This is a genomic window from Aliiglaciecola sp. 2_MG-2023 (genome assembly GCF_030548145.1).
In the GTDB taxonomy this organism is placed as follows: Bacteria; Pseudomonadota; Gammaproteobacteria; order Enterobacterales; family Alteromonadaceae; genus Aliiglaciecola; species Aliiglaciecola lipolytica_A.
The window spans coordinates 288,357-346,027 of the sequence record NZ_JAUORY010000003.1; the positions used below are offsets into that span (position 1 = coordinate 288,357).

Below are 57,671 nucleotides of genomic sequence, written 5' to 3' on the forward strand. Positions count from 1 at the left end.
ACCACGGGGATCACCACCCTTTTATTTGCCCCTTTTGGTGGTTTCACCTTTAGTATCGCCGCCATCACCGCTGCTATTTGTACCAATGAAGAGTCTCACCCTTCGCCAGATAAACGCTATATTGCTGGCATATCTGTGGGCATATTCAATATAATTGCTGGGGTGTTAGGGACTGCGGTGGTGGGCTTATTTGCCGCGTTCCCACAGGCACTCATTGCCGGTTTAGCAGGGATAGCACTGCTAACTGCCATAGCCGCGAGTTTAAAAACCGCATTAGATTATGATAGAGAAAGAGAAGCGGCCGTTTTAACCTTTTTAATGACAGCCTCGGGTATCAGCTTTTTTGGCGTCGCCTCTGCATTTTGGGGGATAGTGGTAGGTATGTTAGCTCTGCATCTAACTAAAAGAGTGTAATTGAGATGACAAAACAACAAGCACAAATGCTCTACAATCAAATTAAATTGGATATAAGAGAAAACAAACTACCGATTGCCCAAGCACTCAAGCAAGAAGCACTTTCTAAACGCTACAATATTAGCCGCATCCCTATTAGAGATGTACTGCAACGATTGAAAAATGAAGGTTGGCTCACCAGCTGTGGTAAGTGTGGGGTGATGATCCCCGAGTTAAATGCCACAGAAGCTGAAGATCTATATTTAATGCGAAAATACCTCGAACCGCTAATTTTGCAATATGCCATTCCCAACCTTAACCAACAAACCATCGGCAAAGCCCGCGACTATTTGCAAGCCATTGATTCTCAAGAACAGCTAAGCATCGAAGAACACGGTGAGTTGAATTGGCAATTTCATGCCTGTCTTTACGAACAAGCAAACCGCCCCACTCTGTTTAATACTATCGCTAGTTTGCATCAACTATGTGGCAGATATATTGGTTATCACAACCAACAGCTGAATTATCTGAAAACCAGCCAACAAGACCACTACAACATACTCAAAGCAATAGAGAACCAAGACACCGAGCACGCTAAAAGCCTATTAGAAGCCCACATTAGTGATGCCGGAAAAACCTTAGTGGCGTTTTTATTGGCGGAATCGGGTGATATTGCAGAGAAGGAATGATTGGGGGTAAGTGAATTTGGCAATTGGAGTTTGGGAAACGAGGTTTAGAGTTTCAAACCAAGAACTAAAACTATCCTTAGACATAAGATCGACTCTTAAACTTAATTTAATTGCCTCTATTTCTAAACTATCTGGGTAAATCCAAGTTTTCCTAGGTTGGGACATTTTAACGTTCTCACTGTAATGAGGTGGTGACCACTACTACGGGAGAGGAGCAAGATATGAATAATTAATTTATAATGTGGCATTTGGAATACCACCTATATTTAAAATTACAAATATACCAAGTGACAAAATACCGATAAAAAATGAAACTGCAGCCACCCCAGCAGATCTCATAAAAACCTTTCCTGTTAATTCTTGATCTTGATCAGCCGCCCCAATAATTTTTGGCAATAAAATAAGAATAATGACTGAACAAAGAATCGATAAGAGGAAAAAACTAACAGAACATACAGCGAAAAAAGAAGAATGTTCTCCGTACTCAATATTCCGTAAAAAAGTAGCCAGCAGTAAAATAGAGCCGGTTGAAAGTGTCGTCATATGTTTGAAAGCATCGAACAACAATTTGATACCGTCTTTTTTTCATCGGGTAGGATTTTTTGCATATTCCCTCTATGACATATAATTATAGTATTTGGCCGAATAACCCCATGTTTAAACACAAACTATTTTCGGCTTTCTATATCTTTTATGTTTTATCACAGCCAATAACTTATTGTACAGCTTAACGTTATTGCCTATTGCTAGTCTGTGGTTGGTGCGGACATATGGACAGGGAAATTGTCTAAGCTCTTGAGAATTACCAAAAGAATTAACCAAACAACTGGAAGAACCATTCATTTCAGCAGCTCTGCCACCTTTGATGCTTCAACGTATCTGACTCTTTTGATTTTAAATTTTCGTTTTAAAATCTCGGGTCGCAAGGTGAATGCTTTCGAATATCGAGGACAGTACTTTTGATGCGTCTTCCATTCGGTTTACCGCAAGTTGAGAGCTTTCACTCAAGGCAACAATTTCTGAAATGTCATTGTTGACGTTGCTGTTTTGCAATTGCTGTAAGCCTACTGCATCTTGCACTTGTAAGTTCAAATCGTGAATTTTGCTAAAAGATTGACTCAATGCATCAATAATTCCTAACGAAGACTCTGCTTGGTGCAGCCCGTCTGCGGCTTGGATTTTGCCTTGAGCCATAGCAGAGACGGCTTCATCTGCGGCATTTTGGAGTTTTTGTACATTTTGCGAAATAAGTTGAGTAGATTGCTGGGTTTTATTTGCCAAGTTACGCACTTCGTCCGCTACAACAGCAAAACCTCTGCCAGCGCCTCCAGCCCTAGCCGCTTCTATGGCAGCATTTAATGCCAGTAAATTGGTTTGATCAGCAATGCTGTTGATCACATTTACCACGTCGCCTATATCATCAGAGTCTTTTTTCAGTGTTGATATAATATCAGAAGCATAATTAGTTGCGTCCATCACGCTTTGGCTAATCATCACATTCTGTTTAAACACCGTTCGCCCTTGATCGGCTTCTTTTGTAGATGACGCGACAAATTTTGATGCTTTTTTAATGGCCCCATCAATGTCATTCCCAGTTTGGGTTAATTGCTCAACACGATCATTGGTTTTCTGAGTCAAATCAACTTGGCTTTTTAAACCATGCTTTACGGTTTGGAACCCTTCAACCAAGTTATTAATGATTTCACCGAGCTCTTTTAACTCTCCGAGAATTCGACTTAGCATTTTGCTCAAGTCATTTTGAATAAGTTTCACATTATCGGTAACCAGACCAATTTGATCTCTGGTGGTACTTTCAATCTCGCCGGTGAAATCACCTGAAGCGATTTGTTTTGAAACATCGGTTAAGCGATTTAAAGGAGTTAATACGCTGGCATTGATAAACCAAGAAACCGCTAAAATACAGATTAAAATCGTCACAATGATAATCACATTGGTATAAATAAATACGGAACTGGCCCGGGATTCAATTTGCTTTTTCAAACCTAAAACGTATTGGTTAGTTGCTTCAACAGCGTTATTTAAGCTCTCAGTGGGTGCTCTATCAATGCCTTTGACACTGTTGTCAGCTACGCCAATATCAAAGCCGGAAGTTAAGAACGCATCATAACCAGACTCATAGGCTTGGAGCATTTTCGGATAGCTAACTGAAAAGTCTTTGACGTGAGAATATGCAGGATGTTGCTCAGACATATTGTTTAAAATATTGCTGTATTGGGTGACAATAGTTTGCCCATTTTCAACAAATCGGCCCCAATATTTTTCAAGTTGCTCTGGGTCTTTGCCTCTTATTAAGGTGTTTTTCCATTCTTGTACTTGCGTTTTAAAACGCACATTTAGCCCAGAAACATGGGTGATATTGGTCACTTCTTGATTGACGGTCGCGGAATATTCCTGCGTCACTGAGTTTAGCGAAGACAGTCCAATATACACCGCGACTAAAATTATCAATAAAATAGAACAAATAAGAAAGAGTAACTTATTTCGTATATTCAAATAGAAGAATTCAAACACTAGCGATTACCTTGAGCTGTAAGATGAAAAAAATGCAGGCACAAAATGCCATAAACAAGTACATATTGCCGGCCGCTAAGCCTATGCTGTTAAGATGACATTTTTGTTACACTACTGCTCAGAGTCGCTACTTTTATCTAGTTACCACCGATCTGTTTAATATCATTGGCAAATAAAGTTTCCAAATCAGCCCGGCCCTTCTTACTTAATTGAATCAGTTCATCTAAATCAGAGTCTGCGTCGATAACTTCTTTGAGAATTTTTTCATCATGCTTTTCGAATATGTCACACATATGCGCAGCCTGTTTTTTGTCAAACCCAAAATCTTCTAGCACCTTTTCAGCGGCCCGTAACCCAGACCAAAAGAGTTCCCTAACAAAGTGTAAGTTTTCAACTTTAGACAAGCGCATTACCGCATTACGGTTGCGGGCTCTGACCACCATTTTCACATGGGGAAATTGCTCACTGACCAACGCGACAATTTTGAAAGTATCAACTTCATTGTCGATAGCAATCAATAATATAGACGCTTGCTCTATCCCCGATATCTTTAATAAATCTAATCGAGTGGCATCACCATAAAACACTTTGTTGCCGAATTTTTTAACAAAGGCGATGTGTTCTGCATCTTTATCCAATGCTGTGAACGGGATTTTATTGGCCGCTAAAATACGCCCAGTTACCTGACCAAAGCGCCCAAATCCAGCAATAATAACCCGCGGCTCGTCGGTGTCGGTTTGCGAATCGTATACCGCTGGACAGTTACGACTGTTGAACCAAATACTGTGTAAAATCACTAATGGTGAAGTTAACGCCATAGAAACGCCTACCACCAAAGTAACCTGACTAGCTAGGGTGGGTGCTATTAGGTTTGCTAGGCTCGCCTCTCCCATAACCACAAAGGCAAATTCGCCCCCCTGAGAGAGCATCAATGCAATGCGCATCGAGTCAGTTGTACTTTGTTTCGAAAATTTAAGAATGCTGAAAATAATGGCTGTTTTAATCGCAATCAGAGTTAACGCGGCGGCAATAATTACCAGTGGATTATCGAAAAACAAATCTAAGTCTAAATTCATACCAATAGCGATAAAGAACAGACCTAACAACAAACCTTTGAACGGCTCAATTTCCGCTTCTAATTGATGCTTAAAGCTTGAGTTAGCAAGTAGCATCCCAGCCACAAATGCGCCCATTCCCATCGACAACCCTGCTTCTTGCATACCTAGCGCAGTCGCGATAACAATTAACAACGCGGCAGAGGTCATGATTTCGGCATTACCCCAGTGGGAAATCAGTCGCAAAAATGGATTGATCAGAAATTTTCCAATAATCAGCACTGCCACAATTGCACAGATGCTTACCCACCACGCAGGGGAATCGACATCAGGCACAGTGGAAAGGCTTTGTACTAACAGCAGAATGGGAATCACAGCCAAATCTTGCATCAATAAGATTGAAAAACCTTTTTGACCTGGTGGGGTCTTTAAAATATTTTGATTTTCCATCAATTGAATAGCAAAAGCGGTAGAAGAAAGCGCAACGGCCAAGCCTATCACTATGGCTGCCGTCCAGTCCGTACCGACAATATACTTCACCGATATCGCGATGAAACTAGCACTTAGAAATAACTGTCCGCCCCCTGTAAAAACAATCTGATCACGCATTTTTAAGAGTTTTTTGGGCTCTAACTCCAAGCCGATAATAAACAGTAAGAATACGACACCGAGTTCCGCAAAATGTAAAATTGTCTCGGGCTTAGAAACCCAATCCATAATCGACGGGCCGATGACCATACCCGCCACTAAGTAACCTAATATTGCTCCCAATTTCAAACGTTTGAAGATAGGTACTGCCACCACAGCTGCGGCCAAAAAAATCATTGTAGAACCCAACAAACTCATAAATATTCTCTCTTGGTTTTGATCTTGGCTAAGATTTTGGTTTTTCTAACAACAATTCCAACATGGAATCAGTTGGTGCTGACATGGAAGCAACAGACCAAATCGAACAAAAAATAAACAATAAAGTGTTTTTGTGTACTAATATTGTTCTAGTGCATTAGAAACAACGAGACAGTAAAAGGGTACTTGAGATGAAAAGACAATACTACATAAGTGATGACTTGAATGATCTACGTATTATCCAAAGTGAACTTGAAGACAAAGGATTGAGTACACCTCAATTGCATGTGTTAAGTGAAAATGATGCTGAAGTTGAAAAACATCATTTACATGCCATTGAATCCGTGTTGAAAAAAGATGTTGTACGATCCACCGAATTAGGAGCTGTGGTTGGCGCAATTGGCGCAGCCTTGGTTTTGTTATTGGCGTATAGCATGAATTGGCATCTCACGGCTGCAGGATGGATCCCCTTTGGTTTTCTTGCGGTGGTAATACTGGGGTTTTGCACATGGGAAGGCGGACTTATTGGCATCCAAGTGCCGAATTATCAATTTAGACAGTTTCAAAAATTGCTAAAACAAGGAAAACACATATTTTTCGTGGATGCCACCGAGCAACAAATGGCAATTGTTGAGCAAGTCGCCAGTCAACATACTAATCTCAAGTTGGCCGGAAGCGGTGAATCACCTCCAGACTGGGTGGTTAAAAGCCAAGATAAATTTAACAACTTTATGAAAGTCATGCCCTAGCGCGTTTTTCTAGGCAACAACATATGCCTTCACAGGTCGTCATAAATTGCGACCGGTGAAGTCGTTATCTTAATCCCAACTCAACATCGCGAATAATAAAGTTTCCATTATAAATAGGATGGAGTTCTCCGCTTTGTTCAATCGCAAAATACGCTTGTTCTTCTGAGGTTAACCCTTGATAACCACCAATAACTTGATACAACCAAGCTTCGGTATCGAACTCTAATTCGTGCTGTTGATAATATTCTAGGGCTGTTAATCGCTCGCCGGTATCGATAACCTGACAGAAGTAACCTTCTACCGCTTTTTTAAGCTTATCTTCAGCAAACTCTACTTCACTTTGCTTTTCAACATGAATTTGGTGGGCAGCCCGCTCTGGTTGATACGCCTTCGGTGGACGATTTAGGGTTTTAATTGCGCTGACTAATTTTTGTAATTCTTGTTCATGTTCAACCCGCGTTACATCCGCCGCAGCAGGTTTAATCACCGCTTCAGCCTGATTAAACAACATCGGCACTTGAGATAGTCCACAATAATTCACCGGTACAAATGTCGGCGAATGTTCCATGTGCAATAAAAAGCCTTTGAGTAAACGCGTGCGTCCCCGTAGCTCTCTGAAACGACCTAACAATGACAACAATCGAGCTTGTACAATGGAGAGCTCTTGGGTTACACGGGAAAAACTGTGTTGTAAGGTAACAACTAATAAGTGACGTAATTCACGATTACTGGCAGCAATTTCACTTAACTCATCAAATTGGAACATTTCCAATTCGCCCAATAACTCGGATACTTGCGATTGTGCCAACTGATTTTCACGGATCTTGGCATCAATGGAAGATACGTAACCAAACTCATTGTTGATTCGGCTAAACAGCACCCTCACATTATTTTCGAGTGATTCAGTCAACGCGTAAACATGCTCAGTTAAATCTGAAAGATGCGCATTGGCTTCGGTAAATCGTTGATGTTGTAACGCTTCTTTATAATGGTCAGCTAAGGTTTTAAGCCCCTTCAGCGCTGAGCCAATATTGGCGTCTATTTGACGATTTCGTTCATCATGTAAACTGCCTTCGAGTAATTGTCGTACCGCATTTTTCAGACGTAAATCTGCGTCAGCGTCAGGACGCCATAAAATCCCCATTTGCACTAAACTGTCGATAATTTTCGGGCTGAATTTGGTTTCATCCACAGTACCCGACAAATAAACCTGCATCAGAAGATCAGCATGTCTACTTAGCGCATTAAGAAGCTTTACTCCGGCCTGATGTAGATTTTGGTTCATATCAGGCTTCCCTGCTGCACTGCGCTTTCTGCCTGCTCAGACAAAGACAATGATTCGGTTTCGTCGATAAATTTAATCACTTCATATAGGTATTCCACTTTCCCAGTGGCAATGAAGATTTGTTTGTCTTGATTAGGTCGTAGCATATATCCCAAATCGGTTAGACGCTTAAACACCTGTTTAATCTGGCCATCGACCGATACGCTGGTAGAACCAAACAATTTGTAATGGGAAATTTTGGCTAATTGCTCAGCAAAAGCTGGCGTATCTTCAATGGTCAGTTGGATTTCAGCTAATCGAATAGCCGTTCCCTGAGTGACGGGCACATCAGTTCCACTGGCTTGTTGAACTAACAATAACCATTCAACCAAGGGCACTAAATGACTGGAAATATCCTGAAATTGACCAGTTAGCACTTTGCGCTCATTATCGCCCAAGGTTTGATAAGCAGCGTAATAAACCTCCCCTTCTGCAGCGCTGGCCAACGTGCGGTTCAACATATTCAACTGGGTTTCAATTTTATCGCTATTGCCTGAGGTTTTTAGGAATCGCCAAGCATCTTCATCACTGACCTGACAGATAAACGCCCCAGATAACAAACTTTCTAGAATGCGGCCTTGTTCGCTAATCATGGGTTAACTCCTTGCTCAGTTTGTTTACGTTTTTGGATATGTTCGGCTATAGCACTGACTTTGGGTTGAACCACCTGTAGTTTTCGTGTGGTTTTATCAATCAAATAGCGATTATCAAACAGGGTTAATACTTCCGATTCAGGGTTAGGGAATGCGCCAACCACAGAGATATTATTATTCTGGCAAGCATCAAAAATTTTCTTCACATTACTTTGGTGCAAAGTACCCAATTCATCGATGGGCCAGTGAATAGTGGCATCTGCATCCCCTCGTAATAATCGAGTGAAGGCTAATAGGAATTTACATAAAATTAAGTACGCCATACCATGACTGGAAGACTCATTTAATTGACGGTCCGTTCGAATAACCAGATTAGAATTACCTTCTTTGATGTGCAGCTCAATATCTAATAATTTACTGATCCCGCCGCTTAAGGCGGCGCGACCAAGAATATCCAAGACTTTACGCATGCTCAGCGCATATTCATCATCTGGCAGCTCAACGGCACCACTTTTCATCCAAGCCTGATAAAGCTTATTGAATTGGGCTAACTCAGGCCAAAACTCTAATTCTGAAATACGCGAGCGAATTTTTACGGCTGAATCAGAGACTCCATCGAGAAACAATTCTTCATCGACTTCTTTACTAATTCGTTTACTTTGGCTGGCGATACGTTTATCGATATCTTCCAGCACATTATAGTACTGGGTTAAGTCGGCACCAAAAATTCGACCTTGTTCTCGTAATCCGTGGAGTTTTTGTGGAACCACTTCATTTAATAACTGGGCCAGATGCACTACCATTCTGCGGTGATCAATATTGCGAATTCCTTGGTCATTTACCACCGCGCATTCATCTCTGGAGCGCTCCCAAATATCGGCCAAACCGGTTCCCGATTGTGCAGCAATCAGCTGGTCAAAGTGTTCCACATACACCTTGATATCACCCAATAAACGATCTCGGGTTTGCAGTAATTCTTGTCCTTCAGATATACGCTGTCCAATATTCACCGTATCCGGTTTAGCTGACTTGCTTGATGGACTGTTTTGATCCGCTTTAACCAGTCTGAGTTTACCTAAACTGCGATTGATGCTCTGTACATCAATATGCTGCTCTCGTGCAGTTCGCAAATCTTGCTCTAGCTGAGCTTGTTGGTCTTTACTTTTCTGACGCTGTTGTTTGAAATCAGCTTGTTTCTGATTTAACAAACGTTCCGCTTTGCTTGCGGCTTTTTTGGCCGCCGTTAGGTTTTGCTGCCAAGTCACTTTATAGCCAACAAAATAAGTGTCGTACCAACGTTGGTAATCTTTCACTTTGTGACGGTGAGTGTCTGTGTAAGTGATATCTTTTTGCAATTGTTTGATACGTTTTTGCAAGGTGCCGATATCGTCAACATCAACGCCTCGGTTATTCAGCTCATCTTCTTTCCACTGCTCAATTTTTTGTTTGTCTTCCGCGGCGACTTGTTTGGCTTTTTTGATATGGCTGTCGACAATAGATATTTTAGTTTGAATATCTTGGATAAGCTGTTGCCAATGGAATTGATGCTCAGTTTCGGCTTCTCGCTGCTGATCTTTGACTTCAGCAATGGCTTCAGCGTGTTGCGTCTTGCACTTTGATTGCTCAGTTTGGATATTGCTCAAGCGTTTCTTATTTTGTAACTTACGCTGGGATAAAGCATGAGCATATTCTTGCTGAACCTGATCTTTATCTTGTTGCGCCCGTCTGCGAGTCGCTTCAGCGGTTTTGCAGGCGCTTTCGGTTTTCGCTTGAGCCAGTTCTTTATTACGAACCTCTTCACTGGCCTTGGCTAAATCAAGTTCAGCTTCATTTTGATTAGCAATGGCTTGGTCAAGAATTTGTTGAACATCGCTGAGTTTTTGCTGAAGTTGAACTTCAGTTTCTGCGAATTCCGACATATCAACTGCATGTAAATCCAGTTTAATCCCAAAAATGCTAGTAGAGTCGTCGCCTACACTTGGTTTTAAATCTTTGCGTTTAAATAGCTCTGGATGCAAGACCTTACCAAGGTTATCTTGCCAATCTGGTCGCTCTTTGCGGAGAAATTCCAATAAACTGTTTTCACCTGGATAAAGAATACCTTCGATTTTGTCTAACTGGTGCTGCGCTTCTAATTGACTGCGACGGGTTTCTTCAAGGACTGCATTCGCTTTAACCCGCAATTGACTTGCCTGAACAAATTCTTGTTGTGCTTTTCGATGTTTCTCTCGAGCTGCATCCTCAGCGATACCGGCTTCTTTTAAGGTGGCATCAAGAATATCTAACTGACTTTGTTCAAACTCGTCGAACCCTGCATTTTTAAGGGCAGCAGTTATTTCGGTATACTGTGTTTTGAGCTCATCCGCTCTTTGTCGATACTCTGATTCAACACTTCTAAGCTGACCTTGATAGTCATCTCGGATCTGCTGTAATTTAAGCTGTTCCTGACTTTTTTGTTCAGACAACTTATCTTGTAAAAGGCTTTTCTCTTCAGAATACCCCTCAAGCTCTTCATTTAATTTTTCACTGATTTGCGCTACCCGTTTATTGAAACTGGCTTCAACATCTTGATGTTTCTCAGTCAGCAGGGTATATCGGGTTGATGATGTCTCTAATTCGCTTTCCCATTGCGGCAGTTGTTGTAAATTGCTCTGTAGGGTTTCAATATCCTGCGATTGCCAATCATCATATTCGCTTTCTATCTGCTCCAAATCGGATTCTAATTTTTCCGAGTCGGCCTTGGCCACTGAAAGCGCCTGATTCAACTCATCTCTTTGTTGAGTCCAATCTGATTCAAGTTTTTTACTGAATAGTTGAATTTCATCTAATTCGCGCTCAAAATCCACCACATTGGCGGCTAACGCGCTGGTATCTACCGCGAACTGCTGTTGTAATTCTGAGAGACGATATTCCGTCTGATTAAGTTGATGGTCGGCTTGCTCCAATTTAGCAAACTCAGGGCGTATCGCATCAAACTCTTTAATCAGATGGCACTCTTTAATCCAATCTTCGACTCTATTTCTACTCAAACTGGAACTCGGTGGCTGCACACCATCTTCTTCTAGAATAGCGGCAATCATGGCTTTAATGGTTTCCATTTTGCCTTCTTTAGAATGCACAGCTTTGGCTAGTTTTTCGATGTGTCTAAGGTGATTAGCCTGTTCACATAAACTGAATATTCGAGCATATCCCAGTAACTCACGGCTATTGGTGCTGTCGTTTAAAACACCTCTATCATTTTGTAATACCGCTTTAAATTCTTTGGTATTGAGCAGGTTTGTAACTAAAATATTGGCGCGTTTTAAACTACGAGCCAGTTCATTCATAGTCACACTGCTATGCTCGCCAGCTTTGTTTTTATATAAATAGTCGTTTAATTCGAAAGGTTTTCCGATAAATCGGTAATTCACACCATTTCCAGAAGATGCCAAGACTGCTTGACACAAATCCCCTTCATTGCGGGCGTATTCGTAAACAATAAAGCTCGATTCTCTGGGTAAATACCACTTTTCGAAACTATCTCGTGTAGAGGGTACAACTCGACTTGGATATTCTCCGTAAAACACAGGAATCAATCGTTGTAACGTGGTTTTGCCAGAGGCATTGGTTCCACAAATATTGGTATGACCGTTTAATTTTAATTCCACTACACCAGGAAGGTGTGTGTCGATGAGAATAATGCGATGTAACCCAGGCATAAACATCCTAATTTATAATTATGATTGAGACAGCTAACTCGGGATTCAAATGCTTAAATGAAGGTAACTTGGAGAAGCAGGTGTAGAATTCCGTACAGCCGCTGATTTTAGCGAGGTTTAATTCAATTTAACACCCTAAATATCAGTATTTATCGGCCAAACTAGGGTTATTATTCGCTAACCCTAAAAACCAATTTGTAAGTGCTTGATTTAGCGTCGTCATAAATAGTACTTTATATTTTTGCGGGTTGATTATTTACCGTCCAACCACTAAATAAAATTTTTTAAATTATTTGAATATAAAAAGATGAAAATCTGGTCTTATCCTCTAGGATTAAAGAAACAGAATTAAAAGGATTTTAAGTTAACTATGTTTGGATTATTTAAAACAAATCCGATTAAAAAGCTACGCAAGCAATACGATCAAAAATTAGCCCGAGCGATGCAAGCACAGCAGGAGGGAAATATTCAAGATTACGCAAAATACAATAGCGAAGCTGAAGCTTTGTTTGAGGAAATTGAAGAATTTGAAATGAACTACAAATGAGTGTGGAAATATGCAGCTCTTCAACTCAAAAAGATGAAAATAGGATTGGCGCAAACAAGTTGATAACATATTAAGCTTATGCGCCTTTATCGATTTTCTAATAGCACGATTTGCAGATAAACCTTATAGAGATAAATGCACCACTAAGGTTGAATGATTGATGCTAAAACCTCCTCCAGTCATCGTTATAAAATTAACTTGTTATATTTAGCTCTGCGGCTAGCGAGTTGCCCTGAGCTTTCCCCTGACTCGCTTAGACTAAAGTGCAATCTCCACTTGGCAATAGACTGGTATAATGGCGGTGAAATTACATAGTTAAGTTATAATTTGTTATAGCGATGCCAATTTAGAGGTTTTTATGATTAGAATAGTTTTTTGCTGGTTGTTACTAGCAATTTCAAGTACTGGCTTTGCTCAAGATGGCGATGCGAGTGCAGCAGCAGACCCCTTAGATCCGGCATATGAAGGTGTGCATGGCATGGTGGTATTTAATCATGCGTCCTCATTATATGTTTCTAATCTTCCGAGTTACAGAAAACCCCATAACGTCCAGTTGATTTATAAACTTATTCCCAAAGACTCCGCGCTAGTATATTTAGTCAGAGATGCAGATTTGGTTACCATCAAACCAGAATCGTTTAATATTGAAAAATTAATCCGTGGCGAATCTGTAAGTGTTAAAGCTGACGTTTATATCGGCAATTATAAACAAGGTGGGAGTTTAACTTATGAACAAATGGACTTAACCTTCAGTGAACAAAAGTACGTTAGAGTTCTGAAGGATTTAGGGGAACCCAATAATCGACAAAAGTACGATATTGTGGAACTAGGTTACAACAGCCGTGCTTTGATCCACCAAATTCAAGGTGCACCAAGCTACGATCATCTTATTTTGTTGTTCGAAAATATCAGTTGCATCACTGATGTGAATGCTAAAAGCAGTGTACCAGAGCAAGACATGCTAAATTATCGTTTGAGTTTTTGTGGCTCAATGAAACCCATTTATTACCATTCAGAACCCTTTTCAGAAAGCTCATCATCAGACCCCAAATAGGCTATTCGTAAAAAATAGCGCTCTGTATCCATATTTATCGGCTCAGAGCACCACTTGATGATTACTCGGCTGCGGCAGGATAATCGATATAACCCACACTATCGTGAGTGTAGAAGGTTTTGGGATCCGGTTCTGCTAAGGCGATACCATGTTTAAACCGATAAGGTAAATCTGGATTAGCAATAAAGGCTGAACCGAAGGCAACAGCGGCTAAATCACCTTGCTCCACTGCTTGCTCAGCCTCAGTGAAATCATACCCCATGTTACCAATTAAGTTGCCGTCATAAACCTTGCTCGCGGCTGCTATTACGTTACCTTGTTGTTCTTGCTGAAAGTCAGCGCGCATTACATGTAGATAAGCCAGGTTATAATCATTTAATCGTTTTGCTAAATAAGCAGTCAGGCCTTCTGGATCGCTGTCGCGCATACTGTTAAAGCTGTTAATTGGTGAAATTCTTAAACCAACATTTCCACTGTCCCAAACATTGGTCACTGCATCTAACACTTCAAATAACAGGCGACTGCGATTTTCCATGCTGCCGCCATATTGATCGGTGCGAGTGTTAGCACTTTCACGCAAAAATTCATCAATTAAATATCCATTTGCACCATGTATCTCAACGCCGTCAAAACCAGCGGCCTTGGCGTTAATCGCCGCTTTAGCAAAGCCTTCAACGATATTTGCGATTTCTTGCAAACTAAGTGCTTGGGGAAGGACGTAATCTTTTTTACCTTGTGGGGTATGGACATAACCATCAATGGCTAATGCACTTGGTGCTACTGGCGTACGGCCATTGTTCAATACAGGATGACAAGCTCTGCCGCCGTGCCATAGTTGTAATACTATTTTGCCACCGTTTTGATGCACAGCATCAGTGACCTTTCTCCAGGCTGCCACTTGTTCATCAGAATGTATTCCTGGCTCTCGGTAAAAAGCGGAGTTTCCAGAGATTGCCATTGTTGCTTCGGCGATAATCAGTCCCGCTCCAGCTCGTTGGGCATAATAAGTAGCCATTAGCTCAGTCGGCACATTTTCTTCAGTCGCTCTGCATCTTGTCAGTGGCGCCATTACCACTCGATTTTCTAAACTAATATTGCCAAGTTTTAGTGGCTCAAATAATGCTGACATCATTTTTCCTTGATTGTTAACTACATATAGGAACGGGTTTTAACTAGTATTGGATTAAAAAAACTGAATTCAAGAGCATCATCTGAAGTTGTTTATACCCTAAGTATTTGCAATTTGATGTAATTGACTACACTGTTAATCTGTAACTTGAGGCGGCAAGAGTAATTAAATGAGTCGAGTAAACTATACAAAACACTTTGGCGACAAAACCCAAGGTCCTTTGCAACACACACTTTTATTGAGTCTTGTTGAAAAACCGCTACAAGATCCTCCCTTATCAGAACAGGATCGAGAGCAATCTTTTCTTGTGACCAGTATGGCTAAAAAGAACACACCAATGGTCTGTGGATTTTTAGGCAACTCAGAATTCAATAAAGGTTTATTGTTGGCTAATATTGCATATCAGACGAAAAACAAAGTGTTGTTGGTGACCCAAGAACTTATCAACGATCTCTCTACGTCAGATTTAGCTAAACTTATCGCACAAACCCAGCAACAAAATGCCATTATTTATTTTGAGTTCGCTGACGACTTGCTCAACGACAACATTGATTACGCCGATACGGACGAACAAATAAACCTAGACTTACTGTTTAGCGTCATTGAAAAATACCAAGGCTTAGTGATATTTTCGTTAACCCAATTTGAAAGTGCAGAGCGCCTCAAGGCTAGGCATATCAGCGTATTAGCTACACATTAACTTTTGTAACCTGGTGCCAAGGCGGTATTTTCTACGCCAATTAATGCTTCCGGATTGGCTAATGCCAATTGACATCCTTGACCAATAAATTTATGCCCTTGAGAGCAATCAACTTGCCACTGTCTTAATAAGTAGGCAGCCAGTGCAGACCTCACGTTTACCCGTAATTTTCCTTCTACCATGGCATAGTCTAGTTGAATAGCTTTTGGATGTTTAATACTGGGGTGAGCCACTAACACTAACTCGATTTGATGATTCCACTGTTCATCAAATTTCCTAGCCTCTAAGGTATTGATGTCTTGTGCTAATGCATTAACAAAGGTAAATCGAGTACACACAAAATCTCTAAAACTTTGATGTTTCCGATCGTAGGCTCTTACATGCCATCGATGACCGTTATTAACAATAGCGTGAGGTACAATAACTCGGGTTGACTCGCCAGAACTGATTGAAACATAACCGCATTCAATAGGCTGCTTAATGTGAATTGCGCGCATCAAGGCGGCAATAATATTTTGATCAGGATGAATTAAACGCACGGCATCAAAACACTGTTCAGACGGTTGTACGCCATTCGAAATTCCGTTGCCAAAGCCGCGACTCAAGGATGTTAAAATCACTTCAGGGTCATGTTTAAAAACTGGTTTAAATTGCTTTGTACGGTGATAACTTTTGGTTTGATGGACAAGAATAAGATTATTCGGAGCAAGGGCTTTGTAAGCACTAAAATCTCGTGTCGATGCCGCTAGACCCGTTTTAAAACGCTGAATTAAGTCAGTGCGCGCTACGTGTCCAAAATACTGTAAACTAAAATCAATAAAAGCTAAACGCTCTTTTTGACCATGATTCATAGTGTCTAATTCATTTTCCATCTTGTTAGTTCCGGTAACGTTTTTTTCAACTATAAGGATTTCCACAAAAGATTGCAATCAAATTGATGGCATCTTTTTGATTTTGATTTACTGGTATTTACTTGAGAAAGGACTAAATAAAAAAAAGTTGAAAACTTTTTAAACTTTTTGGTGGTTTTGCGCGTCATACATAATGACAGCGTAGTGAACTGTTGAATCTCCCCGGGCCGTGAGCAGTAAATGCTAACGGCTTTTTTATTGCCCCTGTTTCATTGATTAGGCTTATCGGTTTAAGTTTACTGGTTAATATCAACAGGTTTTAGCGGACATTGAATTAAGACTGAAGTCGCTTGGAAACATAGGATAAACAAAGATTTAATTGCTCAGCGATTAAATCAAAATGAGCAAAGTCCTCTTCGCTGAAGTAACTTGCTTTGTCAAAAAATTGCGCACTTATCATCCCCACTACTTTCGAATTTACTTTTACTGGCGATAAACACAGTAAGCCATTTTCAATAAACTGTTCTGATTCAAAAGTCAGATAATCACGCCATTTAATATCCTGATAATTTTCGATAAACACAGTTTCGGCATGCTGAATGGCATAATTCATAATGTTCTGTGAGTCGGTTAAAGGAAATGAACAGTGGAATCGCACCGCCTCCCCTTCACTGTCGACAGTCTGCCTACATTCAATTTGACGCTTATCTTGACTAAACACCCAAAAACCACAGCGATGAAAATGAAATATTTGTGATAATAATTGTAAGGTATGGGTAAGGAATTCATTGATGCTACGACTGGTTCTCGTCAGCGCATTTAATGATTTGATGCTGATGATTAATTGCTCTTCGATGGTCAAATTAGCAAGTTCTACAGGGGCTGGTAATCCGCCAAAATCCTTCTGCTTGGGCAAAGGTTTAATATAACTTTCCAAAGCAGATGCGTTGTAAGATGCAAGCAACTCAACTGCCAGTTTGCGTGTGGACTCAATCTTAAGTTTTAGTCTATGTTCATCCACATTGATCAGTGCACAAATGTCTTTGATTAGATGATCAAATTTCGCCCTATTCTTAGGCGGAGAGCCAATCGCTTCACTGAGTTGATTGGATAAGCTAATGATATTCATCTCTTTGGTGCGACTTTGTGGCTGATTTAACGATTTGATCAGCAACTCCCCCAAGTTCCAGGTGCGAGCAAGCCCTACGCTCAAATCTTTAAATTTAATCCCTGCCGTGGATGCGCAATATTGCTCAAATGCTATTTTTGGCATACCCGCTTTTTGGATCAACTGACGTGTAAGAGGATTGCCGGTACTCCAAAACGACGTTTCACCTATGTTGTACATCATGGCCGCTAAATACACTTCTTCTTGGGTACTTTCATCGTATTCAGGCACCATCATTTTAGCCAGCAATCCAGCAAAAAATGCATTTGCCATTAATTTCATTAGCCTTTCGTAGACCGCTGGCGAAAGATGTTTGCTATTCAACAAACCTTCCAACACCTTGGCAGTTAAACAAATGTTTTTAACTGATTGAATGCCTAGAAATATTGCAGCACGAGAGACAGTAGTCACCCGTTTCACCGGCGAACGACTAGAACTGTTAGCCACTTTTAATAAGCTGGAAGATAACGCCTGATCGTGCAGTATGACTTTACTGAGGCTGGGAATAGATGATCTATCATCATTTGAGAACTTATCTAAAATTCCGGCAATGGATGTAATTGCTGGTAACTCTTCTTTGGCAAGTAACGCTACCCACTGATCTGACGTCAGCTTTGACTTTTCACGCATATATAGTTCCAAACAGCAAAACGAAGCGGAAACACCTTGTCCAAACGATTGCCAAATTAACCATTAAGTCATCAATAACTTAATTACATTTTTATTACACGCCCGAGTATATCAGTGAAATAACGATTGTCTGCACCTTTGTACAGCTTTGATTTGAACGACTAACGCTTAATCTCATAGAACAAGCAATTTAGTTAGGCAAAATTACCACTTTTTAGTCAAAAAACATCGAATGCGAACATAATAAAAAACACATCCAATTGATTTTATTAACTTTTTTATTTGGAATAAATGTTGCTCTAATTGCTATTAAGCGAAATGACAAGTGTTAGAAAAATCAATAATGTAAATCCCCCCGTTACTGTGGTTGGGGGTTAAAAGGAGAATATAGATGTTTACTTTTTTATGTGGCTTAATAATTTTTTGTTTATGGTTAATCCCCATTGTGGCCATTGCCACATCAAACCGCACCTGCGGAGGCGAAAAAGCTGCATGGTTATTAGCTGTTATATTTATTTCCTGGTTTGCGTGGATATTTTATCTATTGTTAGCACCACTCAAATCTCCCCGCTATGGTGCTTAATTCAGCTAACTAAATCATTACCATTGGCATAACGATACACCTCGACTGGCCCTCTGCGAACAATCCACGGCAGAAGGTTGGTCGAACCAAGCTTATCCAATTTGCACTTTCAATTGTCTTTCCACAAATTACATCCATTCTAAGCTCTTACCGCGATTCCTAATACGACAATATAAAAACGGATCCAATCGTTCAACCCCATATTGTCGACAATATTAAGATTTAATGTTGAATTAATGTCCATATAGGTCTATATTGTCGACATTACAGATAATATGAAGAAAAATTTTTGGTCAATTTTTTATCAGAATCACCGGTTACATCAGCGGATAAAACCTTTTTCCAACTTCGCAAAGATATTGTTGAAGGAGATATCCAACCTGGTAGCAAGCTGAGTGAAACAGAATTGTCGACAAAGTATGCGGTCAGTCGAGCTGTGGTTCGTGAAGCGATTAACCGCTTGGAAACCTGCCATTTAGTTGAACGCAAAGCAAATGTTGGTGCCAGGGTTGTTTCGTTGACGCCTGAAGGGTTAATTCAGTTGTATCAAGTACGAGAGTCTCTTGAAGGAATGGCAGCCCGCTTGGCCGCTACCAATATGACTGACCAAGAAGTGAACGAGCTCGAATCTTTACTTTCTGAACACTTTCAAGAAGTAAAAGAAGGACAGTCATATTATCAAGAAGCGGGTGACGTAGACTTCCATTACCGGATTATTGTTGGCAGCAAAAATGAACATCTAATTTCAATGCTCATCAATGGCATTTATCACCTGGTTCGCATGTATCGAGTGCAATTAGGTATGGCAGGACCAAGAGTCTCCACGGCGTTTGATGAACATAAACACATTGTTCAAGCGATAGCTAATCGCGATGGAGAATTAGCTGAAATGTTAATGCGCCGACACATTTTGTATTCCAAAAATAATATTGAAAAGAAATTGCAGTAACGTAACTAACCTGAGCTCGGAATAAGACGTCGTAACTCAAAATATATTATTCCCACTTCAGGTTTACAAACTTCACCGATTGTTAAACAGAGGAAATTATGACTCCAGGCAAAAAATTCAGACAAGCATTGATTGACAATAAACCACTACAAATTGTTGGCACTATCAACGCGTATTCGGCCATGATGGCAAAGCAAATTGGTCATAAGGCTATTTATTTATCTGGTGGTGGTGTGGCAAACGCTTCTTACGGCCTACCCGACCTCGGCATGACGTCTCTTAACGATGTCATCGTTGATGTGCAACGCATTACTGCAGCCTGTGACCTACCACTATTGGTAGATATTGATACCGGTTGGGGTGGCGCATTCAACATCGCCAAAACCATAAGAGATATGGAAAAAGCTGGAGCAGCAGCGGTCCATATGGAAGATCAGGTCGCACAAAAACGTTGTGGACATAGACCAAACAAAGAGATTGTTTCCATTGAAGAAATGACTGATAGGATTATAGCAGCTGTAGATGCCCGTACCGACCCTGACTTTTTCATTATGGCTCGTACAGACTCTTTTGCACAGGAAGGTTTAGAGGCAGCAATCGAACGTGCTAAAGCCTATGTTGCGGCCGGAGCTGATGGCATTTTTGCAGAAGCAATTCAAACCGAAGAGCATTACCGCGCTTTCTCAGAAGCTTTAGACGTGCCTATTTTAGCCAACATCACAGAATTTGGTAAAACTGAGTTGTGGAATAAAGAGCAACTCGCGCAGTGGGGAGCCGATATGGTGCTTTACCCGTTGAGTGCCTTTAGAGCGATGAATAAAGCAGCAGAAACCGTCTACACTTCAATACTAAAAGATGGTGACCAAAAAGCCGTTGTAGATAGCATGCAAACCCGCATGGATCTTTATGATTATCTTGGTTATCACGATTATGAGCAGAAATTAGATAGTCTTTTCTCTCAAGGTAAAAATAAATAACCCTATATTTTTCATTTATAAAACAGGACTCTATCATGGTTGACAAAAAACTAAGTGGTGCGGGCCTTCGCGGTCAAAGCGCAGGAGAAACCGCATTGTGCACGGTAGGTAAATCAGGATCTGGTTTAACTTATCGCGGTTACGATGTATCTGATTTAGCAGATAACGCCACCTTTGAAGAAGTAGCTTATTTATTGTTTAAAGGGGAACTCCCCACTGAAACTCAACTGGCAGATTATAAAGCCAGATTGCTGTTAAAGCGTGATTTGCCTGACGCCTTAAAAGCAGTGTTAAAGTTAATCCCTGCTGATACTCATCCTATGGATGTGATGCGCACCGGTTGTTCATTTTTAGGTAACTTAGAGCCTGAAGATGATTTTAGTCAACAACAAGATAGTGCGGATCGTTTGTTAGCCGCCTTCCCTGCAATAATGTGTTATTGGTATCGCTACAGTCATGACAATGTGGAAATTGAATGTACCACTAATCAAGATTCAATCGCCGGTCATTTTTTGAAGTTATTAACAGATCAAGATCCGTCTGAACTTCATCGCCGAGTGATGGACGTGTCGCTAATTTTGTATGCAGAACATGAGTTTAATGCTTCTACCTTTACGGCTCGCGTCTGTGCATCAACCTTATCAGATATGTTCTCATGTATTACCGGCGCGATTGGCACATTGCGTGGTCCATTACATGGTGGTGCCAATGAAGCAGCCATGGATATGATTCAAAAATTCAGTTCGCCTGAAGATGCCAAAGCTAAAATGGCTGAAATGTTGGCCAACAAAGAAAAAATCATGGGCTTCGGTCATGCAATATATCGTGAATCCGATCCTCGTAATGTGATCATCAAATCTTGGTCTGAAAAACTCGGTAAAGAGTTTGGCGATTCCAGCTTGTACGACATCTCAGTAGCTTGTGAAGAGTTTATGTGGGATAGCAAAAAGCTGTTCTGTAATGCCGACTTCTTCCACGCTTCGGCCTATCATTTCATGGGGATCCCAACTAAATTGTTTACCCCGATTTTTGTATGCTCTCGCTTAACAGGTTGGGCTGCACATGTGATGGAACAAAGATCAAATAACCGCATCATTAGACCAAGTGCGGATTATATCGGCGAAGAGCCACGTAAAGTGACTCCGATTAAACAACGATAGAACTTTCCTTTTCCAGGCAATCAATAAGTGGGCATACCTAATGCCCACTCTACTCACGCAATAGCAAGGTAGAAAAATATGAATACTCAATACAGAAAACGCCTTCCTGGTTCCAAACTTGATTTTTTTGACACCCGTGAAGCTGTAGACGCAATCAAACCAGGGGCGTATGACACCCTTCCCTACACTTCCCGTGTATTAGCAGAAAATTTAGTTCGTAGATGTGAACCTGAAAAACTTAATGCTGCACTAGAACAAATAATCGAACGTAAACAAGATCTTGATTTCCCGTGGTATCCAGCGCGAGTAGTGTGTCACGATATCTTGGGTCAAACCGCATTGGTAGATTTAGCCGGACTCCGTGACGCTATTGCGTTAAAAGGTGGCGATCCTTCTAAAGTAAACCCTGTGGTCCCAACTCAATTGATAGTTGACCACTCTTTGGCTGTGGAGCATGCAGGTTTTGAACCTGACGCCTTTGAACAAAACCGCGCCATTGAAGATCGTAGAAACGAAGACCGCTTTCACTTTATTAACTGGACCAAAACAGCCTTTAAGAATATTGATGTGATTCCGCCAGGTAACGGCATTATGCACCAAATTAATTTGGAAAAAATGTCGCCTGTTGTGCATGCCAGAGACGGCGTTGCTTTCCCTGACACACTTGTTGGAACAGATAGCCACACTCCTCACGTTGATGCCTTAGGTGTAATTGCATTAGGTGTCGGCGGACTGGAAGCCGAAAGTGTGATGTTAGGCCGTGCATCTTACATGCGTCTGCCAGATATTATTGGCGTAGAGCTTACCGGTAAACGTCAACCTGGTATCACTGCCACCGATATTGTTTTAGCGATTACCGAATTCTTGCGTAAAGAGCGTGTTGTTTCCTCATACTTAGAGTTCTTCGGCGAAGGAGCATCGGATTTAACCCTTGGCGATCGTGCGACTATCTCTAATATGACCCCAGAATTTGGCGCATCTGCAGCGATGTTTTATATCGATGACAAAACCATCGATTATCTTAAACTAACAGGTCGGGACGATGCACAAGTACAACTTGTGGAAAACTATGCCAAACAAGCGGGTTTGTGGGCAGACACATTAAAAAATGCTAAATACGAACGTGTATTAACCTTTAACTTGTCCTCAGTTGGTCGCAATATTGCGGGCCCTTCTAATCCACACCGCCGTGTATCTACTGCTGATTTAGCGGCACAAGGAATATCAGGTATTGTTGAGCACGACGGTGACTTAATGCCTGATGGCGCTGTCATCATTGCTGCAATTACAAGTTGTACCAATACCAGTAATCCTCGCAATGTTATCGCAGCAGGACTGGTTGCCAGAAATGCCAACAAACTTGGACTCACTCGCAAGCCATGGGTAAAAACCTCTTTAGCACCGGGCTCAAAAGCGGTTCAGTTGTACTTGGAAGATGCCAAGCTACTGCCTGAACTTGAGCAGTTAGGCTTTGGTATTGTTGGTTTTGCATGTACAACTTGTAACGGTATGAGTGGAGCCTTGGATCCTAAAATTCAAAAAGAACTTATCGACCGTGATTTATATTCCACAGCGGTACTTTCTGGAAATCGTAACTTCGATGGCCGTATTCATCCTTATGCAAAACAAGCGTTCCTAGCGTCTCCGCCGCTAGTGGTAGCTTATGCTATTGCCGGTACGATTCGATTTGATATCGAAAAAGATGTGCTCGGAACTGATGCTCAAGGTAATCCGATTACCTTAAAAGATATTTGGCCAAGCGATGAAGAAATCGATGCCATTGTTGCCAGCAGCGTAAAACCAGAACAATTTAAGAAAGTGTATGATCCCATGTTTGATTTGACTGTGGATTATGGCGAAGATATTGATCCGCTATACGAATGGCGTCCTAAGAGTACTTATATCCGTCGCCCTCCATATTGGGAAGGTGCCTTGGCGGCAGAGCGCACAATGAAAGGCATGCGCGCTTTGGCAGTACTTGGTGACAACATAACAACAGATCACCTTTCACCTTCTAATGCGATTTTAGCAGACAGTGCAGCCGGAGAGTATTTGTTATCAATGGATGTTCCCGAAGTTGATTTTAACTCCTATGCTACTCACAGGGGCGACCATTTAACTGCGCAAAGAGCAACGTTTGCTAACCCTAAGTTGTTAAATGAAATGGTGATCGAAAACGGTGAAGTTAAACAAGGTTCGTTAACTCGCCTTGAGCCTGAAGGTCAAACCGTGCGGATGTGGGAAGCCATTGAAACCTACATGCAACGCAAACAACCATTAATTATTATTGCCGGCGCTGACTACGGGCAAGGCTCATCTCGAGACTGGGCTGCCAAAGGGGTTCGTTTAGCTGGTGTAGAAGTCATAGTGGCTGAAGGGTTTGAGCGTATTCACCGAACCAACTTAATTGGAATGGGTGTGTTACCGCTAGAATTCGAAGCTGGCACGACTCGTAAAACACTGAATATCGATGGCAGTGAGCTTTTCGATGTGAAAGGCGAGCGTCAACCTGGTGCTTCACTAACCTTGATAATAACCCGTACTAGCGGTGAAACCATAGAAGTCCCAGTAAATTGCCGTTTAGACACAGCAGAAGAAGTGTCTATTTATGAAGCCGGTGGTGTATTGCAACGTTTCGCTCAAGACTTTTTGGAGTCAGAAGGACAAGCTCAATGAGTGGCTTTGCTCAACAAATAAAGGTTGCCGCCACCTATATGCGCGGCGGAACGAGTAAAGGCGTGTTTTTTAACCTTGCAGATCTGCCTGAGCAAGCGCAAACAGCTGGCGCTTATCGCGACGCCTTGTTGCTACGTACTATTGGTAGCCCAGATCCCTACGGCAAACAAACCGATGGAATGGGGGGCGCGACCTCTAGTACCAGCAAGACCGTGATTGTGTCAAAAAGCCAACAAGCTGATCATGATGTGGACTATTTGTTTGGCCAAGTGGCAATCGACAAAGCCTTTGTAGATTGGTCTGGAAACTGCGGTAACTTGTCTGCAGCAGTAGGACCTTTCGCGATTCACGCTGGTTTAATTCCTGCCGAGAAGCTGGTTAAAAACGGGTCTGTTACGATTAAAATTTGGCAGGTTAATATCCAAAAAACCATTATCGCTCATGTACCAATGTGTGATGGTCAAGTGCAAGAACTCGGAGATTTTGAGTTAGACGGGGTTACCTTCCCTGCCGCTGAAATACCTGTTGAGTTTATTGATCCTGCCGATGGTGAAGGTGACATGTTCCCTACCGGTAAGGTGTCTGAAATATTGGATGTTCCAGGTGTGGGTAAGCTCAATGCAACACTTATCAATGCTGGAATACCTACGATATTTTTGAATGCTCAAGAGTTAGGTTATCAAGGCACTGAATTGCAAGACGTGATCAACAGCAATAGCGATGCATTGGTTAAGTTCGAAACAATTCGTGCTCACGGCGCACTTAAAATGGGCTTGATTGATTCCCTTGAACAAGCCGCACAACGGCAACATACGCCAAAGGTCGCTTTTGTGGCTCCAGCAGCTGATTATCTGGCCTCAAGTGGGAAAACAGTGGCAAAATCGGAAATCGATTTGTCGGTTCGAGCGCTTTCCATGGGCAAACTTCACCATGCGATGATGGGCACAGCCGCAGTAGCAATTGGCACGGCCGCAGCCATTCCTGGCACCTTAGTCAATCTTGCCGCTGGCGGCGGTGAGCTTGAATCTGTATGTTTTGGTCACCCATCAGGCACATTGCGCGTAGGTGCAAAAGCGGTGCTTAATCAGGGTAAATGGCAAGTTGAAAAAGCCGTTATGAGTCGCAGTGCTAGGATCTTAATGGAAGGCTGGATTAGAGTACCTGAACCAAGCCTTTAATTTACCTTAAACTAAAATAAAAACGGTCAACTAAGTTGGCCGTTTTTTGTTATCTGGATATTAAAAAGTTAAACGCGTCTTGTAGTTCAATGTCAATTCTGAATTAATAGCAGCTTGTCAGATTTCAGCCACCAGCTTATGAATTGATTTTAATGATTGAATTATTTTCCTACACATTGAGTTACCAGCAACTTGGCTTGCTATTTTTAGTCGCATTTTTTATCGGTATGGCAAAAGCTGGTGTGCACGGAATTTCAATGTTCGCGGTGCCAATTCTAGCACTTATTTTTGGTGGCAAAGCCTCTTCGGGATTGATGTTACCGATGTTAATTATGGCCGATCTATTCGCCGTAAAATATTATCACCGCCACGCCAACTGGAGTTTCTTGATTAAGTTATTTCCTTCTGCGGCAATAGGCGTGCTCATCGCCACGCTAATCGGTAATAGCATTGATGACCAAGTGTTTAAGCAAGTCATGGGATTCATCATAATCGCCAGCCTTGGGATTATGCTTTGGATGGAAACCATTAATAAGGAAAAAATACCTGACTACTTATGGTTTGCAATTTTAATGGGCACCCTAGGTGGTATTACAACTATGATTGGCAATCTGGCCGGTTCAGTGATGGCGCTGTATTTATTGAGTATGCGTTTACCTAAAAATGAATATATTGGCACTGCCGCATGGTTCTTTTTGATCATCAACTTATTTAAAGTTCCCTTTCACATCTGGTCGTGGGAAACCATTAGCGTTAATTCGTTTGCATTAAATTTGCTTGGTTTGCCGTTCATCGCGCTAGGAATTTATTTGGGTATTCAAATCGTCAAACGAGTACCTGACAAACAATATCGCTGGTTGGTGATTGCCGTTACAGGATTAGCTGCTGGATTTATGCTGATTTAAATAAGCTAACGCCAATTCGGTTTGTTTCTGCATATACTCATTACGTTTGTAATGTTCAGTTGCCCAGCCACTCAAAAAGCGTTCAAAATCGGCCCATGCTAGCGGGTACAAGGCCCGCCATTGCTCTTCGAGTAATCCAAAATTGCAATTTACTTGATAGTGAAGCAGCGCCTTTTTAAAGTGACTAAAATAATCATTTAAAAGAGTTTCGGCATGCTTAAATAAACCATCTTGATAAAAACAACTACCTAAGAAATACGCCAAATCCTTTACCCCAACGCCACGACCAACGTACTGGAAATCCACAGCAGCCAAGTCATCTTTGTGAGCAGAGAAACAAAAATTGGCCAGTTTAGCGTCACCATGTAGTAGCGTTTGGTAGCTAGCCGAGTTAAGTTGCTGATCGAGCCCAGTCGCTGCTTCTTTTAGTCGTCCTTCTGGCATTTTTTGATACTCATCAGGGCGCGTTTTAAGATGCCAATAGGTGCCAATAGGCCAAAGTTCAGGGGTGGCATTATTTAAAAATCGAGCATGGAAGTAGGCTAACCAACGCACACCTAGTTTCACCAAATCTAGCGGTGCATCATCACATCTATAGGTAAATCCACTGGCATCCAGATCTTCCATTATTAACCAACGTATCTGTTGATTTTGACCCGAGGCAATACACTTAGGAATGCGACTATATTGATCTGTTAGCCCGCTGTAGCTGTCATAAAAAATTTGTTCGTTTTGGTATGAATCTAATTTACGAAGATGAGAAATAGAGGTGTTCCAACCTCTTGGATGTGCAGATTCAGAGTTGGGATTTACGACCTTTACCACATAATTGCGCTGCCTAGTGGGGATATTGTAGCGTGCAATTTCACCATACCCACTCCATAGAGTTTGAATAGATTCTACTTTATGCAGGTTTTGGTCTTGAAAATACCCTTTCAATATTTCCAATAGCGCACTGTGATAACTTTGATCCATACTAGATTCAACACTTTAATTTTAGAGTAGACTTTAACCCATGCTGTATCGATGGTTGCACATCAGCAATATGCGTTCTACTCTTGGCGAATAAGAATTAAGGACAAAGATATGACAACACCCTCACTATTTCCACATTTATTAACCCCGTTAGATCTTGGTTTCACCACATTAAAAAATCGAACGTTAATGGGTTCAATGCACCTTGGACTTGAGGAAGAAAAAGGCGGTTTTGAGAAACTAGCGGCATTTTACGCCAAGCGTGCTGAGGGGGGAGTTGGATTAATAGTGACAGGCGGTGTGAGTCCTAACATAGCGGGTTGGCTCGCCCCATTTGCAGGACGGATGAGCAGCCGCCGGCACGCTAAAAAACATAAAGTCGTGACCGATGCTGTGCACGCCCACGGCGGAAAAATTTGTATGCAAATATTGCATTCAGGTCGTTATGGTTACCATCCGTTGAATGTATCGGCCTCAGCAGTGAAAGCCCCTATTTCACCATTCAAACCTCGCTCACTTTCCTCAAAAGGTGTGTACAACACCATTAAGGATTACGCCAATTGTGCCAGTTACGCGCAATTAGCAGGTTATGATGGCGTTGAGATTATGGGCTCTGAAGGATACCTGATAAACCAGTTTTTCTGTGAACGCACCAATCATCGCGACGATGAATGGGGTGGAAGTCTCGAAAATAGGGCCCGTTTGGCTATCGAGACCGTAAAGCAAACTCGTCAAAAAGTGGGGAAAAACTTCATCATTATATATCGACTTTCAATGATTGATTTAGTCGAAGGCGGGGCTCCTTGGGAAGAGGTGGTGTATTTAGCCAAGGAAATTGAAAAAGCCGGAGCAACATTAATCAATACCGGAATTGGTTGGCACGAAGCACGAATCCCCACAATTTCAACTTCAGTTCCAAGAGCGGCATTCACTTGGGTGACAAAACGCCTAAAATCCGAGGTCAGCATCCCACTTATCACCACTAACAGAATCAATACACCAGAGGTTGCAGAAGCAGTGTTAGCCGATGGTGATGCAGATATGGTGTCTATGGCCAGACCATTTTTAGCCGATCCTGACTTTGTGGCTAAAGCTATGCGCAATGAATCCGATCAAATCAATACCTGTATAGCTTGCAACCAAGCTTGTTTGGACCATGCCTTTGCACAAAAAAGGGCTAGCTGCTTAGTTAATCCCCAAGCCTGCTATGAGACAGAACTGATTTTTAAAACCGTGGCAGAACCTAAAAAACTTGCGGTTGTTGGCGCAGGACCTGCCGGCCTAGCCTTTGCCACTTATGCCGCAGAGCGCGGTCATCAGGTGCATTTATTTGAAAAATCCGCACAGATTGGCGGTCAATTCAATTACGCTAAACAAATTCCTGGTAAAGAAGAGTTTTACGAAACACTGCGCTATTACGCACGAAAAATTGAAGTTTTAGGGGTGAAATTGCATCTCAATACAACGGCTAATGCAGTGATGTTAAAGGAGCAAGGCTTTAATGAAATAATCATGGCTACTGGCATCAAACCCCGTCAGCTAGACATTCCCGGTATCGATCATCCTAGTGTCATGAGTTATTTAGATGTGCTGCGAGATCACAAATCGGTAGGCAAACGAGTGGCTATTGTTGGTGCTGGAGGTATTGGTTTTGATGTGGCTGAATACTTAGTAGAACACGAACATCTAACCACTGATTTGGATAAATGGCTGACTCACTGGGGAATTGATAAAAGTTATGCGAATCCGGGCGCGTTAATGCCGCCCCAGATCACGCCAACAGATAAGGAGGTTTATTTACTGCAACGTAAGGAATCAAAAGTTGGTGCGAATTTAGGTAAAACAACCGGATGGATCCACCGCACTTCCCTTGCCCATCACAACGTCAATATGATCAATTCAGTGAGCTATGAAAAAATTGACGACCAAGGGTTTCATATCAAGATTGGCGACAAACCTAAACTTTTGGCAGTCGACAACATTATAATTTGTGCTGGTCAGTTGCCATTCCGTGATTTAGAAGAAAGTTTGTTAGCAGCGGGAATGACAGTCCATGTGATTGGTGGTGCAGATGTTGCGGCAGAGCTCGATGCCAAACGTGCAATTAGACAAGGAGCAGAGCTAGCCGCTGCTATATAAATTCAGCATTTTCCCATGGGCAAAAGCCCATGCTACAAAAAGAAAATTGAACATCCCAAACCTGTGGTGGGCGCTTTAGCCCCGCGCTATTGATATCCATGGGCAAAAGCCCATGCTACAAAAAGAAAATTGAACATCCTAAACCTGTGGCGGGCGCTTTAGCCCCGCGCTCTATTGATATCTAGGCCGTGCAACGGGAGCAAGAGCAGGCTCAATAAACTCCAGCGGCCTTGAATAACTGTAAATGCACTTTGACTAAGGCATCGATATCTCGCTGATATCCGCCGCCAATGACAGCGGCAACGGGAAGCCCTTTTTGTTCACACAGGTCGAAAACTAACTTATCTCGGGTATACACACCTTGGGTGCTGATACACAAATGCCCTAAATCATCGTTTTCATGCACATCCACCCCAGCGTCATAAATCACGGCATCAGGTTGGAAACTGTTAAGCGCAAGATTTAAAGCACAGTCGACAGTGTCTAAGTACTCAGCATCTGTTGTTCCTTTAGGCAATGGAAAATCGTAATCCGAAACTTGTTTTCGATGGGGAAAGTTCTTTTCGCCATGAATAGAGACAGTTTTAACATTGGCATTTCGTTCCGCCAATTTTGCCGTGCCATCGCCTTGGTGCACATCACAATCAAATATCAAAACCCGATCTACATCTGGATGTTGCAGCATATTTAGTGCACTTAGATACAAATCATTGACCATGCAGAAACCTGAGCCAAAATTGGCGAACGCGTGATGATAACCACCTGTTAGGTTTATTGCCTTGCCTGCGTCTAACGCAAGTTGACTGGTTAAGATAGTGCCGCCAACGGCGGTCAGAGTGCGTTTAATCAATTGTTCTGACCAAGGAAACCCAATTCGCCGCATTGCTTTAGCATCAAGGGTGCCGGTAGTTAGTTGCTGCACATATAAGGGGTTTAAAACCGATTTTAAACTTTCAACATTGACAGCTTGAGGTTGATGAAAGCTAGATTCAGATACACCAAATTGACGTAACGCTGTATAAATTTCCTGATACTTTTGAATCGGAAATCGGTGTCTAACCGGTAAATCTAGAATTGAATAAATAGGGTGGAATACCAGTGGGATCATAGACGTCCAATATATAAAGTTAACCTAAGCGCAATTTGAATTTTACTGCTCAGTCTGCTTATTCACCATCACTCGATATACAATGAATAGAATAATGGCAGCAACAATTGATGTGGCGGCCAAGCCAGATGGCTCTTTCATCATCTGTAGCGCGCCCTCTCCAAAAAATACCGCACTTAAACCTAAAGGCATAATACCTACTGTAGAACCAAATGCGTACTTCCAGATATTGATATCTAAAGAGCCCCCAATGATACTTGTGACAGTAAACGGAGGAGTGGGTGCTAACCTTAGTGCAAGAACAGCCCAAGCACCTTTATCATCCATTTTATTTTTAACTTTGTCTAAACTATTACTGATTTTTTCGCCAAACACTTCCACACCGATAAATTTACCGACGCCATAGCCGCTCAAACTTGCCAATAAAAAACCCGGTATGCAAATCAACAAACTTATCCAAATATTAAAAACCAAACCAACCGCAAACGCCATTAGTGGGATTGGAATGAGTAAACTTCCACCAATAAAAAAGATCCCCAGAAAAATCAACGCAGTCGCGAAGTTTTGCGGCACACTACTGGTTAAATCAGTGATCTTGTCGATACTCAAATAGTCCCCTAAAGGTGTCAAAAAGTATGCTGCTGTAAGCGCGGCTAAAATAAAAACAACCGACGCTAATTTAATCCCATTACTTTTTTTCATCTTAGCAATCCTCTTTGTTGTTTGTATCTCTGGCCTGTTCAACTAGCCATTGGAAAATGCTTCTGTGCGCTTTCATATAAAACAAATATTCCGGATGCCACTGCACCCCAAGCACCTTGTCACTATCTTTGCTTTCGATAACCTGATTAATGCCGGCTTTTTCTTTTGCTGTCACTTCCAAGCTATCCGCAGGCTCGGCAATCGCTTGAGAATGGATAGCGTTCACTTTGAGGGGATCATCGCCAGCAATGTCACTGATAAGGGAATTGTCTTTAGTATAAATAACTTTTTTGCGAGGAAATGGGCTTCGTATGCGCATTTTCTTCTGCAACAACGGCAGTGTTGATTGATACATGCTGCCACCTAGCTCTGCATTGAGCAGTTGGTGTCCCCTGCAAATTCCTAAGATAGGTTTGTCTTGCTGCATCGCATAATCAATAAACTCTTGCTCCATTGCATCGCGCTCTTTGTCGTACTTTGTTGCTGAGAAGCGGCTTAACCACTCCATCGGATACATCAAAGCTTCTTTTATTCTTAACCATCCTGAACGTTTGACTTTAGGAACTTGTTGAGCAACATAATTATCCGGGTGAATGTCTGAACCACCACCGATGATGATGCCGTCATAATCAATTTTTCCGCTGAATGTTGCCGGTGTAACTCGAACCGGTAAACCTCCCGCTAGACGTACGTTCAAAGCAGTGAATAGCCACGCAGTTAAACCAGAACTATTTGGCCCCGTTATCGCAATCGAAGGTTTGTTATCACTAGCCATAAGTCCGTCCCCAGCTAAAAAAAGCAATTCGATAGGTTGTCAAACTAGGTATCAGGATTTTCAAAGTCATTTATTCCAATTTAAGTAGCACTTATTGAGAGTTAATCAGCAAAGACTGAACCACTTTCGCCTCCTCTGTTAAAGGCAAGCTAACCTCAGTAAAATCATGTAGTTAAAAAATAAACCCATTAAAAATATTGAACTGATTATTGATTTCCTTTGTTTGCAACGTGAATTAATTTCAAACGTAAATGTATTTTTTCTATGAATTGTAATGCTGCGCTATTGCGGAGTTTCTGGATGATTATTTAGGCTGTTCAACGATTAATGATTTAATTTAGATGGATTTATGGTTTTAATAGCAAGGTACGATCTAGGTGGCCTTTGGCCGCACACTTTAAATAACAAGAGGTTGACATGACCCTTTCTAGACTAGTTTTCTGTTTATTTTTATCAAGCCTAACTTCTGCATACGCCCATGGGAATGTGGAATATCAAGATCAACAAAAATTACATGACATTGCGGCACAAATATCCGCGCAAAATATCGAAAATGATATACGCACTTTGGTAAATTTTGGAACTCGCCATACGCTATCACAGACCCAATCAGATACTCGCGGAATCGGTGCAGCGAGGCGTTGGATAAAAGCTGAATTTGACAAAATTTCATCCCAATGCGGTGGCTGCTTGGAAGTTTATTTTCAGTCAAAGACCATAAGTGGCGAAAAACGCATTCCGAATGCCACAGAGGTAGTGAGTGTTATTGCCATTCAGCGCGGTCAAACAGATCCCGATAGGTACGTAATAATGTCTGGTGATATTGATTCAAGAGTCTCAGATGTGATGGATTTTACATCAGACTCCCCTGGTGCAAATGATAATGCGTCAGGCATTGCCGGAACCTTGGAAGCTGCTCGGGTATTATCCCAATACAAATTTAATGGCTCTATCGTTTATGCTGCGCTTGCAGGAGAAGAACAAGGGCTGTTTGGCGGTAAAATTCTAGCTGAGCATGCACAACAATATGGTTGGCGAATAAAAGCAGTATTGAACAATGACATGATTGGCAATATTGAAGGAATCAATGGTGTCATTAACAACACCACAGCGCGAATTTTTGCAGAGGGCACGCGACAAACCGAAACCCCAGAAGAAGCGAGAACCCGACGCTTCACTGGTGGCGAAGTCGACTCACCAAGCCGTAACTTAGCCCGATACATCGACTGGATGGCTGACCGTTACATTCCTAACTTAGATACTATGGTCATCTACCGCTTAGACAGATTTGCCCGCGGTGGACACCACCGTCCATTTAATGATTTAGGCTACCCTGGCGTGCGTATTATGGAAACGAATGAAAACTACCATCGCCAACACCAAGACCTACGTAGCCAAGATGGTATCAAGTATGGCGATACCATTGACGGAGTTAATTTTGCTTATGCTGCCAAATTAACCGCTTTAAATGCCGTTTCATTAGCAGGCATGGCGTGGGCGCCCACACCACCTGCCAAAGTCAATATAAAGGGCGCGGTACAACCTAGTACTACCCTAAGTTGGCAGATTGCTTCAGCTGAACAGGCGCCCGATCTAGCGGGCTATAAGATTTATTGGCGATACACAGACGCACCTCAGTGGCAATTTAGTCGATATGTTGGCAAGGTGTCGGAATTCACATTGGAAAATGTGGTCATTGATAACTATTTTTTTGGGGTCAGTAGCGTAAATAAACAAGGCTTTGAAAGCCCTATCGTCTTCCCAGGTGCTGCTGGCGCATTTGGAGAGTAATTCGGCTAGCTAAGAAATTCTGCGTTAATCTAGGGGGCAAGTATTATCGCTCGCCCCCAAATCACATAAAAATGTGTCATCCATTTGTTGCTTCCAGAACAAAAACTCGGATTCATCCACATCAAATGCCCACACCTTCTGAATATGATAAAAACTTTCTTGGCCCTGCATCATTAAATGAATCATACGGGCAATCATCTTGCCGTTTACTTGGCAACGAGTCTGCCAATATTTGACTGAAACATCTTGGGTTTTAGGATGCGGCATGTCAATCGATTGAAACTCTTGGCAGTGCATTTTACCCGGCGCATCCAGCTCAATGCGTTTTTGCACTAAGTCTTCTTGTTGTTGATAATAAATGCTTACAGCAAAGGTATCCGCCCAACGCTGACCTTTTTTTTGCCACATATTAGAGCGGTAAGTATGATCTTCCTTTTGAAATAATTGCCATGATTTAAGTAATTGAATAGAAGGTATGACTAGGTTTTCACCTTGGTATGGGGTGTTTTGACTGGCACACCCTGACAACCAAGAAACCAACAAAACACAACTCATAATGCGCATAGCTAAGCCCCCAGAAGAAGAAACATTTTCACTATATATCAACATGTCTATCAGTGTTCAAATTTGTATACTTGTTCAATTTCATTTGGCCACAACAGTTGACATACAGTTAAAAAATCTGCATCGCAGCGACTGGAATAAAGCAGGGTTTTTGCATTTTGTTGATTACTATTTTTTACTCCACTGCGTTCTAAAACGGCCAAGGTTTGTCGAGCAATCGCATCGCTGGTGTTGATTAATTGAATTTTGTCACCTGCGATACGACTAATTTGCCGACTTAAAAAACCGTAATGAGTACAGCCTAAAACAATTTGATCGGCTCCCTCATTGATTAGCGGCAATAGGTATTGCTTAATTAATTCGTGAGTAGCGACGGTATCAAACTCTGCCGCTTCAATTTTTTCCACTAAACCATGACATGCTTGCGATAACACCTGGTTGTGGCTTTTCAAACGCGCAACTAATTGCTGATATTGCTGACTTTTGATGGTGTTGTGGGTGGCTAAAACGCCAATTGTGCCGGACTGACTCGCATTCAGCGCAGGTTTTATTCCAGGTTCTACACCTACAAATTCAATGGGATAAAGTGCTCTTAATTTGGATATGCAGGTAAGAGTTGCGGTGTTACAAGCAACCACAATGAGTTTCACTTGTTGCGCCATTAAAAACTCAACTATGGCTTGGCAACGCTGCAATACAAAGTGTTCAGCTTTGCCACCATAGGGAGCATTGGCACTATCAGCTACATAAATAATGTTTTCATGGGGCAATATTTTACGGATAGCTGCTGCGATGGATAATCCACCGACACCTGAGTCAAAAACGCCAATCGCAGCATTGCTTGCAATACTAAGCAAGAGTAACCCTCTCGATACAAAGACGAACCTATAGGTCGTCTAAAAAGTCTTCGAAGTTTTCGCTTTCAACTTCTGGGTCAGTGTTCAAATCAGATTGCGGTACTTTTCCGTCTGTTACCCGAAACTCCAAGTTTTGGAAGTAAGCGTTTTTCACGAATGCGTACGGGTCTAATGATTGATCTAACTGCCCTTCTTGCTCCATCAATTGAGCGCGAGCTTCAAGTACTTTAATGCCGGTTCGCACTGCCGCTACGTAAAAGGATAAATCTTGCAGCGGAAAGTAGGATGAATCGACAAAGTCACCAGTTAACGAGCGAAGATCAGTTGGACCATAAGCCGGTAACATTAAATAAGTCCCAGTACCGACACCATACTTACCTAACACTTCACCAAACTCTTCTTCTTGCCTGTCTAAGCCAATTTCTTTAGCTACATCAAACAGACCCAAAACACCCACAGTTGAGTTCAGTACAAAGCGTCCTAAACTGGTTAAACTGCCGCCCACTTTACCTTGCAGTAAGTTATTTACTGAATTAGACGGTTCTTCTAGATTCAGAGCAGCGTTGTGCAGTCCTCGCCGAGCTGGCTGAGGCATATAGTCTACGTATACAACAGCTGTCGGTCGCAAAATATAAGCATCAAGCACATCATAGTTGAAGTCCCACATGGCGCGGTTGAACCCTTCGAATGAGTCTCGGGGATCATTGTATTCAACACTTTGTGCTTGTTCATTTGCTGCTTGCTTTGATGCACATCCACCTAGCAACAATGTTGCTAATAACAGCAAACAAAATTTTTGATTCATTACATCAATTCCTTATCGATCACTATCGATTGTGTCATTTTCTCACCGGCTTGAAGTGGTATGGTTACTTCTCCTTGTAACTCACCTTTAGCCTGTGCAACATTTTCATCTAACGAAATTCGCGCCACTAAGCGTGCGCTTTCAAGTTGCGACAACTTAAAACTTGGCATCATTGCATTGGCGTCAGATAACTCGACCTGTATTGGCAAAGCCGACAATCTATTTTTAACCACCGCAGCGGGCATTCTAACCGAGCCATTAGCATCTTGTGCAAATACAAAGATGAACGCATTTTCTGGTATTTTAGCAACAAGTTCGTCGGCGATAGACACCGTAATTAAAACTGACGTTGCGGCCCCTGTTGTATCTACTTGCGTTTCGGCTAACTCATCCATGGACTGTGCGCTTAATTGAGCGATGCGTCTATCAACTTCAGCGGTCATGGGATCATCAGCAGGCAGAATCAATTTCAATTGTTGCCAACTTTCTAACGCTTGTTGAGTATCACCTAATTGGCTCGATGCCACAGCTAGCATGCCTATCGCATTCATATCTTGCGGATTATTAATCACCATTGTTTTTAATAACCCTTGGGCTTTGCGAATATAATTCTCATCGCCTGTCATTACTAGTGTTTGAGTGTAACTAGATAATACACCGTTGTGTTGCGGTGCCAGTAAATAGGCCTTTTCAAAGGCCTGTAACGCTGATTCTATACGATTTAGAGATGCGTGTAGCCTACCTAATAATAACCAACCAATATAGTCATCTGGCGCACTCACCAGCTTACTGCGCATGGCCAAACTAAAATCATTCAAATCGTCAACGGTCACATTAGGATCAGCTTCAATAACAATTCGCTTGGCTAACTCAGATGACTGTTGTTTCACGTCTTGCCAATGTTGTAAATCGCCAACCTCATTGCTTTTATAATACAAAGTTCCACACAAGATTACGCTAATAACAATGCCGATAAACAAGGGCCAAGAGCCCGCTTGCTTAGCGTCTGAGCCTGACACGGTTTCATCGACTAGCGCTAACTTTAATTCTTTCACAGCGATATCTTTGTCATCAGTAGATATTAATCCTTCATCTACTTCACGATTAAGTTCTTGCATCCGCTGTTTAATAATTTGCGTGTTAGTTAGCACATCTTGCTGATGTCTATTGCGTTTCAATAACCAAGGAACGATTAAAATCCCTACTGCTATGGCCGACAACATGGCAATACCCAGCCAGTAACTATTCATCTTCTTTCTCCAATAACGAATCAGCTTTGGCTAGCACATCTTCATCAAAATCATTCACTTGTTTTTTGCGTTGAGTAAATACAAACCACGCAGCACCTATTACAAAAATAACGGGCAACACCCATAGCCAAATAGTTAATGGAGTGACAGGTGGTTGGTAAGACACAAAATCGCCGTAGCGCGACTTCATAAAATCAACAATTTCGTCTCTACTTTTACCTTGATTAAGCAACTCATACACTTTTCGGCGTAAATCATGGGCAATCATGGCATCAGAATCCGCAATATTTTGATTCTGACATTGCGGACAACGCAGTTCTTGGGTCAAATCCAAAAACATTTTTTGTTTTACCGGATCATCAAATATGTAGGCTTCTTCCAGCGCCCAGAGAGGACTGGTAAACAACACAAATAACAGGATTAATTTTTTCATTGGGCTATTAACTCATTGTATAGAGGTGCAATTTTATTTCGCCAAACCCGAGTATTGATGTCACCAATATGATGCATTCTAATTACACCTTGCTTATCAATAAGGAAAGTCTCGGGTGCACCAGTTACGCCTAAATCCAAGGAATAATCTCGTTTTACATCAAAGACATTAAACTCATAAGGGTTGCCCAATTGCGCCAATTTAGCAGCCACTTCTTTTTGAATGGTAGGAATACTTTTAATCCCAAAATCTGGGTCGGTATCTTGGTCGTAGTACAAACCTATAATACGCACCCCCTGTTGACTTAATTCAGTTAAATAAGGGAGTTCAACAGCACAGGTTACGCACCAAACACCCCACACGTTCATCAAAGTCACTTGGCCTTCAAATATGCTAGGGTCGTATATCACATCCGGATTCATTAAATCAGGTAATGAAAAATTCGGTGCCGGTTTGTTTAAAACCGTGGAATCCAGTTGTCGAGGATCGCTGTACAGGCCTTTGAATAAAAAAACCGATAACAGCACAAACATGGTAACTGGAATTAAAAATAGTGATGCCTTTTTCATGCTTGTCCTTGTGTTTTGGTCGCGAGCACTTCAGGGGTATCAATTTTGGTTTTTTTAGCTGCCAAACGTCCCTTAACTTTGGCAACTTTAGCCATCCGATAGCGTTTATCTGAAATAGATAAAATGCCACCGAATCCCATAATCAATGAACCGGCCCATATCCAATTCACGAAGGGTTTTATGTAAATTCTCACCGCCCAGGCACCATCATTTAACTGTTCACCTAAGGCGACAAATAAATCCCTGGAAATACCGCTGTCAATTCCTGCTTCGGTCATGCTTGTTCGCTGTACAGGATAAAAGCGTTTTTCAGCTTCTAAGTGAGTGATTTTTTCAGTTAACGTCGTATCCGTATAAACATCCACTATACCCACATGACCTACATAATTGGGGCCCTTTAAATCCCGAACACCGGTAAATTTGAAAACGTATCCACTAATTTCAATCACATCACCAGTGTGCATGCGCACATCTCTTTCTTGCTCGTAATTACTGACTAAAGTAATCCCGATTAACGTCACAGCAAAACCTAGGTGTCCCATTACCATTCCCCAATGACTTGGGGTTAAACGGCGTAAGCGTTGCCAAGTTGTTGAAGATTGAGTTTTGTCGTTTTCCGATGAAACTCTCTGCATTATTTCTTGCACTGTGGAAACCAAAATCCAAACACTTAGAATTGAGCCTAAAGTGGCCATGTATGTCATTTGGTTATAACTAGCTTGGATCAAGAGCGCGCCACACACACTAATTAAAAAACCAATTATTAGCTGTTTTTGAATCGCTTTGGGTGACTGCTTTTTCCATCGAGACAACGGCCCCATCGCTAACAGCAAAACAAAAGGTACAATCAAGTAAGTGAACATTTGGTTAAAGAATGGCGCACCAATTGAGATAGATCCTAAGCCAATCTCTTTATGCACTAAAGGTAATAATGTCCCCATTAACACCACAATTGTGGCCGCAGTTAATAACAAATTATTGCCCATTAACATCACTTCACGGGAAAACCACTCGTATCGACCAACGCTTTTTAAATGAGGAGCTCTAATGGCGTACAATATTAATGAACCACCCACGACCACACCCAGAATAGCAAGGATGAACAAACCTCGAGTGGGATCACTAGCGAACGAATGCACAGACACCAGCACGCCAGAACGGACTAAGAATGTGCCTAACAAACTAAGAGAAAAAGCTGAAATAGCTAACAATACAGTCCAAGACTTAAAGATCTTACGCTTTTCAGTTACCGCTAAACTATGCACTAAAGCTGTGCCCACTAACCAAGGCATAAAAGAAGCATTTTCTACTGGATCCCAGAACCACCAGCCACCCCAGCCTAGTTCGTAATACGCCCACCACGAACCCAATGCAATACCAACTGTCAGAAAACACCAAGCTGCTAATGTCCAAGGGCGAGACCAGCGGGCCCAAGTAGAATCTAGCTGGCCAGATATGAGCGCTGATATAGCGAAAGCAAAAGCAACCGAAAATCCTACATAACCCATGTACAACATAGGAGGATGGATAATCATTCCAAAATCTTGAAGAAGAGGGTTAAGATCCCGTCCATCTACAGGGTAAAAAGGTAAAAGACTTTCAAATGGATTAGAAGCGGTCAAAATAAACAAGTAAAACCCGACCGCAACCATTCCCAATATAGATAACACTCGCGCCACCATCGCCTGTGGAATACTGTTACTCAGCACAGCGACAGCGACAGTCCACACTGAGAAAATCAACACCCAAAGTAAGAATGAACCTTCATGTCCACCCCAAACTGCGGTTAGTTTGTAATACCAAGGCAGTAAGCTGTTGGAATGATTCGCCACATAAGCAATACTAAAATCATCGGTATAAAACGCATTCATTAATGCCGCAAAAGCGATGGCGGTGAAAACAAACATACCAATAGCCAATGGCTTTGCTAACGCCATGTATTGGCTTTGGTTTTTGTACGCTCCCCACATGGGGTAAATCGACAATAGTATTGACATAAGTAAGGCCAATACCAAGGAAAAATGTCCTAATTCTGCAAACATGTTTAATTAATCCTAATATCCAGATCCAGCTTTCTGATCTGTTTGTAAATTGTCGGGTTTTACATGCTTGATGCCTTTCATTTTTTCAGCCAATTCGGGCGGCATATATTCTTCATCATGTTTAGCTAAAACTTCATCGGCAACGATGAGGTTATTTTCAGTTAGTCTGCCCGTTGCCACTATGCCCTGACCTTCACGAAAAAGATCAGGTAAAATGCCGGCATAACGCACGGTTACTATGGGACCGGTATCGGCTAAATCAAAACTCACGGCCAAACTTTCCTGATCCCGTTTAACGCTCCCCGGAACCACCATTCCGCCAATACGCAGACGTTGACCAATAGTTGGCGTGACACCTTCTTTACCGTCGATGATTTCAGAGGGTGTGTAAAAGTGGTCAATATTTTCACTTAATGCGCTAAGCATCATCCATACTGCAGCGGCTACTAAGAGCACAACGGCTAATATTCCAAACAAACGTTTTTGACGTCTTGGATTCACGATAATTCACCTTTCTTTTCAGATGTTGACTGTGCTTCTTCACGTGCTGAATCAGCTGCTTTTTTCTGTTTAATTCGTTTTTTACGGGCAATTTGTGCGTTAACCGCTTTGATGAGTTGTTTTTTAGCCCAAATACTTTCGTAGACAACCAAAAAAACAGCCAAAAACGACACACCAAATGCCAACCAGACATAAAAACCATATCCGCCCATTTGCCAAAAAGCTTGCCAAGAATCGAATTGAAAATTCATGATTTGCCCTCTTTCAATAAGGTTTTAACAGCCCAAGGACGGTGTATTTCGCGACGCAACAATTCGTTTTGCAAACGCTTTAAGGTGATTGCACCAATTAATAAGACTGCTGCCAACAAATTAACCATTAACGGCCAAAACATTTCTGGCGCAATAGATGGCTTATCAAATTTGCTGATGGTTGCACCTTGATGCAAAGTATTCCACCACTCAACCGAGTAGTGAATAATGGGTAAATTAATCACACCGACAAGGGACATAACCCCGGCTGCTTTTCCTGCCTGTACTTTATCGTCGAAGGATTTGTATAACGAAATTACCCCAAGGTATAAAAATAACAACACCAGTTCAGACGTTAATCTGGCATCCCATACCCACCAAGTGCCCCACATAGGTTTACCCCATGCTGCCCCGGTAAATAACGCAATAAAGGTCATCATCGCCCCAACTGGTGCAATCGCAATCATCGCCATATAGGCTGTGCGGATTTGCCAAACTAAACCAATAAGCGCGGCAACTGCCATCGCAGCATAGGCACTCATCGATGTGATGGCACTAGGGACATGAATATAAATGATGCGAAAAGAATCACCCTGTTGGTAATCAGCTGGAGCAAACATCAACCCCAAAATCAGGCCAACGACGAGGGTAATTGCCGCACTGATTGAAAACCAAGGCAATAAGGTTTGACAGAGTTTGTAAGTAGACTCTGATTTAGCGTAGGGATGTAACCACTTCCACATTAGCTTTGACTCACTTTTAATGCATAGGCAATGGCCATAGGAGCCAATGCAAGAGCTAGTAATAACATTGCTCCAATTAAGCCTAAATGGGCTGAATAGGATATCTGCAACGATGCTGCATCTACCGCCGCGGTTGCAAATATCAATAAAGGTACAAAAACGGGTAACAATAACAGGGCGAGCAACACACCGCCTTTTTGAAGTCCAACGGTTAAGCCAACCGCTACAGCTCCAACTAAACTCAGCAACGGAGTCCCCACTAATAAGGTCGCTAGCAATGCCCAGTACATATCTAAACTAAGGTTTAAAAAAACCCCTAACAATGGAGACAATAAAATCAAAGGAACAATGCTGGCTAACCAATGCACCGCCACTTTCACCACGCAGACAAGGGGCATAGATGCGCCACTCAACATTATCTGCTCAAGGGTTCCATCCTGAAAATCGTCTCGAAATAACCTTTCCATACCTAACAATGAAGACAAAATTGCAGCTACCCAGATAACACCAGGGCCAATTTTTTGTAAAATTTCAGGGCCAGGACCCACACCTAATGGAAATAAACTGATCACCAATACAAAAAACATCATGGGCTGCAGCAGCTCTGCCCGCTGACGAAACGCCAACGCTAAATCACGTTTAAATACCGCCAATAAAATAGACGTCATATGCGATATTCCAACAGCAACTCGGATGTGGGGTAATCCACCTCTAAGGTTTGGTGAGAGGTAATAATAATCGCCCCACCTACACTCAAATGTTGAATCATTTTGTCTCGCAACAAGGCAATCCCTTGGACATCTAAAGCTGTGAAGGGTTCATCTAAAATCCATAGTTTAGCGTCAGTTTTCAACCACAAACGCGCCAAAGCAACACGACGTTGCTGACCAGCAGAAAGCTGACTTACTGGCACATCTTCTAAGCCAACCAACCCTAAACTAGCTAACAATTCGAATAATTCTGACTCAGTGCAGTTAACTTGATTTAATTGACACCAAAATCGTAAATTTTCAATTCCGTTAAGATTGAGACTTAAGCCTAGTTTGTGTCCAAAATAGACTAAATCTTGAAAATAACTTTCACTGACATGCTGAATATCTTGATGCTTATACTCTATTGACCCTTCAGAAGGATCGGCTAAACCAACCAAAATTCTCAACAAACTGGTTTTTCCAGCGCCATTTTGGCCACGCACATAAAGTAATTCGGAAGGTTCGATTGAAAATTCAATGTTCTCAAACAAAGTTCGATCTTGCTTCACACATCCCAAATTTTGCCCACGTAACAATGCCAAGTTGAGTCATTCTCCAGTTAGGCTATATACAACAACGACTTAACTAATTAGCAAATCAAAGTCGTTTTAATTTACTGAAAAGCTACAAGCCGAAAAATCGGCGCAAATGATACCATAGCAAAAAGCCAAATCCAGCTATTAGATTCTATATCTACAACAGGTTATGCTTAGTCATTGTTAAATCTACTGACGCTTTGCCGATAACCTGTTTATGTCAGATATATCACTAAACGCTCAACAACTTGTGCAGGCTGCCGCTCAGCTTTCGAAGTTGTCATCAAACTCGCCAGTAGCAAAGCAGGCTGCGCAGGTTATTATTCAATTTTTAGCTAATAATCAAATTGCTTTAACGCTACCCAAACAGCAACACACAGTGACCTTGCCACGACCGAATAACTTGCCACAGTCGTTAAACGCGACACAAGTGCAAGCACAATTACAGAATCATACCAGTTCGTCGGGTAATCAAAATACTACTTCAGCACTATTGTTATACAGTCCGTCAACCAAAACAGACGTTCAATCGGTAATTGCCAGCCTCAATCAAAAACAACTCGCAACCATTTTAAATGCCATTAGCAGCAAGGCTTTACCAGCAGCACAAACTAACAATGTCGCTGTGGATGCAAAAGTGATTAGTAGCAATGGCAACACAGCCAATTTAGCAACCTCGATTAATGCTAAATCACAAATAATCAGTGTGAATTTACCGGCGTCAGCAAAAGTGTTGCCAAGCAATCAAAATGTCCAATTGCAGATAACCCCAAAGGGTAACCAATGGCAGGTTAGGCTGATAGTAGACAGCCCAAACATCTCCCAGAGTGTTGCAAAAACGGATGGGAATAACCTGAATCCTGCCGCACCCAAAGAGGTTATTCAATCAGGAAAGTCAGAACAGATAAACCAACAAGTAACGGCAGACAAATATTCCCAAAACATCCAATTACAGAAACGTCCCGAGCAAATTCAACACAGCAACCAAAGCAATATTGCGCAAAAAGTAATTATGCTTAATTTGACTAAGCCAGATATCGTTAAATTGTTACAATCTGATTCTGCGCGGCTAAATAATCCATCTCACAACATTTCATTAGCGGTTCCTCGTCAAATATTGATCGACACACTGACCCAACAGCCACAATTACGTTTAGACAATGCAATCCCTAAACTTTTAAATGTTGATGTTAGTGTGAAAAATGTCAGTATCGATTTACTCGCAGCTGGTAAAGGAGAAATTAAAGGTCCGGTTAAAACTCCTCTTGCGCAGCTGCCGCTCACTGAAGCCCAAGTGCAACAAGTTAAAAATGCACTGTTTTTGCCAAGTGATGCAAAACAAGGAACTGCGCAATCCACTGAAACGTCGATTATGCGTCCAGACGGGGGAACCAATAAACCCGAATTAAATCTCAAGGTTCAAGCCGACGGCCAGTCTCCTAGTGCCGATAAACGCGCCGCTGAAGCCAACTTAAATCAGCTAACTCCCAAAGAAGCTGCGGCTAAGGCAATCCAATCAGATAACACGACGATTGAAAAAAACCTGCAAACCTTAACTCAAAAGTTAGACTCGATACCTGTAGCTCAAAAACAACAAGTACTTGAACAAATAAGCGATTTAATGCGACGGGTTTTACCCCAAGCTGCCAGTCCAAGCGAAACCTTACAGAATATAGAAATGGCACTGCGCGATCCCATTTTAGCCAAATCGCCAGAAACTAAAGCGCTTGCCGAAGCGATATTGAAACAGCTGCAACAAGGCACACCGCAAGGCAAAGAGGCTGACGCTGAAAACATCAAACAACTCATCACTCAAGCGCCCCTTAATTTGTCACCCATTCAACTCACTCAAGCCATTTCCTCACAAGGAATTGTTGCAGGTCTGATGACGATGTTACAAATTAGCTTAGCTTCTAGATTGAATAGAAACCAACCGCAAAACAGTGAAAAAATCGCGCAGATAGTGAGTAGCATCATATCGAGTTCCGGTAAAGCAGCGGCTCCGCAAACCCAGCGCAGCCTGAATGATCTGAACCAAATGGAACAGAAGCATCAGTTACTTAAACAGTTAGGGCGTATGTTTGCGCAACACCAATCGAGTAAATTAAGTAACGCCGAACAAGCCTTGCAAGGACAAGAAACATTTTATTATGTTTTACCCAGCGGTGTAGGCGAACAGAAAAAAGACATCGAGTTATTAATAAAACGCGAACCAGAAAAACACGCTAGCGCTGAAAAACAACACAACAAGTCAGCGATTTGGCATTTAACGATGAAAATGGACATTGGCGAAATCGGCCAGATACTCACCAAAGCCAAATTACAACAAGATGAATTGGAGCTAGATTTATACACATCCAACGAAGCTGTAAAAGAGCTGGTTTATAACTATCTTCCGTTGTTCAAAAAACGATTGAAAAGTTTAGGTATTGAAGTGGCAAAAGCGCAATGCCAGCTAGGTAAAATACCCGAGCATTTGCACACTCGTCCTTATCAAATTTTTCAAACTCAGGCTTAATAAGTAACGATTATGACCGACCCAAAAAAATCAAAAAAGACCAAGAGCGCTGTAGGTATTCAATACCAAGAAGGAAAGAAACAAGCGCCCAAAATTATTGCCAAGGGTTTTGGTGACTTAGCAGAAGAAATAGTCTCCCTAGCCAAACAAAGTGGTGTGTTAGTGCATGAAGATCCCTATCTCAGTGATTTTCTCGCCAGAATGGATTTAGGCCAGGAAATCCCCGAACAATTGTACCATGTGATTGCAGAACTCATCGCCTTTTCATACGTTTTGCAAGGTAAGTTTCCTGAAAGCTGGGCGGCAAGTCACCACAAATTATCGACCAAAGCCTAATGGCTTACTTATTGTTTACCAATGACTTGCGTATTGTTTTCTACACCTAGTTGTTTTTAAAAAGATTTGTTGTACCAAGCTGACAGGTTAATCTGGTTGCAATATGTTGAATGGGAATAATTTAATGACGCTGCACGTATTTAAAAAAGTGTCCAGAACCTGCATTGCGCTTGGCACACTGCTGATGACTAACAATGTGTATGCGATTGGCGAACAAGTACTGGCGCAATCCGCAGATAACATTGAATACGGATTAATTGCTATTGCTGCAATCTTCGTTGTGCTGTTTGTGCTAACGATATTTTTTAAAATCAATCAAAAAAGAGCGCTTAATCAGCTCGCCGAAAATCAACTTATTCTCAAGCAAAACACCCAGTATTTAGACAATTTCCACGTTGGCATGGTTCAAGTTAATCATGCAGGCGAAATACAGTATTGCAATAAATTAGCGGCATATTATTTAGGAAATAGAGCAGAAAACTTGCAAGGTAAAGGCTTGAACACGCTATTTGAACAACAATATAGTGCGCAAATTGAAAACGGAATCAAGGCTAAAATTCAATGCAAAGAGCAACTTATCGGACCGGTTAAAGATCGAAATTTAGTGCTCGAATTTGCACCACAAAAAGACAATCAACAACAGATCGCTTCAATTATATCAATTGTCGACGTTTCGGCTTCTCAGACTCAAATAGATTCCCTAAACGATGCCTTAAGCTTAAATAACCAAATATTAGATAACACCCAAATTGGCCAATTAGAAATCGACTTGTCAGAAAAAACATTCAGCACAAATAGCGTTTTTTCCAACATGCTGACAAACACTGACAAACAGCTTAGCGGTGACATAAAACAGTTTGAACAATACGTTTCACAAGATACACAGTTTGCTTGGAATCAAGGATATAAAGATTTAGAACGAGGCCAACAGATTGATTTAGAATGTAAATTGGATGCGCATGAAGGTGATCTATTTGTCAGATTTATCGGTTTCCCGTTAGCCTTGGATGAAAAAGGTAAGGCGTTAAAAGCCCATATAACTGTCACCAATATCAGTCCGCAAGTTGTTTTGAAGCATCAACTAACCGCTAACAAACAAATTGTTAAGGGCATGCTCAGCTCCATTAGTCACCCTACTCTGCTACTAGATGAAAATAGTTTAGTGGTTGCATGTAACACAGCATTTGAATTGTTTTTTAATACTTCTGTGGACAATTTACGCAATCAACCGGCTAAACAACTATCTATTTTGCCTGCTGATATTCAAGCTATCATGCCCCAAGGTCAATCCCCCAGCATGGCATACTCTGCCAGTGTCGGCAGTGCCAAAGAAATAACTTTAGAGCTAGCTTCGGGTGATAAAAAAACCTTAAAAGTGAAAATTCAATCTTTCCGAGATGAAACCGGCAACCCCGCAGGCTCCATATGTTTAATGGAAGATATTACAGAGCTGCAACACACTAAAGCGCTACTTGAACATGAGCGCCAACATTTCTCTAATATCATTGATAAAGCGCCCCTAGGCATAGTCATGATTGATGACGATGATCGCATTGTGCAGGCTAATAAAGCATTAACACTGCGCTTGGATCTGACCGAGAAAGAACTGATGAAAGGCTCGTTTTATCAACTATTTAATGATCCCAAAAACTCTGGAAAAGCCGCCAAGAAATTACATAAAAATGGCAGCCTAGAAGGATTTCATGCAGACTTAAAAGGCAAACAACAGCAACTCCATCCAAGTGAACTGAACATCGAACTGTTTGACCGCGAAAAACAGCACTTTTTGTGCTGGATATCCGACATTAGTGATGAACAGTATCAACAAGATAAATTCGAGAGTTTGTTGTTACACAGCAGTATGCCAATGGCTGTATTAACCGAAAATGGCTTCAATAAACTAAACCCTGCGGCCTGTGAGTTTTTCTCTGTGGAAGACGAAGAAGACCTATTTGGACACTACCCATACTCTAAAAAACTGAATGATAGTGAAGCTGATCTCGAAAACTTCCAGAACAAAATTGAGCAAATAAAACAAGACGGAAAAGCGTTATCAATGACCTGGCAACATAGCCGAGGTAGCAACAAACTGCCCTGTCAGGCCACATTTGTACCTATGTTTAAAGGCCAAGATTTTGATTCAATCTTGTGTATTTGGACGGATCTTAGAGCTATCAAAAAAGCCGACCAAGAACGCTTAGAAGCAATTAACTTACATCAGGCGGCCGAGCGATTAATTGTTGAGAAGCAACAGTTATTAGAAAGCAGCCAAGACCAACTTGCCAGCAAAGTAAGGTCGTTATCAGCTACCCAATCGAAGTTAAAAGCGGCGGAAGACGATATATCCGATAAAACCTCAGAGCTAACTACTTTGCAGCAAGCACATGACAATGTCACTGCACATTTAACTCAATTGCAGCAAGACTATCAACAAAGTCGAGAATCACTGGCCAACAGTGAAAAAGCCAACCAAGATTTAGCCGATCAACTTGAACAAACCAGTAAACGAATTCATGGCTTGGAAAAACAACGAAATCAAATTGCAGATGAACTCCAGTACAGTAATAAAAAGTATAAAGATGCGCAAAAAGAGCTAGCTGAAAGTGAAAAAACCGCCAGTAATTTAGAACTTGAACGACAAGAACAACAACAAAAAATGGCAGCTTTTGAGGGGCAAATTAGTGATCTCAAGTCGTCTATTTATCAAAAAGACAAACAAATTTCAGATGTAAACGGTCAGATTAGCGCCTTGCAATCGAAGTTATCGAGCTCCAGCCAAGCCAGTGAGAAATTACGCCAACTGTTAATTAACCAACGAAAAGCCAGCGAACTAGCTGAAAAACAACGTCGCGACTTAGAACAATCCTGTTTTGTTGCACAATCTGAACTATCCAATAAAGCTCGCCACATTGATCATTTGCAACATGAAATGGACAAGTTTGAAGAAATGTCTAATCAGCAAAAAGGCGACATGGAAAAACAACAGGCATTGTTACAACAAGAGCTTGAAAATAAACAACGCCAGTTGCAAAAAACCCAAGGTATTTTAAACGAAACCAAACGCCAGTCAGAACAAGATAAAGCTGAAAAACAACTTCAACAACAGCGGTTACAACAATTACAAGAAGACTTAAAAGAAGTAGAACGCCGCAGTGAACAGCAGCAACAAAAAATAGCTGAAGCCGATAAACACTGGGCTCAGCAACAGCAAAAACTGCAACAAGAGCTACACAGTAAACAACAAAAACTGCAAGAAACTCAACGTATTTTGCAGCAACAAGAGCAACAGTTCGAAGCAGAAAAATCAGCCAAAGCTCAGCAGCAAAAAGTGTTTGAAAAGTTACAACAAGAATTAGCTGAAATGGAAAGACGCAGCGAATTGCAGCAGCAACAAAAAAATGATGAAGCAGAATTAAGACTGCAAGAACAGCAACGCCAATGGCAACAAGAGCGGGAACAGCAACAGCAAAAGCTGAAACAAGCGGAACAGAACTTAAATCAAGCCAAGCAACAAACTGAGGCAGAAAAAGCACAACAACGTGAATTAATGCAGCGTTTACAATCTGAATTAGTCGATATGGAAAAACGCAGTGAACAGCAGCAAAAACAGATTATCGAAGAAGCAAACCGTCGCTGGAAAGATAAACAAGATGCGTTGCAAAAAGAACTGCAAATTAAACAACAGAAATTACTTGAAACCGAACAAGCTTTGCAACAAACCGCACGCCAAACTGAAGCAGAAAAAGAAGCTAAGCAGCAACAGCAAAAGATTTTTGAGCAGCTGCAATCTGAATTGCTAGAAATGGAGCAACGCAGCTCTGAGCAGCAACGGGAAATGCAAGAAAGTGATCAACAGTGGCAACAACGTCAAGAAGCCTTGAAAAAAGAAGTACAAGCAAAACAATCACAACTGCAGTTGACCCAGAAACAATTAGACGAAAATCAGCGCCAAACTGACAAAGAAAAACGTCAACGTCTTGAACAGCAACAGAAGCTAGATCAGTTAAAACTAGAATTATCAGACGTGGAAAACCGCGCTACTAAACAAAAAGAAATGTTGCAAGGAAGCGATGAACAGTGGCGTCAACACCATGCAGAAATCGAGCAACAGAAAAAACAATTGCAACAATCATTACTTGAAGCTGAGCGTCAAAACCAACAAATGCAGGAGAAACTGCAACAAAGTCTACAAGAATTACAACGTGCAGAATCACAGGTCAGTGATACTCAATCTGGTGAACAGAAATTGCAGTCTGAATTAGAGCAAGCAAAACGAGAAGCTCAAGAATTGCAAGACAGACTAAAACAACAGGAACAGCAGGAATTGAAGCTGCAGCAACAACTGGCTGAACAGCAAAAAGCATTGCAAAACAGCGAACAAAATGTGCAAAAAATGCAAAATGAGCAACAACAGTTGGCTACTGAATTACAGGCAATCCAAGCTGAATACGACAACACAAAAGCCAGTTTAAGCGCGCAAGATAACAATCAGTCAGAATTAAGTGAAAAATTAAAGCAGCTAGAACAAGAGTTAATTAGCAATAAGAGTCAAATTGCCAATAAAGAAACTGAGCTGCAGCAAGCACAAAAGCAACTTGAATCCAGTCAGGCCAAATTGCAAGTTAAAGAAAAAGCCCTTGTCGCAGCCCACAAAGAGGAATTGAAACAAGCGCAAGAACAACGCCCTACTCCTGAAGTTCAAGAAACCCCTGAATTTGCCAAGCTAGATATGCCAAGGGATCCTCATATTTGGTTCGATTTATTGCCATTCTTGCAACAGAATCCACCTAAACAATCGCTGGCAATTGATCTTGGTGCGTTAATGAGTGAATTAGAAAGTGCCATGCAAAATATGGATTATGCAGTGATGGAAGACAACAACAGCGCAATACTGACACAAGCACGCAAGCTTGCACATATTGCTCGCAAAGTTAACTCTAATCCATTAGACGATGTTGCGACTCGATTAGAAGCAGATTTCCGGCAAGGACAAGTTGATAGCATTTCCATTTTCTGGCCTAGCGTAAAAGAATCCATCATGACCACGCTCAGAGTGATTTATTCCCATTTAAACAAATAAGATTCAAGAATATAGGCTTAGCATTGCAAATTTGCTAAGCCTCACTCTTGCTAATTAAACAGTGAACATGCACTATTCAAAAAATTCTTCAATTTCGTCTAAACATGCAAAATCAAATAATTTATCAATTCCCCAGCGGTCAAGTAGCCAACCGCTTTTTAAATGATGTGAATTCCGAACAACGGCCGAATATCAAAGCAAAACTTTATCGCGGCTCGTTGAAGGTACAAGTTACATATCATTACTCAGACTCAGGGTTCGACAGCACGAGCGCAGAACTAGATGATCTAGCTAGCAAGTACGAAGGTGAAGAAGTAAGTTAGTGGACAAAGTTATAGACCCTTAAACTTTGAGCTGACAGTCATCTATGTGCCAATTGTAGTCAAAGCGGTGGCTCGAACAAACTGACTATGATGGAATGCCACCAAAGCGGTCCTAGAAAAACGAAACCAAAACGGCTGTCCATCCCCAAAATCAACCTTCTGCGCTACTAGTAGATTTAAAATTGAGGTTAGGTTAAAACTTTCAGCTTAACCATAATTTCAGATTCTAGAAAACCATCAACTCTAACGTCATTTAAATAACGTTCTAACATGGGTAAATTATCTGGTTCGAAACCACTGCCAGGCAACCAACAGCTAAACAAATAGAGCTGTGCTTGGGTGATATCTTCTGGAGACCCTTTAACATAAATCACAGCATATTTCCCTTCAGGTAAATCTCCTACCCTAAAGGGGTCAGTAACATGTACCCTATCATCAATTTCTATTGATGCTTCATATTGGCACTTGTGAGCAGCTGTCAATGAAGGGTTGTCATAACACCAAGCTAACCTATATTGTGACTTCTCAGGTATTCCTTGAAGCTTAGCCCAATGAGTTAATATATCCCATGTTTCAAATAACGACTCTGACTCATAACCACCTTTTGATACTAATTTGCTTAATCGTTTTTGTTTTATTGTTTTAACTTCCACATTTATTGGATTATTGTTTTGAGACGTTCTGTCTGTTGATGCGGGATACAACTCATTAGGATTAAATTTCTTTCCGTATTTACTAAAAATATCACCGAGATTGGGTAGCTCTTCAGGCTTTGGAGAACGAATTTCGGTAGGACTATAACCAAAATATTTTTTAACTGATTTAGCAAAATTCGAGCTAGAAGAAAAGCCACAATCCAATGCAATATTTGTAATACTAAGCTCTCTTCTAAATACCAATAAATTAACCGCTTTTTCCAGTCTTTTTCTGCCCACATAATTGTTCAACGTTTCATTCATAACACCACTAAAAATACGATGAAAATGAAAAGGTGAAAAATGACAATGATTTGAAACTAATTCCAAACTAAGAGGTTGGGCTAGATTTGATTCAATATAGGTAAGTGCCGTCAAAATTCTTTGTTTATATATAGGATTCATTTCAACCTCCTATTGTCACTGAAATAGCAAGGCTATTACTTAGTCTTTCTACTTTAAATGAACAGCATAGATCGGCAGATATAAGTAGAACGGTCGTGGAACCAGTTTGTGTGCTATTTGACGGTTGCAATCCAAACTTAGTATATAAACAAAGTATAAACGCGAGATAAATGAAATTCCTTAATACCCGTGGATTCGTTTTCATGATAAATGGCCTCTATTAGTTCAATTCAATTAAGTTTATCAACGAATGCATTAGTGGGATTTTCCAATATTGCTATTCTTAAGACTTTCTAGCAAGAATGGAAAAGTACAAGAGAAAGGTGTACGTATAATTCATGGAAAATAACATTTAGAGATGAATTATCATGCAAGCGAGTTACTTAAATCCAACCGACGAATCAGCAAAACAACTATTTTCAAAATCAATAAGAGGCGAAGTTATTATGCTTAACTTGCTTCGTTTTAAAGAAATTGCAAACTATAGTCAATTTTCTGAAATAGCACCTAAAACACCTATAACAGGAAAAGAGGCTTATCAAATTTATATTAATCAAACGTTACCATTCTTAGAGAAAAGTGGCGGTGAAATTATGCTACTTGGTAAAAGTGAACATTTTTTTATTGGCCCAATGGAAGAAAAGTGGGACTTAGTGATGATAATAAAACAAAAGTCATTAGATAGTTTTCTTTCGTTTGCGTCTGACCCACAATATCAAGTTGTACTAGGGCATAGAGAAGCCGCAATTGTTGATTCAAGGTTATTACCTATTGAAGCGATAAGTTCTCTTTCATAGAGTATATTCACAAATAATTATTTCAATATAGTTTATGAATACATACCGCCAATTAACTTTATATAAAGTGACAAATTGAGCCGCATAAGGACGCTTAATTCAAGTGTTTCAATGCTAATACCATCGGCGGCTTTCTCAGCAATATCGCCGTAGAAGTCGTCTGTCACTTAAGTGCCAAAAGCGGAGATGGGAACATCAATCCTTGAACTGGCGCTGTGGGCAGTTAGCCGACTGTCAGTATTTTTTACACTTCTTACAAGATTTTGAGAATCACGGAATTAAACTACCAATAAAAACAGAGACTTAAAATGTTGGATCTCATTTTGCTTGTAGTATATTAGTTTTTGTTATTAATCTGGAAATAAAAATGAAAAAAACTGTTTGTTTGTTTATTTGTTTGTTTGTCAATTCAGTAAATGCAACGCCAATTACAATTGATTTTGATGACTTAAGCCAAGGAGTTATTGTTGGTAATAACTATTCGGGGCTAGGTGTTACTTTTGTAGATGCAATAACTAGTAATAATTTTTCGGCACCTGGATCTACAGGCCCTAACGTCATTAGACATACCAACTCGGTCTATCAGCCACAACCAAGCGACCCTATTGAGGCAATTTTTAGTTCACTTGTTTCTTCGGTTAGTTTAACTGGTATCGATGTTGGTCTAAATGGTTTTGTTTTAAGTGCATATGATGCTGGTAGTGGCGGTAATTTATTGGCAACAGAGCAGATTTTTGGTTCATCAATAGGTTCTGATGAGTTCTATACTTTAAGCCTTTCAGCATCAGGAATCCGACGTGTGGAGTTTTCACAGGTACAAGATGTAGGGGTAGGGGATGGCATCGTATTTGATAACTTCATTTTTGACATAGAGGCCGTACCTGAACCAACATCACTCGCACTTTTGGGATTGGGTTTGGTTGGTGTTGGGTTTTCAAGGAAAAAGAAAACTACCTAATCAAAAATCACTTTTAGAGAATAAGCCTCGTTGTATCGGGGCTTTTTTATGCCTAACAAAAAAATACACTGTAAAGCATTACTATCCTGAATTTACTACAAACCTAGCTAAGTATCGAAATGAGCCTGCATGTGCTGGCTTACAACCTGAAACGAATGATGACCACAATGGGATTTGCTGGGTTGATGGAATCCATCAGACAATAGAGTATTAGACGGATTAACGCTATTTACTTCCCTTCGTCACAGCTGGTTTTTAGAATGGATTGATGTTTACTAAGGAGAAATTGCGGTTGTTTTTGTTGAAACGACAGCCTTCAACGTCTTATGTTGATAGAACTTTGGTACAGAAACCTTCGGCGTCGCATGCAAGTCCTCCTACCATAAGATAATTTATTCTTTATTTAAAAGCTCCGGGCTGTTCTTGCAACAAAATTTTTGTACAAATTTGAACCGCGTACGTCGACTATTGACGTAAACAAGCAATAGCGATTAACGTATTCGAATGCCTCCTTATCGCTCAAAGCCGACAGTCGGGACTTTGTAAAGAGTTTCGAGGTGGAGCGAGCCGAAAGATGCTTAACTCCGCCCCCCTTACTGGTAGAAATCCAATTTGCTTTATCTTTTTACTTTAACGCCGCACTGCGGGACTAATTGTTGCTCGTCCACTGCACATTACTTTCATCTTTTATTGCAGCCTTCAGTAAATCGATTAAGGGTAAAGCGCGGTGAGAAAGACTGACAAAAGACGTTTTCTCCATATCGTCAGTAGGTTCTTCTGATTCTGGTTGTTGCTCTGCTACCCCCAGCGCAGCTTCCAAATTCGCCAGTGCTGAGGGGACATCTTTTGCAAGTATTGCACTGGGAACAGTACCGCTGTGCCCCATCATTTTCAGTAATTGCACTGCTATATCTCCGAACATGGTAATGTTGGCACTAGGCTGACTGGAAAAAGTTACTAGCATGATGATTTAACTCTCTAGGGCTGCTCAATGAATGTAAGATGAGTGTACACCTATACGACACCCTTTACTTCAACTACCTAGTTCCCCTTTTACTGACTGCGACAGCTAACTAACCTTAAATGCACCGACCGCGACATCTTTTATTAACAGTTTTTCAGATCCTAGATACTTGTGGAGGCAGTCTTATGATTGCAAATCCCTAAAATCCACGGTTTACATTTCAAACTTAAGACTATTCGCAACCGACTAAATTTAGATTTCCATTAACGAGGGAAAAGTAAGATGGACAGGCATCTTTTAATTAGTGGAAATTGAGGCCTTTAATTTCTGTCGGAAGTTGATGAAAGTTTTTTAATGTGCTCATAGTTTAGATAAGTACCAATACAATCATCGGTTTCTGGAAAATGAGCGTTATTAATGTGAATTTAGTACGGAGGGAGGCATGTCTCTTGTGCAAAGATACAATTGAAATGAATAGGTTTGGTGGGTAAATGTTAACCTAAAGAACTCTTTAACCGACGTTTTCGCTTGTAGCGTTTTAAAGTGTCTATTTGACCTGCTACCACGCTAAAATTAGTTTCAAACGTTAGAAACATATCTTACCAGGTGTGTTCATCCAATCCTAAGCGCTGCAATATGGGTGACTCATCCACTTCAATGGTAGCTTTTTTGTTAGGCGCTATGCAGCGACCAGATAGGTCAACCAATTCAACATAATCTATTAAGTCAAAGGCTAATCCGAACGGTTGAAGTTGCTTTGGATTGCCAACAAAAGGCATTAACGTAGAGGGCTGATACCCTTTATTGAAATCGTGAATACGGCGTTTAATACTGGTGTGATTACTCATCACCGCATAGGCACAGACTTCAATTACAAAAACCGTGGTTAAAAATAGCAACCTGTCCTCTACCCACTGGCGACGATGCTTTTAGCTTTTCCCCGTCAGTTTATCTTCTCCACATAAAAAGGCCCGCCGAACATAGCGAGATACGCAATGATAATAAGGGGGATCGAAAAGGTTGATTTGTCGCTTCCTTGCCAGTGGCATCATTCATTCCTTGAATTAAGCATACTAAAACATAGTTTATTTGGTTTTCCTAGTAGTCTAGTTTGTGGCTGTCCATGCAAATCTATTCATTCTGCGCTAACGTGGGTGAAGTCGCGACGCTAGTATTAAGAAACTGAGATATTTATTCATTCAATTGATTTACAAATGCATGAAGCAAGTTCACGTATATACGTTGGCCTTTCTTGAAACTATCAATACGCATATATTCATTGTCAGCATGAAAATTTTCGTCACTCCTTTGGAAACCTATGGAAACTAAATTTGGGCCACCGCCGTCGGGAACAGATGACAGGGCGGGCACGGTACCACCAATATAGACTATAATCGGAGGGGTGCCGAAAAAGTCTGTTAATACTTGTTTGCCTATTCTAAAGCCTAAATCACTTTCATCGAAAACAGGTGCAGTACCCATCACACTTTCTTTGAAACCTACTTTCAACCCCCATGGAAGACTATCTTTGACGTGCTTTTTAAGCATTTCCAATACTTCTTTAGGATCATGATCAGGCCCTGTCCTTGCTAACATTCTAAACCAGGCAGTGTGAGGTATAATAGAGGCCTTGCCTTGAATATAACCAGCTTTAAACCCTGTAATGTCTACCGAGGTACGTATCCAAGGTCGCTCATAAAAGGTGTATTCTTTCTCTCCAATCCATTGGTCGATGCCGAATTTCTTTAAATCCTCAGTTTCCTGATTAGGGTCTACAACAGCAGCGATTTCCTGTCGTTCTTTTTCGGAATATTGCTTTAGGCCATTATAAAATCCTTTAATAGCTATTGATCCATCATCATTCCAAAGAGAAGCAATCACTTTAGAAGCTGCCAATGCAGCGTTCGGTGCAACACCTCCATAAATGCCTGAGTGTAAATCGGTATTGGCCGATGTAATTGTGACTTCAAGGTCTGCTGCTCCACGTAGTCCTTTCCACATCATTCCCTGATTGTCACCTTTCATCATTGCATCTACATTAATTCCATAATCAATGTCATTTAGCCATTCTTGATTTGAAGCTAACCATATTGGCAAATGTGGACTCCCGATTTCTTCGCCGCCATCCAATAGCAGCTTGATGTTGACAGGAAGTTTACCATCCACCGTTATCAATCCTTCGATGGCACTAATTAAAGCAATGATAGGCCCTTTGTCATCGGTGGCCCCTCTCCCATAAAGCCTTTCATCTCTTATCTCTGCACTAAATGGATCGCTTTTCCAACGTTTTTTAGCGACAGGTTGCACATCAAAATGCCCATAAAAAAGAATGGTGGGTTGATTTTCGTTTCGTGTATAAGAGGCAGTAACTATTGGCAATTCATTGGTGAAATGCACTTCTGTGTTTTCCATACCA

At 41.3% G+C, this 57,671-nt stretch carries 50 protein-coding genes and 1 pseudogene (2 of these 51 cut by a window edge); 21 read left to right on the plus strand and 30 right to left on the minus strand.

The annotated features are described in order from the left end of the window. Both Q4567_RS05120 and Q4567_RS05125 read left to right on the plus strand, forming a co-directional pair. On the plus strand, positions 1-414 hold the final stretch of the coding sequence (locus Q4567_RS05120; RefSeq protein ID WP_216049897.1) for a benzoate/H(+) symporter BenE family transporter. It extends 756 nt beyond the left edge of the window; 414 of the gene's 1,170 nt are visible here — the last part of the coding sequence; its start codon lies beyond the left edge, outside the window; it ends in the stop codon at positions 412-414. Between the two features lie 5 nt (positions 415-419). Beyond that, the gene (locus tag Q4567_RS05125) at positions 420-1,082 is read left to right on the plus strand and encodes a GntR family transcriptional regulator (protein WP_303499593.1); all 663 of its coding nucleotides are present in this window, start codon (positions 420-422) and stop codon (positions 1,080-1,082) included. A gap of 234 nt (positions 1,083-1,316) precedes the next feature. Here Q4567_RS05125 and Q4567_RS05130 read toward each other — a convergent pair whose 3' ends face one another. The 3 genes from Q4567_RS05130 to Q4567_RS05140 form a co-directional block, all read right to left on the minus strand. Next, on the minus strand, positions 1,317-1,625 hold the full coding sequence (locus Q4567_RS05130; protein WP_303499594.1) for a hypothetical protein: 309 nt from the start codon (positions 1,623-1,625) through the stop codon (positions 1,317-1,319). A 351-nt stretch (positions 1,626-1,976) separates the two neighbouring features. Further along, positions 1,977-3,614, minus strand: a complete 1,638-nt coding sequence (locus Q4567_RS05135) for a methyl-accepting chemotaxis protein (protein ID WP_303499595.1) — start codon at positions 3,612-3,614, stop codon at positions 1,977-1,979. A 137-nt stretch (positions 3,615-3,751) separates the two neighbouring features. Next, positions 3,752-5,515 carry a monovalent cation:proton antiporter-2 (CPA2) family protein gene (locus tag Q4567_RS05140; RefSeq protein ID WP_216049893.1) on the minus strand — a complete coding sequence of 588 codons (1,764 nt, stop codon included), beginning with the start codon at positions 5,513-5,515 and terminating at the stop codon, positions 3,752-3,754. A gap of 191 nt (positions 5,516-5,706) precedes the next feature. On the opposite strand from Q4567_RS05140, the gene Q4567_RS05145 reads away from it, so the two are divergent. Beyond that, positions 5,707-6,264: an NAD/FAD-utilizing enzyme gene (locus tag Q4567_RS05145; RefSeq protein ID WP_216049892.1), complete on the plus strand. Its 558-nt coding sequence runs from the start codon at positions 5,707-5,709 to the stop codon at positions 6,262-6,264. A 64-nt stretch (positions 6,265-6,328) separates the two neighbouring features. Here Q4567_RS05145 and Q4567_RS05150 read toward each other — a convergent pair whose 3' ends face one another. From Q4567_RS05150 to Q4567_RS05160, 3 genes are read right to left on the minus strand one after another with little or no spacing between them, the layout of a single operon-like run. Continuing rightward, complete coding sequence (locus Q4567_RS05150) at positions 6,329-7,549, minus strand: phosphoenolpyruvate carboxylase (protein WP_303499597.1); 1,221 nt, start codon at positions 7,547-7,549, stop codon at positions 6,329-6,331. Next, on the minus strand, positions 7,546-8,181 hold the full coding sequence (locus Q4567_RS05155; RefSeq protein ID WP_303499598.1) for a hypothetical protein: 636 nt from the start codon (positions 8,179-8,181) through the stop codon (positions 7,546-7,548). The genes Q4567_RS05150 and Q4567_RS05155 overlap by 4 nt, the downstream gene beginning before the upstream one ends. After that, on the minus strand, positions 8,178-11,879 hold the full coding sequence (locus Q4567_RS05160; RefSeq protein ID WP_216049889.1) for an ATP-binding protein: 3,702 nt from the start codon (positions 11,877-11,879) through the stop codon (positions 8,178-8,180). The genes Q4567_RS05155 and Q4567_RS05160 overlap by 4 nt, the downstream gene beginning before the upstream one ends. Before the next feature lie 370 nt (positions 11,880-12,249). Here Q4567_RS05160 and Q4567_RS05165 point away from each other — a divergent pair, with 370 nt between their 5' ends. Together Q4567_RS05165 and Q4567_RS05170 are read left to right on the plus strand one after the other, a co-directional pair. Then, positions 12,250-12,426: a DUF6435 family protein gene (locus Q4567_RS05165; protein WP_216049888.1), complete on the plus strand. Its 177-nt coding sequence runs from the start codon at positions 12,250-12,252 to the stop codon at positions 12,424-12,426. Positions 12,427-12,784: 358 nt separating this feature from the next. After that, positions 12,785-13,480 carry a hypothetical protein gene (locus Q4567_RS05170; RefSeq protein WP_216049887.1) on the plus strand — a complete coding sequence of 232 codons (696 nt, stop codon included), beginning with the start codon at positions 12,785-12,787 and terminating at the stop codon, positions 13,478-13,480. A gap of 61 nt (positions 13,481-13,541) precedes the next feature. Here the strand turns inward: Q4567_RS05170 and Q4567_RS05175 are convergent, their stop codons facing one another. Further along, the gene (locus Q4567_RS05175) at positions 13,542-14,609 is read right to left on the minus strand and encodes an alkene reductase (RefSeq protein ID WP_216049886.1); all 1,068 of its coding nucleotides are present in this window, start codon (positions 14,607-14,609) and stop codon (positions 13,542-13,544) included. Between the two features lie 169 nt (positions 14,610-14,778). Between Q4567_RS05175 and Q4567_RS05180 the strand changes: the two genes are divergently transcribed. Then, a complete protein-coding gene (locus Q4567_RS05180) occupies positions 14,779-15,309 on the plus strand; it encodes a hypothetical protein (RefSeq protein WP_216049885.1) in 531 nt (176 codons plus the stop codon). Here Q4567_RS05180 and Q4567_RS05185 read toward each other — a convergent pair. Both Q4567_RS05185 and Q4567_RS05190 read right to left on the minus strand, forming a co-directional pair. Then, a complete protein-coding gene (locus Q4567_RS05185; RefSeq protein WP_216049884.1) occupies positions 15,306-16,181 on the minus strand; it encodes a WYL domain-containing protein in 876 nt (291 codons plus the stop codon). The genes Q4567_RS05180 and Q4567_RS05185 overlap by 4 nt on opposite strands. A 313-nt stretch (positions 16,182-16,494) precedes the next feature. Further along, positions 16,495-17,958 (minus strand): HDOD domain-containing protein, encoded by a 1,464-nt coding sequence (locus Q4567_RS05190; protein WP_303499600.1) that lies wholly within the window; start codon positions 17,956-17,958, stop codon positions 16,495-16,497. A 391-nt stretch (positions 17,959-18,349) separates the two neighbouring features. Between Q4567_RS05190 and Q4567_RS05195 the strand changes: the two genes are divergently transcribed. The 7 genes from Q4567_RS05195 (at position 18,350) to Q4567_RS05225 (ending at position 26,386) form a co-directional block, all read left to right on the plus strand. Beyond that, on the plus strand, positions 18,350-18,541 hold the full coding sequence (locus Q4567_RS05195; RefSeq protein WP_216049882.1) for a hypothetical protein: 192 nt from the start codon (positions 18,350-18,352) through the stop codon (positions 18,539-18,541). A gap of 289 nt (positions 18,542-18,830) precedes the next feature. Next, positions 18,831-19,490, plus strand: a complete 660-nt coding sequence (locus Q4567_RS05200; protein ID WP_216049881.1) for a GntR family transcriptional regulator — start codon at positions 18,831-18,833, stop codon at positions 19,488-19,490. 98 nt (positions 19,491-19,588) lie between these two features. Continuing rightward, positions 19,589-20,467, plus strand: a complete 879-nt coding sequence (prpB, locus tag Q4567_RS05205) for a methylisocitrate lyase (RefSeq protein WP_216049880.1) — start codon at positions 19,589-19,591, stop codon at positions 20,465-20,467. 35 nt (positions 20,468-20,502) lie between these two features. Continuing rightward, a complete protein-coding gene (gene prpC / locus Q4567_RS05210; RefSeq protein WP_216049879.1) occupies positions 20,503-21,627 on the plus strand; it encodes a 2-methylcitrate synthase in 1,125 nt (374 codons plus the stop codon). A 78-nt stretch (positions 21,628-21,705) separates the two neighbouring features. Continuing rightward, complete coding sequence (gene acnD, locus Q4567_RS05215) at positions 21,706-24,303, plus strand: Fe/S-dependent 2-methylisocitrate dehydratase AcnD (protein WP_216049878.1); 2,598 nt, start codon at positions 21,706-21,708, stop codon at positions 24,301-24,303. Next, positions 24,300-25,481, plus strand: a complete 1,182-nt coding sequence (prpF, locus tag Q4567_RS05220; protein ID WP_216049877.1) for a 2-methylaconitate cis-trans isomerase PrpF — start codon at positions 24,300-24,302, stop codon at positions 25,479-25,481. The genes acnD and prpF overlap by 4 nt, the downstream gene beginning before the upstream one ends. A gap of 152 nt (positions 25,482-25,633) precedes the next feature. Further along, positions 25,634-26,386: a sulfite exporter TauE/SafE family protein gene (locus tag Q4567_RS05225; RefSeq protein ID WP_216049876.1), complete on the plus strand. Its 753-nt coding sequence runs from the start codon at positions 25,634-25,636 to the stop codon at positions 26,384-26,386. Here the strand turns inward: Q4567_RS05225 and Q4567_RS05230 are convergent. Beyond that, complete coding sequence (locus Q4567_RS05230) at positions 26,360-27,361, minus strand: phosphotransferase (protein ID WP_216049875.1); 1,002 nt, start codon at positions 27,359-27,361, stop codon at positions 26,360-26,362. The two genes, Q4567_RS05225 and Q4567_RS05230, sit on opposite strands and share 27 nt — an antisense overlap. A gap of 111 nt (positions 27,362-27,472) precedes the next feature. Here Q4567_RS05230 and Q4567_RS05235 point away from each other — a divergent pair, with 111 nt between their 5' ends. Next, positions 27,473-29,500, plus strand: a complete 2,028-nt coding sequence (locus tag Q4567_RS05235; protein WP_303499606.1) for an NADPH-dependent 2,4-dienoyl-CoA reductase — start codon at positions 27,473-27,475, stop codon at positions 29,498-29,500. A 211-nt stretch (positions 29,501-29,711) separates the two neighbouring features. Here the strand turns inward: Q4567_RS05235 and Q4567_RS05240 are convergent, their stop codons facing one another. The 3 genes from Q4567_RS05240 to Q4567_RS05250 are packed head-to-tail and all read right to left on the minus strand — an operon-like array spanning position 29,712 to position 32,085. Beyond that, on the minus strand, positions 29,712-30,608 hold the full coding sequence (locus Q4567_RS05240; protein ID WP_303499608.1) for a histone deacetylase: 897 nt from the start codon (positions 30,606-30,608) through the stop codon (positions 29,712-29,714). Between the two features lie 42 nt (positions 30,609-30,650). Continuing rightward, the gene (locus Q4567_RS05245) at positions 30,651-31,310 is read right to left on the minus strand and encodes a TVP38/TMEM64 family protein (RefSeq protein ID WP_216049872.1); all 660 of its coding nucleotides are present in this window, start codon (positions 31,308-31,310) and stop codon (positions 30,651-30,653) included. Position 31,311: 1 nt separating this feature from the next. Then, complete coding sequence (locus Q4567_RS05250; protein ID WP_303499610.1) at positions 31,312-32,085, minus strand: gamma-glutamyl-gamma-aminobutyrate hydrolase family protein; 774 nt, start codon at positions 32,083-32,085, stop codon at positions 31,312-31,314. 417 nt (positions 32,086-32,502) lie between these two features. On the opposite strand from Q4567_RS05250, the gene Q4567_RS05255 reads away from it, so the two are divergent. After that, positions 32,503-33,876, plus strand: a complete 1,374-nt coding sequence (locus tag Q4567_RS05255) for a M28 family metallopeptidase (RefSeq protein WP_303499612.1) — start codon at positions 32,503-32,505, stop codon at positions 33,874-33,876. Positions 33,877-33,900: 24 nt separating this feature from the next. Here the strand turns inward: Q4567_RS05255 and Q4567_RS05260 are convergent, their stop codons facing one another. Genes Q4567_RS05260 through ccmA form a run of 12 tightly spaced genes read right to left on the minus strand, consistent with a single transcriptional unit; the run spans position 33,901 to position 43,185 of the window. After that, a complete protein-coding gene (locus tag Q4567_RS05260; protein ID WP_216049869.1) occupies positions 33,901-34,485 on the minus strand; it encodes a hypothetical protein in 585 nt (194 codons plus the stop codon). A gap of 5 nt (positions 34,486-34,490) precedes the next feature. Next, positions 34,491-35,297 (minus strand): glutamate racemase, encoded by an 807-nt coding sequence (gene murI, locus Q4567_RS05265; protein WP_303499613.1) that lies wholly within the window; start codon positions 35,295-35,297, stop codon positions 34,491-34,493. Between the two features lie 28 nt (positions 35,298-35,325). Beyond that, positions 35,326-36,102: a VacJ family lipoprotein gene (locus tag Q4567_RS05270; protein WP_216049867.1), complete on the minus strand. Its 777-nt coding sequence runs from the start codon at positions 36,100-36,102 to the stop codon at positions 35,326-35,328. After that, positions 36,102-37,352, minus strand: coding sequence for a c-type cytochrome biogenesis protein CcmI (gene ccmI, locus Q4567_RS05275; protein WP_303499615.1), 1,251 nt, complete (start codon positions 37,350-37,352; stop codon positions 36,102-36,104). The genes Q4567_RS05270 and ccmI overlap by 1 nt, the downstream gene beginning before the upstream one ends. Beyond that, positions 37,345-37,785, minus strand: coding sequence for a cytochrome c-type biogenesis protein (locus tag Q4567_RS05280; RefSeq protein ID WP_216049865.1), 441 nt, complete (start codon positions 37,783-37,785; stop codon positions 37,345-37,347). Before Q4567_RS05280 ends, ccmI begins: the two co-directional genes overlap by 8 nt. After that, the gene (locus Q4567_RS05285; protein ID WP_216049864.1) at positions 37,782-38,354 is read right to left on the minus strand and encodes a DsbE family thiol:disulfide interchange protein; all 573 of its coding nucleotides are present in this window, start codon (positions 38,352-38,354) and stop codon (positions 37,782-37,784) included. The genes Q4567_RS05280 and Q4567_RS05285 overlap by 4 nt, the downstream gene beginning before the upstream one ends. Next, positions 38,351-40,396: a heme lyase CcmF/NrfE family subunit gene (locus Q4567_RS05290; RefSeq protein WP_216049863.1), complete on the minus strand. Its 2,046-nt coding sequence runs from the start codon at positions 40,394-40,396 to the stop codon at positions 38,351-38,353. The genes Q4567_RS05285 and Q4567_RS05290 overlap by 4 nt, the downstream gene beginning before the upstream one ends. A 12-nt stretch (positions 40,397-40,408) precedes the next feature. Next, entirely contained in the window at positions 40,409-40,897 is a 489-nt protein-coding gene (ccmE, locus tag Q4567_RS05295) for a cytochrome c maturation protein CcmE (protein WP_216049862.1), read from the minus strand. Continuing rightward, complete coding sequence (gene ccmD / locus Q4567_RS05300) at positions 40,894-41,148, minus strand: heme exporter protein CcmD (protein WP_216049861.1); 255 nt, start codon at positions 41,146-41,148, stop codon at positions 40,894-40,896. Before ccmD ends, ccmE begins: the two co-directional genes overlap by 4 nt. Next, positions 41,145-41,891 carry a heme ABC transporter permease gene (locus tag Q4567_RS05305; protein WP_216049860.1) on the minus strand — a complete coding sequence of 249 codons (747 nt, stop codon included), beginning with the start codon at positions 41,889-41,891 and terminating at the stop codon, positions 41,145-41,147. The genes ccmD and Q4567_RS05305 overlap by 4 nt, the downstream gene beginning before the upstream one ends. Then, entirely contained in the window at positions 41,891-42,559 is a 669-nt protein-coding gene (gene ccmB / locus Q4567_RS05310) for a heme exporter protein CcmB (RefSeq protein ID WP_216049859.1), read from the minus strand. Before ccmB ends, Q4567_RS05305 begins: the two co-directional genes overlap by 1 nt. Then, positions 42,556-43,185, minus strand: coding sequence for a cytochrome c biogenesis heme-transporting ATPase CcmA (gene ccmA / locus Q4567_RS05315; RefSeq protein WP_216049858.1), 630 nt, complete (start codon positions 43,183-43,185; stop codon positions 42,556-42,558). Before ccmA ends, ccmB begins: the two co-directional genes overlap by 4 nt. 211 nt (positions 43,186-43,396) lie before the next feature. Between ccmA and Q4567_RS05320 the strand changes: the two genes are divergently transcribed. The 4 genes from Q4567_RS05320 (at position 43,397) to Q4567_RS05335 (ending at position 51,436) form a co-directional block, all read left to right on the plus strand. Beyond that, complete coding sequence (locus Q4567_RS05320; protein ID WP_303499618.1) at positions 43,397-45,697, plus strand: flagellar hook-length control protein FliK; 2,301 nt, start codon at positions 43,397-43,399, stop codon at positions 45,695-45,697. 12 nt (positions 45,698-45,709) lie between these two features. Then, entirely contained in the window at positions 45,710-46,033 is a 324-nt protein-coding gene (locus tag Q4567_RS05325; protein WP_216049856.1) for an EscU/YscU/HrcU family type III secretion system export apparatus switch protein, read from the plus strand. A 124-nt stretch (positions 46,034-46,157) separates the two neighbouring features. Continuing rightward, positions 46,158-51,113 carry a PAS domain-containing protein gene (locus tag Q4567_RS05330; RefSeq protein ID WP_303499620.1) on the plus strand — a complete coding sequence of 1,652 codons (4,956 nt, stop codon included), beginning with the start codon at positions 46,158-46,160 and terminating at the stop codon, positions 51,111-51,113. A gap of 104 nt (positions 51,114-51,217) precedes the next feature. Next, the gene (locus Q4567_RS05335; RefSeq protein WP_216049854.1) at positions 51,218-51,436 is read left to right on the plus strand and encodes a hypothetical protein; all 219 of its coding nucleotides are present in this window, start codon (positions 51,218-51,220) and stop codon (positions 51,434-51,436) included. Between the two features lie 188 nt (positions 51,437-51,624). Here Q4567_RS05335 and Q4567_RS05340 read toward each other — a convergent pair whose 3' ends face one another. Next, on the minus strand, positions 51,625-52,536 hold the full coding sequence (locus Q4567_RS05340; RefSeq protein ID WP_216049853.1) for a GyrI-like domain-containing protein: 912 nt from the start codon (positions 52,534-52,536) through the stop codon (positions 51,625-51,627). A 368-nt stretch (positions 52,537-52,904) separates the two neighbouring features. On the opposite strand from Q4567_RS05340, the gene Q4567_RS05345 reads away from it, so the two are divergent. Beyond that, positions 52,905-53,333, plus strand: a complete 429-nt coding sequence (locus tag Q4567_RS05345; RefSeq protein WP_303499623.1) for a DUF1330 domain-containing protein — start codon at positions 52,905-52,907, stop codon at positions 53,331-53,333. 32 nt (positions 53,334-53,365) lie between these two features. On the opposite strand, the gene Q4567_RS05350 is transcribed toward Q4567_RS05345, so the two are convergent. Beyond that, positions 53,366-53,500, minus strand: a complete 135-nt coding sequence (locus Q4567_RS05350) for a hypothetical protein (RefSeq protein ID WP_303499624.1) — start codon at positions 53,498-53,500, stop codon at positions 53,366-53,368. A 200-nt stretch (positions 53,501-53,700) separates the two neighbouring features. Between Q4567_RS05350 and Q4567_RS05355 the strand changes: the two genes are divergently transcribed. After that, a complete protein-coding gene (locus Q4567_RS05355; RefSeq protein ID WP_216049851.1) occupies positions 53,701-54,291 on the plus strand; it encodes a PEP-CTERM sorting domain-containing protein in 591 nt (196 codons plus the stop codon). A gap of 649 nt (positions 54,292-54,940) precedes the next feature. Here the strand turns inward: Q4567_RS05355 and Q4567_RS05360 are convergent. The 3 genes and pseudogenes from Q4567_RS05360 to Q4567_RS05370 all read right to left on the minus strand — a co-directional run. Next, a complete protein-coding gene (locus Q4567_RS05360) occupies positions 54,941-55,255 on the minus strand; it encodes a DUF1840 domain-containing protein (RefSeq protein ID WP_216049850.1) in 315 nt (104 codons plus the stop codon). 614 nt (positions 55,256-55,869) lie between these two features. Then, positions 55,870-56,304: pseudogene (locus Q4567_RS05365) on the minus strand (transposase); the annotation flags it as partial. Positions 56,305-56,446: 142 nt separating this feature from the next. Beyond that, positions 56,447-57,671, minus strand: the 3' portion of a protein-coding gene (locus Q4567_RS05370) for a M20/M25/M40 family metallo-hydrolase (RefSeq protein ID WP_303499625.1). 278 nt of this gene lie beyond the right edge of the window; only the last 1,225 of its 1,503 coding nucleotides appear in the window; its start codon lies off the right edge, out of view; its stop codon occupies positions 56,447-56,449.

Bases quoted from the DNA above. Each gene is read 5' to 3' on its own strand.
- Q4567_RS05125 (WP_303499593.1), top strand. From the start codon at position 420: ATGACAAAACAACAAGCACAAATGCTCTACAATCAAATTAAATTGGAT.
- Q4567_RS05130 (WP_303499594.1), bottom strand. From the start codon at position 1,625: ATGACGACACTTTCAACCGGCTCTATTTTACTGCTGGCTACTTTTTTA.
- Q4567_RS05140 (WP_216049893.1), bottom strand. From the start codon at position 5,515: ATGAGTTTGTTGGGTTCTACAATGATTTTTTTGGCCGCAGCTGTGGTG.
- Q4567_RS05145 (WP_216049892.1), top strand. From the start codon at position 5,707: ATGAAAAGACAATACTACATAAGTGATGACTTGAATGATCTACGTATT.
- Q4567_RS05150 (WP_303499597.1), bottom strand. From the start codon at position 7,549: ATGAACCAAAATCTACATCAGGCCGGAGTAAAGCTTCTTAATGCGCTA.
- Q4567_RS05155 (WP_303499598.1), bottom strand. From the start codon at position 8,181: ATGATTAGCGAACAAGGCCGCATTCTAGAAAGTTTGTTATCTGGGGCG.
- Q4567_RS05160 (WP_216049889.1), bottom strand. From the start codon at position 11,879: ATGCCTGGGTTACATCGCATTATTCTCATCGACACACACCTTCCTGGT.
- Q4567_RS05165 (WP_216049888.1), top strand. From the start codon at position 12,250: ATGTTTGGATTATTTAAAACAAATCCGATTAAAAAGCTACGCAAGCAA.
- Q4567_RS05170 (WP_216049887.1), top strand. From the start codon at position 12,785: ATGATTAGAATAGTTTTTTGCTGGTTGTTACTAGCAATTTCAAGTACT.
- Q4567_RS05175 (WP_216049886.1), bottom strand. From the start codon at position 14,609: ATGTCAGCATTATTTGAGCCACTAAAACTTGGCAATATTAGTTTAGAA.
- Q4567_RS05180 (WP_216049885.1), top strand. From the start codon at position 14,779: ATGAGTCGAGTAAACTATACAAAACACTTTGGCGACAAAACCCAAGGT.
- Q4567_RS05185 (WP_216049884.1), bottom strand. From the start codon at position 16,181: ATGGAAAATGAATTAGACACTATGAATCATGGTCAAAAAGAGCGTTTA.
- Q4567_RS05190 (WP_303499600.1), bottom strand. From the start codon at position 17,958: ATGCGTGAAAAGTCAAAGCTGACGTCAGATCAGTGGGTAGCGTTACTT.
- Q4567_RS05195 (WP_216049882.1), top strand. From the start codon at position 18,350: ATGTTTACTTTTTTATGTGGCTTAATAATTTTTTGTTTATGGTTAATC.
- prpB (WP_216049880.1), top strand. From the start codon at position 19,589: ATGACTCCAGGCAAAAAATTCAGACAAGCATTGATTGACAATAAACCA.
- prpC (WP_216049879.1), top strand. From the start codon at position 20,503: ATGGTTGACAAAAAACTAAGTGGTGCGGGCCTTCGCGGTCAAAGCGCA.
- acnD (WP_216049878.1), top strand. From the start codon at position 21,706: ATGAATACTCAATACAGAAAACGCCTTCCTGGTTCCAAACTTGATTTT.
- prpF (WP_216049877.1), top strand. From the start codon at position 24,300: ATGAGTGGCTTTGCTCAACAAATAAAGGTTGCCGCCACCTATATGCGC.
- Q4567_RS05225 (WP_216049876.1), top strand. From the start codon at position 25,634: ATGATTGAATTATTTTCCTACACATTGAGTTACCAGCAACTTGGCTTG.
- Q4567_RS05230 (WP_216049875.1), bottom strand. From the start codon at position 27,361: ATGGATCAAAGTTATCACAGTGCGCTATTGGAAATATTGAAAGGGTAT.
- Q4567_RS05235 (WP_303499606.1), top strand. From the start codon at position 27,473: ATGACAACACCCTCACTATTTCCACATTTATTAACCCCGTTAGATCTT.
- Q4567_RS05240 (WP_303499608.1), bottom strand. From the start codon at position 30,608: ATGATCCCACTGGTATTCCACCCTATTTATTCAATTCTAGATTTACCG.
- Q4567_RS05245 (WP_216049872.1), bottom strand. From the start codon at position 31,310: ATGAAAAAAAGTAATGGGATTAAATTAGCGTCGGTTGTTTTTATTTTA.
- Q4567_RS05250 (WP_303499610.1), bottom strand. From the start codon at position 32,085: ATGGCTAGTGATAACAAACCTTCGATTGCGATAACGGGGCCAAATAGT.
- Q4567_RS05255 (WP_303499612.1), top strand. From the start codon at position 32,503: ATGACCCTTTCTAGACTAGTTTTCTGTTTATTTTTATCAAGCCTAACT.
- Q4567_RS05260 (WP_216049869.1), bottom strand. From the start codon at position 34,485: ATGTTGATATATAGTGAAAATGTTTCTTCTTCTGGGGGCTTAGCTATG.
- Q4567_RS05270 (WP_216049867.1), bottom strand. From the start codon at position 36,102: ATGAATCAAAAATTTTGTTTGCTGTTATTAGCAACATTGTTGCTAGGT.
- ccmI (WP_303499615.1), bottom strand. From the start codon at position 37,352: ATGAATAGTTACTGGCTGGGTATTGCCATGTTGTCGGCCATAGCAGTA.
- Q4567_RS05280 (WP_216049865.1), bottom strand. From the start codon at position 37,785: ATGAAAAAATTAATCCTGTTATTTGTGTTGTTTACCAGTCCTCTCTGG.
- Q4567_RS05285 (WP_216049864.1), bottom strand. From the start codon at position 38,354: ATGAAAAAGGCATCACTATTTTTAATTCCAGTTACCATGTTTGTGCTG.
- Q4567_RS05290 (WP_216049863.1), bottom strand. From the start codon at position 40,396: ATGTTTGCAGAATTAGGACATTTTTCCTTGGTATTGGCCTTACTTATG.
- ccmD (WP_216049861.1), bottom strand. From the start codon at position 41,148: ATGAATTTTCAATTCGATTCTTGGCAAGCTTTTTGGCAAATGGGCGGA.
- Q4567_RS05305 (WP_216049860.1), bottom strand. From the start codon at position 41,891: ATGTGGAAGTGGTTACATCCCTACGCTAAATCAGAGTCTACTTACAAA.
- ccmB (WP_216049859.1), bottom strand. From the start codon at position 42,559: ATGACGTCTATTTTATTGGCGGTATTTAAACGTGATTTAGCGTTGGCG.
- Q4567_RS05320 (WP_303499618.1), top strand. From the start codon at position 43,397: ATGTCAGATATATCACTAAACGCTCAACAACTTGTGCAGGCTGCCGCT.
- Q4567_RS05325 (WP_216049856.1), top strand. From the start codon at position 45,710: ATGACCGACCCAAAAAAATCAAAAAAGACCAAGAGCGCTGTAGGTATT.
- Q4567_RS05330 (WP_303499620.1), top strand. From the start codon at position 46,158: ATGACGCTGCACGTATTTAAAAAAGTGTCCAGAACCTGCATTGCGCTT.
- Q4567_RS05335 (WP_216049854.1), top strand. From the start codon at position 51,218: ATGCAAAATCAAATAATTTATCAATTCCCCAGCGGTCAAGTAGCCAAC.
- Q4567_RS05340 (WP_216049853.1), bottom strand. From the start codon at position 52,536: ATGAATCCTATATATAAACAAAGAATTTTGACGGCACTTACCTATATT.
- Q4567_RS05345 (WP_303499623.1), top strand. From the start codon at position 52,905: ATGCAAGCGAGTTACTTAAATCCAACCGACGAATCAGCAAAACAACTA.
- Q4567_RS05355 (WP_216049851.1), top strand. From the start codon at position 53,701: ATGAAAAAAACTGTTTGTTTGTTTATTTGTTTGTTTGTCAATTCAGTA.
- Q4567_RS05360 (WP_216049850.1), bottom strand. From the start codon at position 55,255: ATGCTAGTAACTTTTTCCAGTCAGCCTAGTGCCAACATTACCATGTTC.